Origin of the sequence: Sphingomonas sp. ABOLE (assembly GCF_003950455.1) — a bacterium.
Classification (GTDB): domain Bacteria; phylum Pseudomonadota; class Alphaproteobacteria; order Sphingomonadales; family Sphingomonadaceae; genus Sphingomonas; species Sphingomonas trueperi.
Genome location: NZ_QQWY01000028.1, coordinates 1 through 55,939, shown reverse-complemented (window position 1 = coordinate 55,939; position 55,939 = coordinate 1). Strand labels below are relative to the sequence as shown.

Genomic DNA, 55,939 nt, shown 5'->3' with positions numbered 1-55,939 from the left:
TACAACTTCAAGTTCCTCTGGGCGTGGATCGTCGACAGCGTGCCGATCCCGGTCCTCGGGCGACTGGGCCAGCGCGTCTCGTGGCTCATCGTGGCCGGCCTGCTGGTGGTCGCGGCGACCATCAACCTCGCGCTGGTCGTGCCCGATCCGGCGAACATCTGGCCGACGGTCACCGCGGCGGTGCTGATGGGCGCGGCGGGCGCCACCTATGACATCGTCATCGACGGCTACCGCATCGAAGTGCTCCAGCCGCACGAGCTCGGCTATGGCTCGGGCATGTCGCAATATGGCTGGCGGATCGGCTCGGTTGCGGCGGGTGCGATCGCGCTGGTCGTGGCGGGGCAGGCGGGCTGGACCGCAGGTTATGCCGCCTGCGCCGTGTTCGCGCTGCCCGCGATCCTCACCGGCCTGATCGTCGGCGAGCCCGCGCGGCACCGCGCGCCTGCCGAGCGGCGCAGCATCGCGACGGTGGCGCGAGGCATCTGGGGACCGTTCGTCCAGTTCTTCGCTCGCGAGGGCGCGCTGATCGTGCTGCTGTTCATTCTGGTCCACAAGATCGGCGACACGCTGGCCAACCTCACCTTCCGGCTGCTGTTCAACGATCTCGGCTTTTCCAATGACGAGATCGCCTTCTACGACGTGTCGCTGGGCTTCCTCGCGTACATGCTCGGCATCTTCCTCGGCGGCGTGCTGTATGCGCGGATGGGGATGAAGCGATCGGTGATGCTGAGCCTGATCCTGATGGCCGTCTCCAACCTCAGCTTCGCGGCGCTCGCGGCGGCGGGGCATTCCAACCTCGGACTGGCGGGCGCGATCGGCTTCGAGAACATCGCCAGCGGCGTCGGCGGGGTGGTGGTGATCGCCTATTTCTCGGCGCTGACCGACCTGCGCTTCACCGCGTCGCAATATGCGCTGATCTCGGCGGGCGCGAGCATCGTCGGCCGGTTCATCACCGGCACGACGGCGGGCAGCCTGATCGAGGCGATGGGCTATGCGAATTTCTACCTGTTCACCACCGTCATCGCGCTGCCGGGCGTCGCGCTCTACTGGTGGATGATGCGCAGCGGGCTGGTCGACCGCTCGATCGGCAGCGCGGGCCAGGCGCGCTAGGCGCTCACGGCTCCAGCGGCAGCGCCAGGTCGGCGAAGCTCTGCGCCAGCGCGTGCGCGGTCGGCAGCAGGCCGGTGGCGTCGCGCACGCCGATCAGGTCGGCGAGCAGCAGCGCGGCGGCGTGCGGGTTGGTGCGGACCTTGCCCAGCGCGCCGATCAGCGCCGCCTCGGACGCGGTCATGCGCGGGCAGCACCAAGGGGCAATCTGCACCGGGCCCGTGGCCATGGCCGACATCTCGTGCATCAGCGCGCGGAGCAGCATCAGCGGCCGACGAAAACCCTTGCCGAACGCGACCAGGAAGGCGTGCGCGGTGCTGGCGTCGTGCAGTCCGTTGCCGCCGGTCTGGCGGACGCCGAACAGCAGCAGCCGCACGCCCGGATCCTCGGGCTGGAGCTGGGGCAGGGCGGTGACGAGGGTCTGGACGGACGGCTGCATGTGATTCTCCGATGGGCGTCGGAGCAATCATCGCATTCTGTTATTAATAGTCAATCGCAATAAGGCAGGTTGCGGCGTCAGTCGGGCAATTCGCCGTTCGCCTCCAGCACCACGCCCGCCAGATAGAGCGAGCCGAGGATGAGGACGGCGCTCGGCGTGGCTCCCGCGATGCGTGCTGCAATGAGGTGGAGCGCGGCGGGAACGTTCTCGGCGGTACCGGTAACGGGCACCCCAAGCCGCGCGACCAGCGCCGCAAGCTCGGCAGGTGCATGATGGGCATGGCCGGGGACGGGCACCGTGGTCACGCTCGCCAGCCGGCCGGCGAGGGGGGCGATCAGGCCCTCCGGGTCCTTGTTGGCGAGCATGCCCAGCACGAGGTGGCAGGGGCGGTCGGCAGCAACCGCGGCCACCGTTCCCGCGATCGCAGCGCCCGCGGCGGCGTTGTGGCCGCCGTCGAGCCAGACCGGCGTGCCGGCCGGGAGCAGCGCGGTCAGCGGGCCCTCGCCAAGCCGCTGCATCCGCGCCGGCCAGAGGGCGCCGGTCGCCGCAGCGGCGAGCGCGGTATCGGGGATGGCGACCGCGTTCTGGTGGCGCAGCATCGCGATCGCGAGCGCGAGATTGCCGGGCTGGTGCGGGCCGGACAGCGTCGGCAGCGGCGTTGTCACCGCGCCGTTTGCGTCGCGGTAGGTGAGCTGGTCGCCCTCCACCGCATAGTCCCATGCCGCGCCCTGGGCGAGCACCGGCACGCCCGCAGCGGCCACCACTTCGGCGATCTCGGGAGCATAGCGCATCGTCACCAGCGGCACGCCCGGCTTGGCGATGCCGGCCTTCTCGCGCGCGATCTGCGGCAGCGTGTCGCCGAGGAACGCCTGATGGTCGATGCCGAGCTGCGCGATGCCGGTGGCGATCGGCGCGGGAACCACGTTGGTGGCGTCCAGCCGCCCGCCCAGTCCGACTTCGATCACGCAGGCATCGGCCGGCGTACGCGCGAAGGCAAGGAAGGCGGCGGCGGTCGTGACTTCGAAGAAGCTCGCGCCGATGTGGCCGCCGGCGTCGAGCACCTCGGCGAGCAGCGGGGCGAGAGCGTCGTCGTCGATCAGCGTGCCGGCGAGGCGGATCCGCTCGTTGAAGCGGACGAGGTGCGGGCTGGAATAGACATGGACGCGCAGGCCGGCGGCTTCGAGCGCGGCGCGGAGGAAGGCGCAGGTGGAGCCTTTGCCGTTGGTCCCGGCGACATGCAGCACCGGCGGCAGGCGGAGATGCGGGTTGCCGACGCGCTCCAGCAGCCGGGTGATCCGCTCGAGACCAAGGATGTCGGCGCCGGGGGAGAGCAGGGTCAGCCGGTCGAGCTGGCGCTGGACCGCAGGGTTTTTGGAAATAGCGAAGTCTGCCATGGCACACTTTTAAGCCCCTCCTCGTTTGAGGAGGGGTTGGGGTGGAGGGATTCCAGTACGAACATTGGTCTCGGTGAGACACGGCCCCACCCCAACCCCGCATCAGGTGAACAGCGCCCCGCGCTGTTCAGGTGCTGCCCGGGGCGCAGCACCGACCTGATGCGCCTGAAGGGGAGGGGCTAGAGTGAAGCATTACGCCGCCGCGCGCGCCTCGCAGAGCAGGCCGATCAGCTGGCCGAGCGTGTCGCGCAGGTCGCGGCGGTGCGTCACCATGTCGACCAGGCCGTGGTCGCGATAATATTCGCTGGTCTGGAAGTCGTCGGGCAGCTTCTCGCGGATCGTGTTCTCGATCACGCGGCGGCCGGTGAAGGCGAGGGTGGCGCCCGGCTCGGCGATCTGGACGTCGCCCAGCATCGCATAGGCCGCCATCACCCCGCCCGAGGTCGGATCGGTCAGCACGACGATGTAGGGCAGGCCGGCATCGTGGAGCATCTCGATCGCCACGGTGGTGCGGGGCATCTGCATCAGGCTGAGAATGCCTTCCTGCATGCGGGCGCCGCCCGAGGCGGTGAACACGATATAGGGCGCCCGCGCCGCGATCGCGGTCTCCACACCGGCGATGAACGCCTCGCCGACGGCCTGGCCCATCGATCCGCCCATGAAGGCGAAGTCCTGCACGCCGATCACCGCCTTGTGGCCGTGGATCGTGCCGCTGGCGTTCTGGAACGCGTCCTGCTCACCGGTGCTCGCCCGCGCTGCCTTGATCCGTGCCGTATAGGGCTTGGAGTCGCGGAACTTCAGCGGGTCCTCGGCGACCTTGGGGCTGGGCAGCAGGGTGAACTTGCCCTCGTCGAACAGCTGCTCGAACCGCTTGGTCGCGCCGATGCGATCGTGGAAATCGCAATGCGGGCAGACATTCTGGTTCTCCTCGAATTCCTTCATGAAGACCATCTGTCCGCATCCCTTGCACTTGTGCCAGAGATTGTCGGGGCTCTCCTCGCCACGGGTGGTGACATAGGCGAGCGCGTTGCGGACGCGCGTAATCCAGCTCATGCGACTTCCTTGCGTGCGGCGACCAGCGCCGTCTTCAGCGTAGCGATATAGGCACGGACGGGCTCCGCCGCATCCGCGCCGTGGCGGCCGACCAGCTCGACGATCGCGCTGCCCACGACGACCCCATCGGCAACGCGGCCGATGGCGGCGGCCTGTTCGGGAGTGCGGACGCCGAAGCCCACCGCGATCGGCAGGTCGGTCGCGGCCTTGAGGCGGGCGACCGCCGCTTCGATCGAGGCCGTGGCGGCCTGCTGCAGCCCGGTGATCCCGGCGACCGAGACATAATAGAGGAACCCCGAGGCGCCCTCCAGCACCGCCGGCAGCCGTACCGCATCGGTGGTGGGCGTGGCGAGGCGGACATTGCCGAGCCCGGCGGCGCGGAGCGCTTCGCCCAGGCTGTCGTCTTCCTCGGCGGGAATGTCGACGCAGATCACGCCGTCGACGCCGGCGTCGCGGGCGGCATTGGCGAACCATTCGGGCCCGCGGCGCGTCATCGGGTTGGCATAGCCCATCAGCACCAGCGGCACGTCCGGATGGCGCGCGCGGAACGCGGCGGCGACGGCGAGCACGTCCGCCGTGGTGGTGCCGGCGGCGAGGCTGCGCAGGTTCGCCGCCTGGATCGCCGGGCCGTCCGCCATCGGATCGGTGAACGGCATGCCGAGCTCGATCACGTCGGCGCCGCCCGCGACGAGCGCGTCGAGGATCGCCGCGGTCGCGCCCGGCGTCGGATCGCCGGCGGTGACGAAGGTCACCAGCGCGGCGCGACCCTGATCGGCGGCGCGGGCAAAGGCGTTGGCGAGCCGGGTCACATCTTCACTCCCAGGGCATCGGCCACCGTGAAGATGTCCTTGTCGCCGCGACCGCAGAGGTTGGCGAGGATCACCTTGTCGCGCGGCATCGTGCGGGCGACCCTGGCGACCGCGGCGATCGCATGGCTCGGCTCGAGCGCGGGGATGATACCCTCGGTGCGGCAGAGCAGCTGGAAGGCGTCGAGCGCCTCGGTGTCGGTCACCGCCGTATAGTCGACGCGGCCGATGTCGCGCAGCCAGGCGTGCTCGGGGCCGATGCCCGGATAGTCGAGCCCCGCCGAGATCGAATGCGCCTCGGTGATCTGGCCGTCCTCGTCCTGCAGCAGATAGGTGCGGTTGCCGTGGAGGATGCCCGGCGCGCCGCCGGCGAGGCTGGCGGCGTGGCGCTTGTCGAGCCCTTCGCCCGCAGCCTCGACGCCGAGCATCTTCACGTCCGCATCGTCGAGAAACGGATGAAACAACCCGATCGCGTTCGACCCGCCGCCGATCGCGGCGACCAGCAGGTCGGGCAGCTTGCCGGTGCGTGCCAGCATCTGCGCGCGCGCCTCGCGGCCGATCACCGACTGGAAGTCGCGGACCAGCTCCGGATAGGGGTGCGGGCCGGCGGCGGTGCCGATGATGTAGAAGGTGTCCTCGACGTTCGCGACCCAGTCGCGCAGGCCCTCGTTCATCGCGTCCTTGAGAGTCGCCGCGCCCGAGGTGACCGGCACCACTTCGGCGCCGAGCAGCTTCATCCGGAACACGTTGGGCTGCTGCCGCGCCACGTCGGTCGCACCCATGTAGATGACGCAGGGAAGGCCGAAGCGCGCGCAGACGGTGGCGGTGGCCACGCCGTGCTGGCCGGCGCCGGTCTCGGCGATGATCCGCGTCTTGCCCATGCGACGGGCGAGGAGGATCTGGCCGATGCAATTGTTGATCTTGTGCGCGCCGGTGTGGTTCAGCTCGTCGCGCTTGAACCAGACCTCCGCGCCCATGCCGTCGGGCGCGCTCTCGCGCAGCGCCTCGGTCAGCCGCTCGGCATAATAAAGCGGGCTGGGGCGACCGACATAATGTTCGAGCAAATCGTCGAACTCGGCCTGGAAGGCGGGATCGGCCTTGGCGGCGGTATATTCGCGCTCCAGGTCGAGGATCAGCGGCATCAGCGTCTCGGCGACGAAGCGTCCGCCGAACTGGCCGAAATGCCCGCGGTCGTCGGGCTGGGCGCGGAAGGAGTTGGGTGCGTTCATGATCGGGCCACGGCTTTAAGGAAAGCGGCGATCTTGTCCACATCCTTGATGCCCGGCGCGGCCTCGATGCCCGAAGAGACATCCACCAGGCGGGCACCGGTGACGCGGATCGCCTCGCTGACATTGCCGGCGTCGAGCCCGCCGGAGAGGATCCAGGGCAGCGGGTGGGCGAAGCCGTCGAGCAGGGTCCAGTCGAAGCGCAGCCCGGTGCCGCCGGGGACCTTGGCGCCTTCGGGGGCCTTGGCGTCGTAGAGCAGCCAGTCGGCGGCGCCGCGAAAGGCAGCGGCGGGGACGAGATCGGCGCGGGTCTTCACCGCGAGCGCGGCCCAGGTCTCGCGGCCGGTGCGCGCCTTCACGGCGGCGGCGCGCTCGGGGCTGACCTTGTGGAGCTGGATCACGTCCAGCCGCCCGGCGGCAATCGCCGCGTCGAGCAGCGCATCGTCGGGATCGACGAACACGCCGACGCGGGCGACATGCCCCGGCACGCGCGCGGCAAGGCCCTGCGCCTTGTCGAGGCTCAGGTGGCGCGGGCTGGGCGGGAAGAAGACGAAGCCGATATGACTGGCCCCATCGGCTACGGCGGCGTCGAGCGTCTCGAGCGTGGACAGGCCACAGATTTTCGCGGTTGCGGGCATCGCTGCCCTGTAGGCGCTAGACCAGCTTCTTGGCCAGCACCGTCATGAACAGCGGCGGATCCAGCGGGATCGGGAAGTCGCAGCGCGCGCCGGTTTCGGCATAGCCGCGGCGCACATAGTAATCGATCAGCTTGCGGCGTTGCTCGATCACCGTCATCTCCATCCGCGTGCAGTCAAGGACGGTGCGGGCATGCGCCTCGGCGGCGGCGATCAGCTGGCGGCCGAGCCCCGCGTCCTGGCGCAGCGGATCGATGCAGAGCAGGCCCAGATAGGCCGTCCCGCCGCCCCGGTTCGCGACGTTGACGCAGCCGATCGCAGTCTCACCTTCCCAGGCGCCGAGCAGCACCTGCGCCGGATCTTCGACGATGGCGTTGAGGGTCGGCAGATCGGTGCGCGGGCCCTCGATCAGGTCGGCCTCGTGCGTCCAGCCCTGGCGGGCGGTTTCGCCGCGATAGGCGCGCTCGATCACGGGGTGGATCGCCGGCAGGTCGGCAGTGGTGGCGGGGCGGATGGTAGGAGCCATGGTCCCCTTGGGGGAGGGAGGGGACCCGCTGCCGGAGGCAGTGGGGAGGGTGAGGGGGGCCTTGCGGCGAGTTACAAGGTCGACGCGATCGCTCGCGCGGCCGCGTCCGGATCCTCGGCCTGGGTGATCGGCCGCCCGATCACCAGGATCGACGCCCCGGCATCGACCGCGCTGCGCGGCGTGACCACGCGCTTCTGGTCGCCGACATGCGCATCGGCAGGCCGTACACCGGGAACGACGAAGAAGCCGTCCTTCCACGCCGCATGCGCCGCCTTCACCTCTTCGCCCGAGCAGACGATGCCGTCGACACCCGCTGAACGGGCGAGCTCGGCGAGCCGCATCACCTGCTCGTGCGGATCGGGCTTGAGGCCGATCGACGTCATGTCGTTGCCGTCGAGGCTGGTCAGCATCGTCACCGCGACGACCTTGGTGCCCTCGGGCGCGGCCGCCTTGGCGTCCTCCAGCATCGCCCGGCCGCCGGCGGCATGCACCGTCAGGATCGCCGGATTGAGCGGCCGCAGCGCCTGGATCGCCTTGGCGACGGTGTTGGGAATGTCGTGAAACTTGAGGTCGAGGAAGATCGGCACGCCGATCTCGGCCATCTCGTGCACGCCGTGGCGGCCGTTCGCCATGAAGAATTCAAGGCCCAGCTTGATCCCGCCGACATGGTGGCGGACCTTCTGGGCGAGCGCCTTGGCCTTTTCCAGCTCGGGCGTGTCGAGCGCGACATAGATGCGGCTGCTCATGCGCGCGGCTCCTCGATGGCGACGGGCTCGGCAACCGGCTCGAAGCGCGGGGCGGGGGTGGCGGGGATGGCGCGCAGGTCGGCGAGCGCCCGCTCCAGCCCGGCGAAGCGCTGCCGCATCCGCCAGCGCAGCGTCTGATAGGCGACCAGCATCGGCAGGAAGCCGGCGAGGAACACGACGATCAGCAAGAGCGGCAGGCTGATATCGGCGACGAGACCGCCCCAGAGCTGGATGCTCACGCGCTGCTCACCATTGTAGATCACGAACCCGGCGATCACGCCGCCGAGCAGGAGCCACAACAGCACCTTCAGAAACCGCATTCCGCTCCCTTCCTGGCAAATTCTGCGCGCCTTCTAGGCCCGAGCGGGCCCGCTTGCCAAGGCTCAGCCGATTTCGGCGCGCAGTTCGGCGATCAGCCCGGGGATTGCGGTGAGGGCGGGGGCCTCCTCGTCGAGGATCGCGTGGAAGGCGCGGCGCTTGAGGGTGGCGATCTGCTCGGCATCGGGGCGCGCTTCCCGGTCGAGCGTGGACAGCACGATGTCGATCAGCCGGTCGGCGCCGTTGAGGCGACCCCAGAGATAGTCGTTTTCGCGGTACGCGCGGCTGAAGAACGCGCCGAAATTGTTGAACTGGTTGCCCTTGAGCATCGCCGCGACGCCGCCGGTGCGGATCGCCTTGGCGTCCTCGGGTGAGATCCGGTCGACGCGGATCGGGTCGAACTCGTCCATGCCTTCGCCCTGGAGCAGCGGCAGCGTCGCGATGTCGAAGAAGGGGAAGCCGAGATAGGCGAGCAGCATCGGCCGCCGCAGCTCCTTCGACAGCGCGCTGAACCCGGCGGAGAGCACCTCATCAGTCTGCCGGTCGAGCGCGCGGAGCTGCATGCGCTCGGCAAGCGTGTCGAGCACCATGGCGGGATCGCCCGCCAGCTTGTCCTGGAGATCGGCGAAGGTGTCCGAGCGCTTGAGCTCGAGATAGGCGGCGAGCGCGCCGTAGATCGCGTCCCGCATCGGCCGCATCGCGCCCCGCGGGGCGGACTGCTCGAGTTCGGCGAGTCGCCGGGCGAGCAGTCGCAGGCGGCGGATGCGGAAGCCGAGGTCGTGGCCGCGCAGGAAGTCGAGTGCTTCGGGCGAGGCGCCGCCGGGCAGCGACGCGCCGAAGCGGTCGGCCCCGCGCGTCCGCACCGTTTCGCGCAGCCGGCGTCCGAGCGAGCGGAGCCGCGATCCGTCCTGCTGTCCGGCAAGCGCCTGGAGCAGGCGCGCGGTCCGGTCGATCGCGCCGTCGACCTTGAGCAGCGCATAGGCGGTATGGCCGTAGCCCGCCTTCGCCGCGGCAGCGACCTGCGCGCGCTTGCGCCACGCAGCGAGCCGCTTGGGCGTCGGGTAATCGAGCCACAGCGTATAGCCGAACAGCGACTCGACCTGCGCCTCCACCTCGGCGCGGATCTCGGAGACGATCGCGAGCATCCGCTCGATCCGGTCCGAGCGGGCGGCGATCGCGTCGAGATTGTCGCGGATCGGCTGCTTGCGCGGCAGTTCGGACAGCGCGCCGATCAGGGTGGAGAAGAAGCCGGGGCGCTCGCGGCGCGGGCCGTAGAAGTCGAACCGCATGTCCGGCGTGGGATCGAGGAAGACGAAGCGACGGTCGACCTGGCGGCGGGCAGGGCGCTCGCGCAGCGCCTCCATCGCCGGGCCGAACGGCGCGTTGGCCAGCACCGATCCGTCGATCAGCACGGCTTTCTCGGCGCGGCTCTCCGCCCATTGCTCGGGCAGCGCGCGCTGCAGGAAAGCGTCGCGTCCCGCCCAGGCCTCGCCGCGATCGGCGAGCACCTTGTCGAGCTCCTCCACCATCAGCGGCGGGAAGGCACCGGGGAAGCTGGAGGTCGCGCGGGCGGCAAAGCCCAGCGCGGCGGGATGGGCGATGCCGGTACCGCGGCCGTGATCGGTGAAGCTGAAGACGAGGCGATGCTCGGTCTCCACCACTTCCGGGGGCGTGTTGAGCCGCAGCGTCTCGGCATGGCCGCGGAAATCGGTGGCGGTGACGAACAGGTCAAGCGGCTGGCCTTCGGGCAGCAGCCGGCGCTCGGCCGGGCCCTGGGCCATCTTGTCGAACGCGGCGAGCAGCGTCTTGAGCAATTGCTCGCCGCCGAAGGGCGGCTCGAACCAGCGCGAGCGGACGAAGCGTTCGAGCTTTTCGCGCACCTCAGCGCGTGCCCCGGCCTCCACCGTTTCCTCGACGCCATGCTCGCGGTTGGAGAGCATCCAGGCGATCGGCTTGGCCCAGATCTTGGCGAAGCGGTGCGACGGCCCCTGGCTCGGCGCGAGCAGCGCGTCGACATCGGCATGGTCGAGCCACATCGCCGTCAGCGGGTCGAGCGACTGGCCGGTGGCGATCGCCTGGGCGAGGAACACCGCGTTGATCCCGCCGGCACTGGCACCCGACAGGATGTCGACCAGCACGCGCAGGTTGAGCCCGCTGCGCTCACGAATGTCCTCGATGAGCGCGCGATAGACGCTGTGGAGCGGGGTGCCCTCGCGCTCGGCGCAGCTCGCGCGGGCGAGGTGCCACACCTCCTTGGTGATGCCGTGCATGTACACCGCCAGGCTGATCCCGCCATAGCAGACCAGCGCCAGCCGCAGTTCCTTTTCCTGCGTCTCCTGCATCAGCGGTGCCGCACCTCCGCCCAGACGGGGAGGTGGTCGGAGGCGGTGCGCGCCGCCAGGCTGTGGTGCACCCCGGCATCGCCGAACGCCAGTTCGGGCGAGGCCATGATCCGGTCGAGTCGCGCCATCGGGCGGCGCGCGTGGAAGCTCTTGCCGGTGGCGGCGAAGGCGAAATGCTGGGCGAAATCGCGCAGGCAGCCGCGCTCGGCGCTCCATTCGTTGAGATCGCCCATCATCACCGTCGGCATCGGCGGGAGGTCCGCCAGCTGGGTGAGGATCGCATGCGCCTGGCGCCGGCGCCACAGGCCGGACAGATCGAGGTGCATGCCGAGGACGCGCAGCTTCTGTCCCTGGATGCGGAGGTCGGCCATCACCGCGCCGCGCGGCTCCAGCGTCGGCAGATGGAGTGCCGCGCAGCCGAGGATCTCGGCTTCCTTGCGGACCAGCAGCGCGTTGCCGTGCCAGCCCATCGATCGCGCGCGCATGCCGAATTGCACCGGCTTCCAAGGGCTGTGCTCGGCGAGCAGGCTTTGGGTGAGCACCGCCTCGCGCGCGCCGAAGCGGCGATCGGCCTCCTGCAAGGCGATCACGTCGGCGTCGACCTCGAGCAGAACCTCGAGCGTCCTCTCCGGTCGGCGTCGTCGGTCGGTGCCGATCGACTTCCGCATGTTATAGCTGGCGACCTTGATCATCCGCGCCCCTTATCGGCGCGGGCACTATGGCAGCACAAGTCTCAATAACCCGTTTCGCCCCGTTCGCGCTGGCCTGCCGCCGCTTCGGCCGCGGCGAGCAGGCTGCGGCCGGTGGCCTCGGCGGCCTCGGGGGTCATCGCGACGGCGACGCCGTTGGGGCCGTCGAGCAGCACGAGCCCGAGTTCGGCGGTGGCGATCCCGCCTTCTTCCTCCGGCGTGAGCGCCGAGTCCTTGGCCATGTCGGTCATTTCCCCTTGTTCGGTATGAACGAGGATGAACGCGGGATGACGGCCAAATATCCGCGGCGTGTCAGTCGCGGAGCCAGTCGGCGAGCGTTTTGGCGTAGAGTTTGTGCTCCTCCGCCAGAACGCGCGCGGCAAGGCTGTCCGCGGTGTCGCCCGGGAGGATTGGGACCCGCGCCTGGCCGAGCACCTCGCCACCGTCGAGTTCCTCGGTGACGATATGGACCGAAGCGCCCGCCTCGGCGTCGCCGGCCGCGATCGCGCGGGCGTGGGTATCGAGGCCCTTGTACTTGGGCAGCAGCGAGGGGTGAATGTTGACGATCCGCCCGCGCCAGCGCGCGACGAAATCGTCGGACAGCAGCCGCATATAGCCGGCAAGCGCGATCGCCTCGACGCCTGCCGCGCGCAGTGCGGCGTCGATCTTCGCCTCGTACTCGGCCTTGGGCATGCCCTTGGGGCTCTGCGCGAAGGTCGGCACGCCGCGCTCGGCGGCCCAGGCGAGCCCGGCCGCTTCCGGCTTGTCGCTGGCGACCAGCGCGACGGTGTAGGGGCAGTCCGGCGCCGCGGCGGCCTCGACCAGCGAGGCCATGTTCGATCCGCGGCCCGAGATCAGGATGCCGAGTCGCTTCTTCGGACTTGAGGCGCCGGCAGACGCCTCACCCATGGTGCGTGGCGCTCCATGGCGCACGCGCGCTCCAGGTCTCGTCGCCGCCGACCACGGTGCAGCCGCGCTCGCCGGCTTCGATCGTCCCGATGGTGAACACCGTCTCGCCCGCCGCGGTCAGCGCCGCCGACACCGCCTCGGCCTGGTCGGCGGCGACCACCGCGACCATGCCGATGCCGCAGTTGAAGGTACGCGCCATCTCTTCGGGCTCGATATTCCCCTGCGCCTGCAGGAACGCCATCAGCCGCGGCAGCGGCCAGGCATCGGCGTCGATCCGGGCATGGGTGCCCTTGGGCAGCACGCGGGGGACATTCTCGAGCAGGCCGCCGCCGGTGATGTGGGCGAGGCCGTGGATCGTGCCCTTGCGGAGTTCCGGCAGCAGGCTGGCGACATAGATGCGAGTCGGCGCCATCAGCGCGTCGATCAGCAGCCGCTCCTGGTCAAACAGCGCCGGGCGATCGAGCTTCCAGCCCTTGTCCGCCGCGAGTCGCCGCACCAGCGAGAAGCCGTTCGAATGCACGCCGTTCGAGGCGAGGCCGAGCAGCACGTCGCCGGGCGCGATCTTCTTGCCGTCGAGCAGCCGGTCGCGCTCGACCGCGCCGACGCAGAAGCCCGCCAGGTCATAGTCGCCGTCGGCGTACATGCCCGGCATCTCGGCGGTCTCGCCGCCGATCAGCGCGCAGCCGGCCTGGCGGCAGCCCTCGGCGATTGAGGCAATGACCCGCTCGGCGACCGCGTTGTCGAGCTTCCCGCTCGCATAATAATCGAGGAAAAACAGCGGCTCGGCGCCCTGCACGATCAGATCGTTGGCGCACATCGCGACGAGGTCGATGCCGACGCCGTCATGATGGTTGTGCTCGATCGCCAGCTTCAGCTTGGTGCCGACGCCGTCGTTCGCGGCGACCAGCAGCGGATCGGTGAAGCCCGCCGCCTTCAGGTCGAAGATGCCGCCGAAGCCGCCCAGATCGGCGTCCGCGCCGGCGCGCCGGGTGGAACGGGCAAGCGGGCCGATCGCGCGCACCAGCGCATTGCCCGCCGCAATCGAAACGCCCGCCTGGGCATAGGTGTAAGGGCCATGGGCCGCCTTGGTCTCGCTCATGGGAGAGCGCCCTAGCCACAACGCGCTTGGATTTCCACGCCCGGTTCGCCAAAAGGGCGCCCGCATGCAGTTTCGCCGTCCCAAAACCGTCCTTGGCGCCCTTTCGGTGCTCGCGCTCGCCGGTGCGGGCATCATGGCGGCACGCGGGCAGGGCGGGGCGCCCGCCGGGCCGGTGGGGGCCGCCGGCAGCTTCGAAGTGAGCGGCGTGAAGGTCGACGTCTCGGGCAAGAGTGCCGAGATCGCGCGCCAGGGCGGCTGGCGGATCGCGCAGCGCAAGGGCTGGTCGATGCTGTCGCAGCAGCTCACCGGCAAGCCAGGGTCGCTGTCCGATTCGGCGCTGGACGCGATCGTCACCGGCATCGTCGTCGAGCGCGAGCAGATCGGGCCCAACCGCTATATCGCGAGCCTCGGCGTGCAGTTCGATCGCGCCAAGGCGGGCTCGATCCTGGGCGTGTCGATCGCGGTCACCCATTCGCCGCCGATGCTGCTGGTGCCGCTGCAATATTCGGGCGGCGTCGGGCAGGTGTTCGAGCGCGACACCGCCTGGGCGCGCGCCTGGAACCGGCTGCGCGCCGCGGGCAGCACGATCGACTATGTCCGCCTGCGCGGCACCGGCGCGGACAAGCTGCTGGTCGATACCGGGCAGACGCTCCGCCATGGCCGCAACTGGTGGCGGACGATCCTCGACCAATATGGCGCGGTCGACATGCTCGTCGCCGAGGTGCAGCTGCGCCGCGACTATCCGGGCGGGCCGATCGTCGGCATCTTCTCGGCGACGCACGGCCCGGACAAGGATCCGATTACCAGTTTCGCGCTGCGGATCGACAATGGCGACGCGATCGACGCGCTGTTCGACACCGCCGTCGCGCGCATCGACAAGGCCTATCAGGCGGCGCTGGCCGACGGCCGGCTCCATACCGACGCGGTGCTCGCCGCGCGGCCGCCGGTGGCGCAGCCGGCCGCGCCGGCACCCGAGGAAGTGCCGCTGCCGACGCCGCTGCCGAGCGTCGAGACCACGCCGGGCGCCACCGCCGCGACCACGTCGCTGTCGGTCCAGGTCGAGACGCCCAATGCCGCCGCGGTCAACGCGTCCGAAAGCGCGGTGCGCGGCGTGCCGGGTGTGCGCAGTGCCACCACCACCAGCCTCGCGCTGGGCGGGATCTCGGTGATGCGCGTCGCGTTCGACGGATCGCAGGCTGCGCTGCGCGCCGCGCTCGAGTCGCGCGGCTGGAGCGTGCAGGAAGGGCCGGGCGTGCTCCGCATCCGTCGCGGGGCCGCGCCGCAGGCATCGCCGACCCCCAAGGCGCAATGAGCCAGCTTCGCCTGCCGCTGGGGCTGCCCGAGGCGAGCGAGACGGACTTCCTGGTCAGCGACTCGAACGCCCGCGCCGTCCAACAGCTCGAACATTGGGCGACCTGGCCCGTCATGGCCGCGCTGCTGGTGGGCCCGCGAAAGTCCGGCCGCAGCCTGCTCGCGCGGATCTTTGCCGCCAAGAACGGCGCGACGATCATCGACGATGCCGAGCGCGCCGACGAGGCCGACATCTTCCATGCCTGGAACGACGCCCAGGGCGCGCGTCGCCCGCTGCTGATCGTCGCCGACGCCGCGCCGCCGCTCTGGGAGGTGACGCTGCCCGATTTGCGCTCGCGCCTCGCCGCCTCGCCGTTGCTCGAGATCGGCCCGCCCGACGACGCGCTGATCCCGCTGCTGCTCGAACGCGCCTTCACCCGGCACCTGCTCCACGCGACCCCGGCCGTGATCGCCTGGATCGCCAGGCGGATCGAGCGCAGCCATGTCGCCATCCTGCGCGTTGCCGACGTGCTGGAGATGGAGACCGACGGCCGTTTGTCGATCCCGGTGGTGAAGACTACACTCCAGGCTGCAAGCCTTTTGACGCATTCCGACGATAGCGAGAGCGAATGACCGAATCCGCCGCACCCGCGACCATCGCCCCCGCCGATCCCACCGAAGCACGCTATTTCAACCGCGAGCTCTCCTGGCTGGCCTTCAACCGCCGCGTGATGGAAGAGGCGTGCAACCCCGCGCATCCGCTGCTGGAGCGGCTGCGCTTCCTCTCCATCTCGGGGAGCAATTTCGACGAATTCTTCATGGTCCGCGTGGCGGGCCTGATGGGCCAGCAGCTGCAGAATATCGACACCCGCTCGGCCGACGGGCTCACCCCGGCGCAGCAGCTGGAGGCGATCTCGGCCGAAGCCGCGACGCTTGCCGACGAGCAGCAGGCAGTGTGGGTGGACATTCGCGCACAGCTTGCGGTGGCGAACATCTTCGTGCTCGAAGCCGATGCGATCGAGGGCGAGACCGAACAATGGCTCGCCAATCACTTCCGCGAGCAGATCTTCCCGATCCTGACCCCGCAGGCGCTCGATCCCGCCCACCCGTTCCCGTTCATCCCCAATCAGGGATCGAGCGTGATCTTCAACCTGCTGCGCAAGTCCGATCGCGAGCCGATCCAGGAACTGGTGATGTTGCCGACGACGCTCAAGCGCTTCGTCCGCCTGCCAGGCAGCCCGGCGCGCTACGTCGCGATCGAGACGCTGATCAAGCATTTCTGGGGGCTGCTCTTCCCCGGCTACGAGATGCTCGCCGCCGCCACCTTCCGCGTACTGCGCGACAGCGACATCGAAATCGAGGAGGAGGCCGAGGATCTGGTCCTTACCTTCCGCTCGGCGATCAAGCGGCGTCGCCGTGGCCGCGTGATCCGTCTGGAGATGGAGGAGGGCATTGCCCCCGATCTCGAAGCGGTGCTCAAGGAAGAGCTGGGCGGCAGCGATGCGCTGCTCACCGAGACGGGCGGCTTTCTCGGCGTCGGCGACCTTTCGATGCTGGTCGACGAGGACCGGCCGGACCTGAAATTCACCCCCTTCTCCGCGCGCTTCCCCGAACGGATCCGCGAATATGGCGGCGATTGCTTCGCGGCGATCCGCGCCAAGGATATCATCGTCCACCACCCGTACGAGACGTTCGACGTCGTGCTCAGCTTCCTCCAGCAGGCGGCGGCGGACCCGGACGTGGTGGCGATCAAGCAGACGCTCTATCGCGCCGGCAAGCAGCCCGCGGTCATCAACGCGCTGATCGCCGCCGCCGAAGCCGGCAAGTCGGTCACCGCGGTGGTCGAGCTCAAGGCCAGGTTCGACGAGGAGCAGAACCTCTATTGGGCGACGGCGCTGGAGCGGGCGGGCGTGCAGGTCGTCTATGGCTTCATCGACTGGAAGACCCACGCCAAGGTCTCCATGGTCGTGCGCCGCGAGGGCGATCGCTATCGCACCTACTGCCATTTCGGCACGGGCAACTACCACCCGATCACCGCGCGCATCTACACCGACCTCAGCTTCTTCACCGCCGATCCGCGGATGGGACGCGATGCGGCGCAGATCTTCAACTACGTCACCGGCTATGTCGAACCGCAGCATCTGGAGCTGCTCGGCATCTCGCCGCGCGACCTCCGCAAGCGCCTCACCGCGCTGATCGAGGAGGAGATCGAGCATGTCCGCGCCGGGCGCCCGGGCACGATCTGGGCGAAGATGAACTCGCTGGTCGATCCGGCGATCATCGAGAAGCTCTATCAGGCCAGCGCTGCCGGCGTGCAGATCGAGCTGGTCGTGCGCGGCATCTGCTGCCTCCGCCCGGGCGTCGCGGGCATGAGCGAGAACATCCGGGTGAAGTCGATCGTCGGCCGCTTCCTTGAGCACAGCCGCATCTGGGCGTTCGGCAACGGCAAGGCGCTGCCCAATGACGGTGCCAAGCTGTATATCTCCTCCGCGGACTGGATGCAGCGCAACTTCGATCGCCGCGTAGAGTTCATGTTGCCGCTGCTCAACAAAACCGTGCACGATCAGGTGCTCGACCAGGTGATGGTCGCCAACCTGCTGGACAACGAACAGAGCTGGCTGCTCGCGCCCGACGGCCATTACGACCGGATCGTTCCGGGCGAAGACGGGGAATTCAACCTGCATCGCTATTTCATGACCAACCCCTCGCTTTCGGGCCGCGGCGCCGCCGTGGAGGCGCGCAAGCCCGTGCCCAAGCTGTCGCCGCGCAAGCGTCGCCTCGCGGCGAAGGGCGGCTGAGCGGGTGGCCACGGTCCTGTTCCGCAAGCCGCGCGCCCAGTCCGAAGGCGCCCGGCCGCGCACGGCGATCATCGATATCGGTTCCAATTCGATCCGCCTGGTCGTCTATGAAGGCCCGGCACGACTGCCCGCGATCCTGTTCAACGAGAAGGTGATGGCCGGACTCGGCAAGGGCCTGGCCGAGACCGGCGCGATCCATGCCGGCGGCCTTGCCAGCGCACGCGCCGCGCTCGGTCGGTTCGCCCTGCTCGCCCGCGAGATGCAGGTGAGCGAGCTGCGTACCGTCGCCACCGCCGCGGTGCGCGATGCCTCCAATGGCGGCGAGCTGATGGCGATGGCCAAGGCGCTCGACCTGGAGGTCGAGCTGCTCTCGGGCGTCGAGGAAGCGACCGCCGCCGGTCTGGGGGTGCTGTCGGGCATCCCCGAAGCCGACGGGGTCGTCGGTGATCTCGGCGGGGGCAGCTTGGAACTGGTTCGCGTCGTCGCCGGCACGGTGACCGACCGCGTCTCCTTCCCGCTCGGCGTGCTCCGCCTCGGCGCGATCCGCGCGCGGGGCAAGGGCGTGCTGGAGCGCGAGGTCACCCGTATGATCGAGGCGGCGGGCTGGAAGGGGCGGGGGAAGGGCCTGCCCTTCTACATGGTCGGCGGCTCGTGGCGCTCGCTCGCCAAGCTCGACATGCACCTCAGCAACTATCCGCTGCCGATCGTCCATCATTACTCGCTGGCAATCAACCGGGTCGAGGAACTCGGCCGCCGCGTCGAGGGCGCGACCAAGGCCGATCTCAAGACCGTTCCCGATCTGTCGAGCGCGCGCATTCCCTCGCTGGCCGATGCCGCCGCGCTGCTGGTGGCGGTGACCCGGCAGCTCGGCAGCACCGGGACGATCGTCTCTGCGTACGGCCTGCGCGAAGGCCTGCTGTTCCAGCGCCTCTCTGCCGAGGAGCGGCAGCAGGATCCGCTGATCGTCGCCGCGCGCGAGGAGGGCCAGCGCTCGGGGCGCTTCCCCGAGCATGGCGATCTGCTCGATGCCTGGCTGGCACCGCTGTTCCGCGACGGGCCGGAATGGTCGCGGCTGCGGCATGCCGCCTGCCTGCTCGCCGATGTGGGCTGGCGGGCCAACCCGGAATTCCGCGCCGAACGCGGCATGGAGATCGGGCTGCACGGCAATTGGGTGGGTATCGACGCCGCAGGTCGCGCGATGGTCGCGCAGGCGCTGTACACTTCGCTGGGGGGCGCGATCGACAGCCCCGCGCCCCTCGAACGGCTCGCTACGACCGAAGCCTTGGCCGAAGCCAAGCGCTGGGGGCTGGCGATGCGACTCGGCCAGCGGCTGAGCGGCGGCGTCGCGCGGCCGCTCAAGCGGTCGCGGCTGCGGCTGGAAGGGTCGTCGCTGGTGCTCAGCCTCGCCGATGGCGACGAGCCGCTCTATGGCGAGGCGGTGGAGAAGCGCCACCGTGCGCTGGCGCTGGCGATGGCGAAGGAGCCGGTGCTGGAGACGTGAACCTGGGCTCTACGCCGTCATCCCGGCGAAAGCCGGGATCCATTGGCCTAGCGCTCCCGGCTCCATCTGGAACGTAGAGGCTTCTGGATCCCGACTTTCGTCGGGATGACGGCTTAGAAGGTGCCCCCCTCAGGCCGCCAGCCAGTCCTTCAACGCCGCCCGCGCCCGATCGGTATACATCCGCTTGCGATCGGCCTTCTTGGTCCGCCCCTCGATCGGCGGGAACAACCCGAAATTGACGTTCATCGGCTGGTAGGTCTCGATCTCCGCCTCGCCGGTGATGTGCGACAGCAGCGCCCCCAGCGCCGTCTCGCGCGGCGGCGCGGGCAGGTCCACGCCGGCAATCTCCGCCGCGGCGAACCGTCCCGCCAGCATCCCGATCGCTGCGCTCTCGACATAGCCCTCGCAGCCGGTGATCTGCCCGGCAAAGCGGATATTGGGCGCACTCTTCAGCCGCAACGTGCCGTCGAGGAGTTCGGGCGAGCGCAGGAAGGTGTTGCGGTGCAGGCCACCCAACCGCGCGAACTCGGCATTCTCCAGCCCCGGGATGGTGCGGAACAGCCGTACCTGCTCGGCATATTTGAGCTTGGTCTGGAAGCCGACCATGTTCCACAAGGTGCCGCTGGCATTGTCCTGCCGCAGCTGCACCACCGCATAGGGCCAGCGCCCGGTGCGCGGATCGTCGAGGCCGACGCCCTTCATCGGGCCGTAGCGCAGCGTGTCGACGCCGCGCTCTGCCATCACCTCGATCGGCATGCAGCCTTCGAAGTAGGGGACGTTTTCCCACTCGCGGAACTCGGTCTTCTCGCCCGCCATCAGCGCGGCGTGGAATTCGAGATACTGCTCCTTGGACATCGGGCAGTTGATATAGTCCTTGCCCGAGCCCTTGTTCCACCGGCTCTGGAACCAGGCGGTCTCCATGTCGATCGACTCGCGGTGGACGATCGGGGCGATCGCATCGAAAAAGGCGAGGCTGTCCTTGCCGGTCGCGCGGCCGATGCTCTCCGCCAGCATCGGCGCGGTCAGCGGACCCGTCGCGATGATGGTGCGGCCCTCGGCGGGCAGCGAGTCGACCCGCTCGCGGACGATGGTGACGTTGGGGTGCGCCTCCAGCGCTGCGGTCACCCCGTCGGCGAAGCCGTCGCGGTCCACCGCCAGCGCCGAGCCGGCGGGCACCTTGTGGATGTCGCCCTGGGTGAGGATCAGCGAGCCGAGCGCGCGCATCTCCTGATGGAGCAGCCCGACCGCGTTGCTGTCGGCATCGTCCGAGCGGAAGCTGTTCGAGCAGACGAGCTCGGCCAGCCGGTCGCTCTGGTGCGCGGGGGTCATCTCGCCCGAACCGCGCATTTCGGAAAGGCGGACCTTATATCCCGCCTGGGCGAGCTGCCACGCGGCCTCCGAGCCGGCAAGCCCGCCGCCGATGATATGGATGTCGTGAGTCACGCAGCCGCCCATAGCGGCATGACGGCACGATGACAAAGGAGCGAGGATGCGAATCTACACGATCGGCTATGAAGCCACGACGATGGCCGAGTTCCTCGCTGCGCTGACCAGGGCGGGGGTGCAGCGGGTGATCGACGTCCGCGCGCTGCCGCTGTCGCGCCGCCCGGGCTTCTCCAAGTCGAGCCTTGCCGCGAGCCTGCGCGAGGCGGGGATCGACTATGTCCATCTCAAGCAGCTCGGCACCCCCAAGCGCGGACGCGACGCCGCGAAGAAGGGCGACGTGGCGACGCTGCGCGAAGTCTATGACGTCCAGCTCGGGCTGCCCGAGGCACAGGCGCAGGTCGCGCAGATGCGGGCGCTGGCGGCGGAGAAGCCGAGCGCCTTGCTCTGCTACGAACGCGATCCGTGCCATTGCCACCGGACGCTGCTGCTGGAAGCCGAAGGCGAGGGGGCGGAGGTGATCGACCTCTACGCCTGATCTCCCAAAAAGGCCGGGGCAGCCCCGTGGGACTGCCCCGTTTAGTTCGGGGAGAGTCGACGCGAGGGGGAACGAAACGCGTCGACAGGCAGTGATCTGCACGGCCCGTGTTGCAGCCGCGTGTCGCTTCGTTGCGATGCGGCCGAAAAATTGTCGCGGGCGCCGACAAAGCCTTCGTTAACCATGATCTCTTAAGATAATTTCCGCGGCGTTTACCGCCTCGCAACGCCTGCGCGTGCAAAGCGGAGCCCAACGCACGCCAGTGGAGCGCTTATGGGTATCGCGGCACGACTGTATCAGGACGGACGCTGGGCCGAGCGGCACAGTGTCGAGCTCGAAGCGACGCTCCGCGACTCGGATTGGGCGCCGGTCGACGTGACGATCGAGGATCTGTCGAACGGCGGTTTCCGCGTCGTCGCGGGTGCCGAGCTCAAGGTGGGCGACGCGATCGCGCTCGGCATTGCCGGGATCGGCACGCGCGAGGCGACGGTCGTGTGGGGCACCGCCGGCATCTATGGCTGCGAGTTCGTCACCCCGCTGAGCGATGCGGACCTGCGCACCGCCGTGTCAGGCCCCGCCGCGACGCCGATCGCCTTCCCCAAGACACCGCTGCCGACGCCCCAGCCCACCCCGCCGCTGGTCGAGGGGTGGAACGCATCTGCCAAGGAGGCGAAATTCTCGGTCCGCACCCGGCTGGCGATCATCGTCGGCAGCGCGGTGCTCGCCTGGATGCTGGTCTTCGCGCTCGGCTATGGGCTGTGGGCGCTGGCGGGCGCGCTGCTCCGCTGAGCAACGCGCCCTCCGGGCGTCAGGCCGCGGCCTTGCGGCGCTCGGCCATTTCGTCGTTGAGCATCTCGGCGAGCAGGAACGCCAGTTCCAGGCTCTGACCCGCGTTGAGGCGCGGGTCGCAATGCGTGTGGTAGCGATCGGCCAGGCCCTGTTCGGTGATCGCGATCGCGCCGCCGGTGCATTCCGTTACATTCTGCCCGGTCATCTCGGCATGAATGCCGCCGGCGAAGGTGCCCTCGGCGCGGTGGACGGCGAAGAAGCCGCGCACCTCGGCGAGGATCCGGTCGAACGGCCGCGTCTTGTAGCCGTTCGCCGCCTTGACCACGTTGCCGTGCATCGGGTCGCAGCTCCACACCACCGGATGGCCCTCGCGCTTCACCGCGCGGACCAGCTTGGGCAGCCCCGCCTCGATCTTGTCATGGCCGTAGCGGGTGATCAGCGTCATCCGCCCCGGCACCCGGCCGGGGTTGAGCGTGTCGAGCAGCCGCAGCAGCGCGTCCGGCTCCAGGCTCGGCCCGCACTTCATCCCGATCGGGTTGCCGATGCCGCGCAGGAACTCGACATGCGCCGAGCCCTCGAAGCGGGTGCGGTCGCCGATCCACAGGAAGTGTGCCGAGGTATCGTACCAGTCGCCGGTGAGGCTGTCCTGCCGGGTCAGCGCCTGCTCATAGGGGAGCAGCAGCGCCTCGTGGCTGGTGTAGAAATCGGTGCCCTTGAGCTGCGGCACGGTATCGGGGTTGATCCCGCACGCTTCCATGAAGTCGAGCGCCTCGCCGATCCGGTCGGCGACATCGGCGAACTTGGCCGACCAGGGGCTCTTGCCCATGAAGTCGAGCGTCCACTTATGGACCTGGTGCAGATTTGCGTAGCCGCCATTTGCAAAGGCACGCAGCAGGTTGAGCGTTGCCGCCGACTGGCTGTAGCCCTGCACCATCCGCTGCGGATCGGGAATCCGCGCCTCGGGCGTGAAGGCGATGTCGTTGACATTGTCGCCGCGGTAGCTGGGCAGCTCGACGCCGTCGATCACCTCGGTATCGGCCGAGCGCGGCTTGGCGAACTGGCCCGCCATGCGGCCGAGCTTCACCGTCGGCAGCTTAGAGGCGAAGGTGAGCACCACCGCCATCTGCAGGATCACCCGGAAGGTGTCGCGGATGTTGTTCGGGTGGAACTCGGCGAAGCTCTCGGCGCAGTCGCCGCCCTGGAGCAGGAACGCCTCGCCGCGCGCGACCTTGCCCAGCTCGGCGGTAAGTTCGCGCGCCTCGCCGGCGAAGACCAAAGGCGGATAGCTGCTCAGCTGCCGGGTGGCGGCGTCGAGCGCGCCCTTGTCCGGATATTGCGGCATCTGGCGCGCTTCGGCGCGCGTCCAGCTATCGGGGGTCCAGCTTGCCATTGCACTCTCCACGTCGCGGACGGCGACGTGCCAGTCCGCATGCTCGGCGATTCCCATCGCCGCGATCTGGTTCATCACCTTGGTGTTGGCGCGTTTGCCGTCGGTCTCCCACCCTTGCACGGTGGAGCCCGGCGTATCGAACCAGGCACCGAAGGCGGCGCGGGTGAGGGTGCGTTCCTCGCGAAACTGGCGGATCTTGGAACCGGCTAACGTCGTCATGTCGGCCTCTTACCCGGCTGGGGTAAATGGAGGCAAGCGTTTTCTTACCCCAGCGGGGTAAAGATGGGCGGATCGATTGCACGCGAGCGCCGCCGGGTGTAGCCGCGCCGCAATGCACGCATTTGAAGCACAGGCGCGCGACCTTGCCGATCTCGCTGCGCGCGGGCGCGGGCGCAGGCTGATCGACCGCGAGGGCGCGGACTTCGCGTCCAACGATTATCTCGGCCTTTCCGATTCGCCGGCGCTGCGCGACGCAGTGGCGGCGGCGCTGGCACGAGGCGTGCCGGTCGGCTCGGGCGGCTCGCGGCTGCTGCGCGGCAACCATGCCGAGCATGAAGCGCTGGAGGCCGAGGCGGCGGCGTTCTTCGGGCGCGAGTCGGCGCTGTATTTCTCCAGCGGCTATGCGGCCAACGCGGCGCTGCTCGCCACCTTGCCCCAGCGCGGCGACCTCGTGTTGTTCGACACACTTATCCACGCCAGCGCGCATGAGGGCATGCGACTTGGGCGCGCAGAGACCCGACAGGCGGCGCATAACGACGTCGCTGCCTTCGCCGAGGCGATCGCCGGCTGGCGGCGCGAGGGCGGGGCAGGGCGCGTTTGGATCGCGGTCGAGAGCTTGTACAGCATGGACGGCGATGTCGCGCCGATCGCCGCGCTGTCCGCGCTGGCCGAGGCAGAGGGTGCCATTCTGCTCGTCGACGAGGCGCACGCGACTGGCGTCTACGGCCCGCAGGGGCAGGGGCTGGCTTATGGCCTGCCGACCGCCAACCTGATCACGCTGCACACTTGCGGCAAGGCGCTGGGCTGCGAGGGGGCGCTGGTCACCGGCCCGGCGATCGTCCGCGACTTCCTCGTCAACCGTGGTCGGGCCTTCATCTTCTCGACCGCGCCGTCGCCGCTGATGGCAGCCGCCGTGCGCGCGGCAGTGAAGATCGTCGCGGAAGGGCACGATCTCCGATCCGAGCTGGCCGAGCGGATCGCTACCGCCCGCACTGCGCTCGCGCCGCTCGGCGTGCCAGTGGGCGACACCCAGATCCTGCCGCTGATCCTCGGCGACGACGTGCGGACCATGGCGGTCGCCGGTACGCTCCAGGAAAGCGGCTTTGACGTCCGCGGCATCCGCCCGCCGACCGTTCCCGCGGGCACCGCGCGCCTGCGCATCTCGATCACCAACAATGTGTCGCCCGGCCAGATCGCCGCGCTCGCGGAGCGGCTGGCGACGCTTCTCCCCGCAGCCGAGCCTATCGCAGCATGACTCAGACCTTCATCGTCACCGGTACCGATACCGGCATCGGCAAGACCGTGTTCGCCGCCGCGCTCGCCGGTGCACTGGGCGCGCGCTACTGGAAACCCGTTCAGGCCGGGCTCGACGACGGCAGCGACAGCGAACGTACGGCAGCGCTCTCGGGCCTGCCGATCGGGCACATCCTCCCGGAAGCCTACCGCCTGGTCACGCCCTGCTCGCCGCATCTGGCCGCCGAGATCGACGGCGTGACGATCGACCTCGATCGCCTCGCGCTGCCGAGTGTCGACGGGCCGCTGGTGGTGGAAGGCGCGGGCGGCGCGCTGGTGCCGGTGACGCGCGAGATCCTCTATGCCGATGTCTTCGCGCGCTGGGGCAAGCCGGTGGTGCTGGTCGCGCGCACCGCGCTCGGCACGATCAACCACAGCCTGCTCTCGATCGAGGCACTCCGCGCGCGGGGCGTGCCGATCCACGGCATCGCGCTCGTCGGCGACGCGGTCGAGGACAGCGAGGCGACGATCGCCGCGATCGGCAAGGTCAAGCGGCTCGGCCGCCTGCCGATGCTGCCCGAGCTCACGTCGGCCGCACTCGCCCAGGCCTTTGCCGACGCGTTCGACCTGGCGGACTTCGCCTGATGTCGTCGGTCTGGCACCCCTTCACCCAGCACGGGCTGGGCGAACCGATCCCGATGGTCCGCCATGCCCGCGACGCGGTGATCCACACCGCCGACGGTCGCAGCTTCATCGACGCGATCTCGTCCTGGTGGGTGACGACGCACGGCCATTGCAACCCGCGCATCATGGCGGCGATCGCCGAACAGGCGGGCAAGCTCGACCAGATCATCTTCGCCGGCTGGACCCACGAGCCCGCCGAGACGCTCGCCGCCGGGCTGCGGGGCATCCTGCCGCGCGCGCTCGAACATGTGTTCTTCAGCGACAGCGGCTCCACCGCGGTCGAAGTCGCGCTCAAGATGGCGCTCGGCTATTGGCACAATCGCGGCGAGGACCGCAGCCGCATCCTGGTGCTCGAGCACAGCTATCACGGCGACACGATCGGCGGCATGTCGGTCGGCGCGCGCGGCGTGTTCAACCGGCCCTATCAGCCGCTGCTGTTCGACGTCGGCACCATTCCCTTTCCGAGCGCGGGTGCCGAGCAGGGAACGCTCGATGCGCTGGAGGCCGAATGCCGCGCGGGCGCCGCCGCCTTCATCGTCGAGCCGCTGGTGCTGGGGGCAGGGGGGATGCTCTTCTACACCCCCGCGCTGCTCGCCGAGATGCGCGCCATCTGCACGCGTCACGACGTCCTCTTCATCGCCGACGAAGTGATGACCGGCTGGGGCCGTACCGGCACCCTCACCGCCTGCGAACAGGCGGGCGTGGTGCCCGACATCCTGTGCCTATCGAAGGGTATCACCGGCGGCGCGATCCCGCTGGCGGTGACGCTGGCGACGGCACCGATCTTCCAGGCGCATTGGTCCGAGGATCGCGCGCGGATGTTCTTCCACTCCTCCAGCTATACCGCCAACCCGATCGCCTGCGCCGCCGCCGTGGCGAACCTCGCGATCTGGCGAGACGAGCCGGTTCTGGAACGCATCACGCAGCTGTGCGAATGGCAGCAGGCGGCGCTCGACCGGCTTGCCGGCGTGCCCGGCCTGATCGGCCACCGTCGCATGGGCACGATCGCGGCGCTGGAGATCGCGCAGCCGGAAAATACCTATCTCTCGGCGATCGCGCCGCGCCTGATGGCGTTCGCCCGCGACCGCGGCGTGCTGCTCCGGCCGCTCGGCAACACCGTGTACGTGATGCCGCCCTACAGCATCACGCACGAACAGCTGGAGCAGGTCTGGGGGCTGGTACCCGAATTCCTCGCCGCCTGATCAGCGGCGCGGATAGCGCTGGGCGAACTCGGCATCGCTCATCAGCAGGTAGCGGATCGCGTCGACGAACGCCCAGACGCCGGTGACCAGCAGCCCGACGACGGTGCAGGTGAGCAGCAGCATCACCACGCCTGAACCGGTGCGGCCGAGATAGAAACGGTGGATGCCGAGCGTGCCGAAGAACAGCGCGAGCACCGCGGCGACGATCTTGCTGCGCGGCTCGCCCGCGGGCGCCGGCAGGTCGCCGCCTTCCAGCAGTCGGAAGATGCGGCGGGCGCGCTTGCCGTCGACGTCGAAATCGACCTTGGCGCCGACCGCGGGGTGGCGGCTGTCGCTCCAGTCTTCCTGGGTGAAGACATAGCGGCTGCCGTCCTCCCCCGAAATCTGGCCTTCGCCGCTCGACCGATCCACCCCCAACACTTGCCCGCGCATTGCTTCCCCCGAAAATTCGTCGCGTTTTGTGGGGGAGGTACCGGCGGGATGGCAAGCAAATTCCTCCCCGGCACGGGGAGGAATTATTTGTTACAGCGCCGGCTTCCAGTCCCAGCCGAGCGGATCGCCGTCCATCACCTCGATCCCCGCCGCGACCAGATCGTCGCGGATCCGGTCGGAGCGCTGGAAGTCCTTCACCACCCGCGCTTCCTTGCGCTCGACCAGCAGGTCGCTGATCGCTTCGGGCGTGATCGTCGCGCCCTTGGGCTGCACGCGCAGTTCCTCGCGGGTCAGCTCGGCGAGCCGCAGGCCCAGCACCTTGTCGAACTCGGCGAGCGCGGCCAGCCGGTCCGCCGGCGACGTCCGCTTGTCGGCCAGCATCTCGTCGAGCACCGGCAGCGCCTTGGGGGTGTTGAGATCGTCCGACACCGCGGCGTCGAGCTTCTCCAGCCACGCCGCCGGCGCAGTGCCTTCGCCCTCGGCGCGGGCGCGGAGCGCGGTCACCGTCATCACCAGCCGCTTCAGCCGGGTGAGCGCCGCCGCGAGGTTCTCGGCCGAGAATTCCAGCTCGCTGCGATACTGCGCCTGCAGGCAGAGCAGGCGATAGGCGAGGGGGTGCACGCCCGCGTCGATCAGCGACTGGAGCGTGGTGAACCCGCCCTTGGACTTGGACATCTTGCCCTGGCGGTCGACCAGGAAGTTGTTGTGCATCCAGAAATGCGCGCCGGTATCGCCGCAGCCGCAATAGGCCTGGTTCTGCGCGATCTCGTTGGGGTGGTGGATCTCGCGATGGTCGATGCCGCCGGTGTGGATGTCGAACGGGGCGCCCAGATACTGGATGCTCATCACCGAGCATTCGAGATGCCAGCCCGGCGCGCCCTTGCCCCAGGGCGAATCCCATTCCATCTGGCGCTGCTCGCCCGGCGGCGACTTGCGCCAGATCGCGAAGTCCTGCGGGTGGCGCTTGCCGTCGACGGGATCGATCCGGCTCTCGGCTGCGTCATCGGCAGCGCCGGCCAGGCGGCCATAGTCGGGCACGGTCGTCACGTCGAAATACAGGCCCGAGTCGAGCTCGTAGCAATGCTCGGGCGCGATCTTCTCGGCGAAGGCGATCATCTGCTGGATGTGATCGGTCGCCACCGACCATTTGCTGGGTTCGGTGATGTTGAGGTCGGCGATGTTCTGCTTGAACGCGGCGGTATAGTGCGCCGCGATGTCCCAGATGCTCATCGCCTGGGCGCGCGCGGCCGCTTCCATCTTGTCGTCGCCGGCATCGGCGTCCGAGGTCAGGTGGCCGACATCGGTGATGTTGATGATGTGGGTGAGCGGATAGCCCTTCCAGCGCAGCACCCGGCTCAGCGTGTCGGTGAACACATAGGCGCGCAAGTTTCCGAGATGGGCGTAGTTGTAGACCGTCGGGCCGCACGAATAGACGCGCACGCCCTTGGCGGGGTCGAGCGGCTGGAACGGCTCGAGCGAACGGGACAGCGAGTTGTAGAGCGTCAGCGGAGCGTCATGCATGGCGTGCGCATAGCGAACAAAGTCGCCGCGACAAACCCGGCTTAGTCGGCGAGCGCGACAGACTCGGCGATGGCCGCGTTGACCATCGCGCTCCAGATGCGCGCGGGATCGTCGCCGGCGGCGCGGCCGGCCGCGATCATCGTAGCGGTCGGCTCGCGCAACGTGCGGAGCACCGCCAGCGCGCGATCGGTCTCGCGCGGCCAGATCGTGTCGACGATCTCGCTCACCGGCCGGCCGAGCTCGCCCGCGCCCTCGGCATTGGGGCTCAGCATCTCGGCGGCGATGACGCGGGCGATTCGCTCGATCGGCGAGGTGTTGGAAACGCTGGTCATGGCTCAGGCCGCCAGCGGCGGATGGGCGGGGCGGGCGTGGAGCGCGCTGCCGCCGACCGCGCCGTGGTGGAGCGGCAGGGCGGTGCCGCAAAAGGCGCACTCGGCCGTCATCCGACCGACCATCCAGTGCGACTGGCCGCAGCTGGGGCAGGGATTGGTCTCGTGCGGGCGGTAGGCCATGCGATAGCCGGTCAGCGCGCGGCGGATGCCGAAATCGTACATGCGGAAGGTTCCCTCCAATAGGCCGAAAGAACGTTTCCCAGGTGTCATGGTTCCGCGCGCCTGTGGAGCGTGGGCCGTCCCGATCCGGGCCAATGGATTAGCTGAACATGACCTAACCAGCGCATTCAGGATGCGAACAGCGTGTTTGTGCGAATCAGGCTTCAGACGGCGGCACAGGCTGCCGCCGCGAGGAGATACGAGATGAAGAAGTTTCTGGTCGGCGCCACCATGGCTGCCACGCTGATGACCGGTTCGATCGCCGCGACCCCGGCGGCCGCTCAGGACTGGGGCTATCGCGACGGCTACAACCATTATGACCGCGACTATCGCGACGGCTACCGCGATGCACGGGACTATCGTGACTACCGCGACTATCGCGACGATCGTCCCCGCTACGCCTATCGCGGCCGCAACTATCGCCGCTGCAGCGACGGCACCGCCGGCACCATCCTCGGCGCGATCGCCGGTGGCCTGCTGGGCGGCGAGATCGGCCGCGGCAGCTCCTATCGCCGCAGCGGCACCGGCATGATCATCGGTGCGGGCGCCGGCGCGCTGGCCGGCCGCGCGGTCGACGGTGGCGACTGCCGCAACGGCCGCTGATCCCGGCCGACAAGAACGAAAGGGCGTCCGCTGCACGGGGCAGCGGGCGCCCTTTGCGTATGTGGAAGATGGAGAAGGGCGCGCCTGGCGCCGGTGGAGGCCCGAGCCGGAATCGAACCGGCATATACGGATTTGCAGTCCGCTGCGTCACCATTCCGCCATCGGGCCATCCGGAGGTGAGGCGCGGCAAATGCCCTCGGGGCGGGGGTGATGTCAACAGAGTTTCAAAATAACGTCGCACTCGCTTGGCGAGCCCGGCACTCCGCGATAGAAGCCTCGGGACAGCAACAAGTGTATTGCACAACTAATACGGTTGTGCGACAAGCGGAGTGATGATGGCCCTTATGGTCGACCCTGCGCCCCTCGAAGCGCCCCGTTTCGAAGCGATGCGCCACGCCATGGTGGCGAGCCAGCTGCGTACCAACGCAGTGAACGATCCTCGCGTGGTGACGGCGATGTCGCAAGTCCCGCGCGAAGTGTTCCTGCCGCCGGAGCAGCGCGCGCTCGCCTATCGCGACACGCTGCTGCCGCTCGGCAATGGCCGCCGCCACGATTCGCCGCTGGCGACGGGCCGGCTGCTGACCGAGGCGGAGCTGCAGTCCAGCGATCATGTCCTGCTGGTCGGCGCCGCCGGTGGCTATGCCGCGGCGCTGCTTTCGCCGCTGGTCGCGTCGGTCGTCGCGCTCGAGGAAGAGCCGGCGCTGGTCGCGATCGCACGCGGCGGGCTGGCCGGTGCGGCCAATGTCGAGCTGGTCCAGGGCCCGCTCAACGCCGGCTGGGCCGCTCGCGGGCCGTACGACCTGATCGTGATCGACGGTGCCGTCGAGGAACTGCCGCAGGCGATCGTCGACCAGGTCAAGGTCGGCGGCCGCATCGTGACGGGCGTGATCGACCGCGGCGTGACGCGGCTGGCGCTCGGTCGCCGTACCGAGGGGGGCTTCGGTCTGGCGGATTTCCTGGACATCGAAGTGGCGACGCTGCCGGGCTTTGAAAAACCGAGAAAATTTACCTTTTAACCTTAAAAGCGGGGCTCATGCGACTGAACATTTTGCTCATTGGTGTGAGCCTCGTTTCCCTCGGGGCGCCGGCGTTCGCCCAGACCGCGCCCAGCGGCCGCAAGGACGTGCCCGCGCCCGGCGCCAAGACCGCGGCGCCGACGACGACGCTGCAGGACGCGCTGGCCCAGGCCTATGCGACCAACCCGGACATTCAGACCCAGCGCGCCAACCAGCGCGCCAATGACGAGAATGTGCCGATCGCGCGCTCGCAGGGGCTGCCCGGCCTCAACGCCACCGGCAGTGCCAATGACAGCCTGTACAACACCAATGCCACCGCGCTGACGCCGTCGCGCCAGGCGCAGCTGGGCATCAACCTGTCGCAGCCCATCTATAGCGGCGGCAGCATCCGCAATTCGGTGCGCGCTGCCGAGGTGCGGGTGAATGCCGGCCGCGCCAACCTGCGCGGGGCCGAGGCGGACATCTTCACCCAGACGGTGACCGCCTATCTCAACGTCATCCGCGACGAATCGATCGTCCGCCTCAACCAGGAAAACGTCCACGTCCTGGAGGTGAACCTCCAGGCGACCCGCGACCGCTTCCAGGTCGGCGATCTTACCCGCACCGACGTCGCCCAGTCCGAAGCACGTCTGGCGCTCGCCCAAGCCCAGCTGCGCAGCGCCGAGGCACAGCTGATCGGCAGCCGCGAGACCTATATCCAGGTCGTCGGCACGCCGCCGGGCGTGCTCGCGCCGCCGCCGCCGCTGCCCAATCTGCCGGAGGACGTGCAGACCGCCGAGCAGGTGGCGCTCGCCAACAACCCGTTCCTCGAAGCCGCGCAGCTCGCCCGCGATGCGTCGCGCTACGATACCCGCGTGGCAAAGGCGGGGCGGCTGCCGCAGGTGAGCATCGGCGCCGGCGGCACCTATCTCAACTATCTCGGCTCGGTCGGCGATATCGGCCGGCGCGCGGGGCTGACCCCCACCGCCACCACCGCGACCGTCGGCCTGCAGGTCTCCCTTCCGCTGTTCCAGGGCGGCCGTCCGGCGGCACAGGTCCGCCAGGCGCAGGCGCGCGAGGGCGCCGCGATCGAGACGGTGACGCTCACCGAACGCGGCGTGATCGCGCAGGCGCGCTCGGCCTATGCCAGCTATCAGGCGGCGCTCCGCGTGATCGAATCGTCGCGCACCGCGGTGCAGGCAAACCAGCTCAGCCTCGAGGGCGTGCGCGCGGAAAACAGCGTCGGCACGCGTACTATCCTTGACATCCTCAACGCCGAGCAGGAACTACTCAACTCGCAGGTGCAATATGTCACCGCCGAGCGCGACGCCTATGTCGCCGGGTTCAGCCTGCTCGCCGCGATGGGGCGCGCCCAGGCCAAGGACCTGAATTTCGACAGCCGGCTGCTCTACGATCCGGCGGTGAACTACACCCGCGTCCGCAACCGCATCAACGACTGGCGCGACGACAAGGCGCCGCAGCCGGTGGCGACCAGCACGCGCGCCACGCCCGCGCAGGGGGCGGAGGTGATCGGCGTGCCGCTCGACCCCACGCTCCAGCGTTCGGTTGACAGCGACCGGCCAAATCCCTGATTGAGGGGGTTCGTACTCGAACGCCAGGATGGACGCGATGGGGACTGCCAGCAGCGAGCCGTCGATGGAGGAGATCCTCGCATCGATCAAACGGATCATCGCCGATGACGAACCCGGCGCGTTCGCTCGCGGCCGCCCGCTGCGCGCGGTGCCCGAAGCCGCGGTCGAGGACGCGCCCGAGGAAGCCTTGGCCGAGCCCCCGCACGAGGACGTGCTGGAGCTGCACGAGCCGATCGCGGAAGCGCCTGCGCTTGAGCCTCAGCCTGCGGTAGCCCCGGTCGACCCGATCCTCTCCGACCGCGTCGCCGAGGCCAGCCGCGAGAAGCTCGAGGCGCTGTCGCGGCTGATCGTCAAGCCGCAGGTGCCGGGGTCGGACACGCTGGAGGGCTTGGTCCGCGAGATGCTCAAGCCGATGCTCCGCGACTGGCTGGACCAGAACCTGCCCCAGCTCGTCGAGCAGATCGTCGCGCGCGAGATCGCCCGGATCACCGGCACCCGCTGAACCGCAAATCCTGCGATTGTATCGGGCGTTACCTTCCGGCTATCGTCGCCGGCATGAAGCAGTTCCTCGTCGCGAGCGTCGCGCTCGCTGCCATCGCTGCGCCGGCTTCGGCGCGAGACCTCACCATCCAGGACGTTGTCGGCCTCTCCCGTGTGGGGGCGCCTGCGGTGTCGCCCGACGGCCATTGGCTCGTCTGGCAGCAGCGCGAGACCGATCTGGCCGCCAACAAGGGCCGCTATGATCTGTGGCGGCTCGACCTGACCGCCAAGGGTGCCAAGCCCGAGAAGCTGGTCGCCGAGCCGCTGGTCAACGAGACCGCGCCCCAGATTTCCGCCGACAGCAAGACCGTGTGGTTCCAGTCCGACAAGGGCGGCGAGGATGCGGTCTGGTCGGTTGCGATCACGGGCGGCACGCCCACCCAGCTGACCCATATCCAGGGCGGCTTCAGCGGCTTCAAGGTCTCGCCGGACGGCGCGAAGCTGCTCGTCTGGGCCGATCGCAAGCCGGGCGCGCCGACCGTCACCCCGGCGATGGAGAAGAAGGATCCCAATGCCGGCTCGGGACGCGTCTACCAGCAGTTGTTCGTGCGCCACTGGGACAGCTGGGCCGACGGCACCCGCTCGCAGCTGTTCGTGCTGCCCTTCGGCCCCCAGGGGGCGACCGGTGACGGCGTCGCGATCGAGGGCGGGCTGGTCGGCGACGCCCCCTCCAAGCCCTATGGCGGCGGCGAGGAAGTCGCTTGGAGCGCCGATGGGAAGACCATCTTTTTCGCGCTGCGCGAGGCGGGGCGGATCGAGTCGCTCTCGACCAATCTCGACATCTTCGCCGCGCCTGCGGATGGGTCGTCGGCGCCGGTGAACCTCACCAAGGGCAATGGCGGCATGGACAATCTGCCGACGCCGTCGCCCGACGGGAAGTGGCTCGCCTGGTTCGCCATGGCGCGCCCGGGCTATGAGGCCGATCGCCAGGTGCTGATGCTCCGCAACCTCGCCACCGGCGACGTGCGTGCGTTGACCGCCCATTGGGACCGCTCGGTCGCCTCGATCGCCTGGGGATCGGACTCCAAGACGATCTACGTCACCGCGCAGGACGTGCAGGAAGAGCCGGTCTTCGCCGTGTCGCTGGCGGGCAAGGTCGAGCGGCTGACCGAGAAGGGCAGCGTCTCCGCCGTGGTGCCGACCAAAGGCGGGCTCGTCTATGCGATGAACAGCCTCACCGCACCCGACGATTTCTACTGGCTCAAGGGCAAGAAGAGCACGCGGCTCACCGCGGTGAACGCCGAGAAGCTTGCCGGCATCGCGATGCCCGAGGTGACCCGCTACAGCTTCAACGGCGCCAATGGCGACACCGTCTGGGGCTATGTCGCCAAACCGGCGGGGCTGGCGACGGGCGCCAAGGCGCCGATCGCCTTCATCGTCCATGGCGGGCCGCAGGGCAGCATGGGCAATAGCTGGTCCTATCGTTGGAACCCGGCGGTGTTCGCCGGTGCCGGCTATGCGGTGGTCGCGGTCGATTTCCACGGCTCGACCGGCTACGGCCAGGCCTTCACCGATGCGATCCGCAACAATTGGGGCGGCGCGCCGCTCGAGGACCTCAAGAAGGGCCTGCGCGCCGCGACCGATCGCTTCAGTTTCCTCGACGGGGACAAGGCCTGCGCGCTCGGCGCCTCCTATGGCGGCTATATGATGAACTGGATCGAGGGCCAGTGGCCCGACCGCTTCAAGTGCATCGTCCAGCATGACGGCGTGTTCGACGCCCGCGCCATGGCGTACGAGACCGAGGAGCTGTGGTTCGACGAGTGGGAACATGGCGGCAAGGCCTATTTCGAGGACCCTGCGGCGTTCGAGCGCTGGAACCCGGTCAACCATGTCAGCGCGTGGAAGACCCCGCAGTTGGTGATCACCAGCGAGAAGGACTTCCGCATCCCCTATACCCAGGGGCTGGCCGCCTTCACCGCGCTCCAGCGCCGCGAGATCCCGTCCAAGCTGCTCGTCTTCCCGGACGAGAACCACTGGGTGCTCAAGCCCAAGAACTCGCTGCAATGGTATGGCGAGGTGCTCGGCTGGATGGACCAGTGGACCGGCAAGGCGGCGAAGTAACGGATGGGGGAGGGGGGCGCCGGCCGCCTCTCCCCGTTCGTCATTCCGGCGAAAGCCGGAATCCATTGGCGCCTCCGTTGCGGCCCTTGCCGAACTCGAGTGGCGTCTGGATCCCGGCTTCCGCCGGGATGACGGCCTGAAATTCTATCCAACTACCCGCACCGGGTCGCCGACGCGGATCAGTCCGGGTCGTGCCGGTGCCGAATACAGCCCGTAACAGGCTGAAAAGCGCTGGGCGACGGTGCGCAGGATCGTCGGGTCCTTGGCGCCGGTATCCGGGTCGATGGTGATCAGCACGCAGCGCTGGATCGGATCGGCGCATTGCACGATTGCGCCGTCCTCGCTCGGGTCCCCGAAGGCGAGGCGAAGGCCCTGCCATTGCTCGGGCAGCAGCTCGCTTTCGATCGTCACGTTGATGCGGAAGCGGCGCGGGTCGATCCGGCCGCCATGTGCGGCCTCCAGCGCGCGGTGGCCGGCGCTGGTCTGGAGCGAGACCGGCATGGAGTCGTAGACGCCGCGCGCCACCTGGATCAGCGACACCGGCTCGCGCGCCGCTTCCGCCAGGTGCGCATGCAGGCCAGCGTCATGGAGGGAGCGGCTGCCGCCGTCGGGCGTGTCGATTGCAATTGCGCTGGTCTTGGGAGCCGACGGATCGGCGAAGCGTGCCCGGTGGAGTACCATGCCCGGCACTTCGCGCGCGGTAAGCCACGGAAATCGCGTGCCATTTTGCGCGCGGACGAAGGCGTACTGACGGTCGCCCTCGATGCCCTGCCAGTCCAGCTCGGCGATCGGCAGCGCCTCGCCCGCCATGGACTTCACCGGAAAGCGGGCAAGGGCGGAAACATGGCCGACGATCAAGGTCACGGCACCGGAGCTAGCGCGCGTACCGCATGTGCGCAACCTTCGTGAAGTTCCCCTCTTGTTCTCACGGAACAAATGCGATACAAGCACTGCAACACGGTTGAACGCAGTGCGTAAACCCTCTAGCGACGGGGCTTCCCAATGGCAGCATCTCTCAAGGTGATCGACGGCAATATGGCCAATCCCACGGACAAGCAGAAGGCGCTCGACGCCGCCCTCGCGCAGATCGACCGCGCCTTCGGCAAGGGCTCGGCCATGCGGCTGGGCTCGAAGGAGACGATGCAGGTCGAGGCGATCTCCACGGGTTCGCTGGGGCTTGACATCGCGCTCGGCGTCGGCGGTCTGCCGCGCGGCCGCGTGATCGAAGTCTATGGTCCGGAAAGCTCGGGCAAGACGACGCTGGCGCTGCACGTGATCGCCGAGGCGCAGAAGAATGGCGGTGTGGCGGCGTTCGTCGACGCCGAGCACGCGCTCGACCCGGTTTATGCCAAGAAGCTGGGCGTCAATATCGACGAGCTGATCGTCTCGCAGCCCGATACCGGCGAGCAGGCGCTGGAAATCACCGACACTTTGGTCCGTTCGAACGCGATCGACGTGCTGGTGGTCGACTCGGTCGCCGCGCTGGTGCCGCGCGCCGAAATCGAGGGCGAGATGGGCGACAGCCATGTCGGCCTCCAGGCACGCCTCATGTCGCAGAGCCTGCGCAAGCTGACCGGCTCGATCAGCCGCTCGCGCTGCATGGTGATCTTCATCAACCAGCTGCGCATGAAGATCGGCGTGATGTACGGCAACCCGGAGACGACGACGGGCGGCAACGCGCTCAAGTTCTACGCCTCGGTCCGTCTCGACATCCGCCGCACCGGCCAGATCAAGGATCGCGACGAAATCATCGGCAACGCCACGCGCGTCAAGGTGGTGAAGAACAAGGTCGCGCCGCCGTTCAAGCAGGTCGAATTTGACATCATGTACGGCGAAGGCATCTCGAAGATCGGCGAGATCCTCGATCTCGGCGTCAAGGCGGGGCTGGTCGAGAAATCGGGCGCCTGGTTCAGCTATGACAGCATCCGCATCGGCCAGGGGCGCGAGAATTCGAAGAACTTCCTGCGCGAGAACCCCGAAGTCTGCAACCGGCTCGAAGCCGCGATCCGCGGCCGCACCGAGCAGGTCGCCGAGGGTCTGATGGCGGGTCCGGAGCCCGACGACGATATCTGATCGGGAGCCCTCGGCCGCGGTGGCGAGACCTGCGGGGACGTGCGATGCCGCGTCTTCTTCGGATCTCGCCGTCCGCCTTGCTGCTGCCCGGGCCTTGCTGCAATCGGCATGGCCCGCGGCGGTGGAGCGGGAAGCGGCGCGCGGGGCGGGGCGGACGTTCCTCTACGCCCCGCCAAATGGCGGCGCGGCGGTGCTGCGGCTGGTCGTCGATCCGCCCAACCTGCTGCTCCATTTCGCCGAAGGCGCGCGGTTGCCCGATCCGGCGGGGTTGCTGCAGGGCGGAGGACGGCGCGGGCGCTATGTCTGCCTGGGTGCAGTTGCCTCGGGCGACGAAGCGGCGCTGCGGGCGCTGATCGCCGTTGCGGCGGCTAGCGCCTCTGCCGCGTTCGAAATCGACATTGATCACAAACTTGGCGCAACTGCCTGACCCACGGCTCGTTGGAGCTTCGCACGCTTTGCGAGGACTTCCCCATGACCGATCATAATGTACGCAACGCTCCCGCCGGGGGCGAAACCCACCAGGTGACCGATGCCGATCACCCGGTGCTCACCACCAATCACGGCACGCCGATCAGCGACAACCAGAACCAGCTGAAGGCGGGCGCGCGCGGCCCCGTGCTGATCGAGGACGAAATCTTCCGCGAGAAGATGAACCACTTCGATCACGAGCGCATTCCCGAGCGCATCGTCCATGCCCGCGGTTCGGCGGCGCACGGCTATTTCGAAGTCACCGACAGCCTCGCCGACATAACCGTCGCCGACCTGTTCCAGAAGAAAGGCCAGCGCACCGAGGTGTTCGTCCGCTTCTCCACCGTCGCGGGTGGCGCGGGGTCGATCGATACCCCGCGCGACGTTCGCGGCTTCGCGGTCAAGTTCTACACCCGCGAAGGCAATTGGGATCTGGTCGGTAACAATATCCCGGTCTTCTTCATCCAGGACGCGATCAAGTTCCCGGACCTGATCCACGCCGCCAAGATGGAGGCAGATCGCGGCTATCCCCAGGCGGCGACCGCGCACGATACCTTCTGGGACTTTATCAGCCTGATGCCCGAATCGACGCACATGATCATGTGGGCGATGTCGGACCGCACGCTGCCGCGCAGCTTCGCGACGATGGAGGGTTTCGGGGTTCATACGTTCCGGTTCATCAATGCCGAGGGCAAGAGCACCTTCGTCAAGTTCCACTGGAAGCCGAAGGCCGGGCTCGCCTCGACGATCTGGGACGAGACGGTGAAGATCGCCGGCGCCGATCCCGATTTCCAGCGCCGCGACCTGTTCGAGCGGATCGACCGCGGCGATTATCCGGAATGGGAACTCGGCGTACAGCTGTTCGACGAGGACTTCGCCAACGCGCAGCCCTATGACGTGCTCGATGCGACCAAGCTGATCCCCGAGGAAGTGCTGCCGGTGCGGATCGTCGGCCGGATGGTGCTGGATCGCTATCCCGACAATTTCTTCGCCGAAACCGAGCAGGCGGCTTTCGTGCCCAGCCATGTCGTCCCCGGCATCGGCTTCAGCAACGATCCGCTTCTGCAGGGTCGGTTGTTCAGCTATACCGATACGCAGCTGTCGCGTCTGGGCTCGGTCAATTTCCACCAGCTGCCGATCAACGCCGCCAAGGGCCGCGCCGAGGCCGCAGGCTGCCCCTTCCTGAACCAGCAGCGCGACGGCCACATGCAGATGGCGGTGCCGAAGGGCCGCGCCAATTACGAGCCCAACAGCCTCGCCAAGGCCGGCGAGGAAGGTGGCGCGCGCGAGGATCCGGAGAAGGGCTACAAGACCTTCCCCTCGGAGGAACAGGGCCAGAAGCTCCGCATCCGCCCCGAAAGCTTCGCCGACCACTATAGCCAGGCGCGGCTGTTCTTCCGCTCGATGGATCCGGCCGAGCAGGCGCATATCGCCTCGGCGCTGGTGTTCGAGCTGTCCAAGGTCAGCCTCGAGCATATCCGCGTGCAGGTGATGGCCAATCTGCGCAACGTCGACGAGACGCTGGCCCAGCGCGTCGCGGACGGGCTGGCGATGGATCTGCCCGAGGCGGCACCGACCGCCGCGCCGGTGCTCGACATGGACCCGTCGCCTGCGCTCCGCATCATCCGGGGGCCCCGCGAACTCCACACGCTGGAAGGCAAGACCGTCGGCATCCTGATCGCCGACGGCACCGATGCGGGCGAGCTCGCGACGCTCAAGGATGCGATCAAGGCAGCCGGCGGCAACGCGATGACGATCGCCCCTAAGGTCGGCGCGGTGCCACTCTCCGACGGGTCGAAGATCGCAGCCGACGCCCAGCTGTTCGGCCAGCCGTCGGTGACGGTCGATGCGTGCGCGGTGATCCTGTCGGATCAAGCAGCCGCCAAGCTCGTCAAGGAAGGCGCGGCGGTCCAGTGGGTGATGGACGCGTTCGGTCACCTCAAGGCGATCGGCGCCAATGCCGCCGCGCAGCCGTTGCTCGATAAGGCCGGCGTGGAAGCAGACGAAGGCGTCACCGATCTCGCCGGCTTCGTCGAAGCGGCCAAGCAGCGCTATTGGGATCGCGAACCCAAGGTGCGCACGCTCGCCTGACCGGCGCCACTGCGGCTTGCGCGGCGCTTCGGCGTCGCGCAAGCTGCAGGCCTGTGCAGACAGCGGCGGCGAACGCCGCGCCAACCGGAGGGGCCGACTTGACGATCATCGTCCACCATCTCGAAAATTCCCGCTCGCAGCGCGTGCTGTGGCTGCTGGAGGAGCTCGCGCTTCCCTATCAGGTGAAGCGCTACGAGCGGAACAAGGCGACAATGCTCGCCCCGCCCGAGCTCAAGCAGGTGCACCCGCTCGGCAAGTCGCCGGTGATCGAGGATGGCGGCACGGTGGTCGCCGAAACCGGCGCGATCCTGCAATATCTGGTCGACAAGGCCGACGGAAAGCTAGGCGCCCCCGCGAACCGCGAGGATGCGCTCCGCTACCGCCATTTTCTCCACTATGCCGAGGGCTCGCTGATGCCGCCGCTGCTGGTGATGCTGGTGCTCGCCCGGGTGCCCTTCTTCGGCAAGATGGGCCTCAAGAAGTTCCGCCCGATGGCCGAGGTGCACTTTGACTACGTCGAAGACGAACTCGCGAAGCGCCCGTGGTTCGCCGGTGACACCTTCACCGTAGCGGACGTGATGATGAGCTTTCCCATCGAGGCGGCGGTCAATCGCGCCGGCATCCTCCACGGCCGCCCGCATATCGCGGCGTTTCTGGAGAAGATCCATGCCCGCCCGGCCTATCAGCGTGCGCTGAAGGCGGGCGGGCCCTATGCCTATGCGTGATGTGGCCGGGAGCGCTCAGCTCCCGGCATAATCCTCGAACTTGTCGACATCGTGCGGGCCACCGGCGGGAAGCGGCCGCACCGCCGGCTCTGCCTCGTCCGGCTCGTCGAGCTTGCCCTCCCAGCGCGCCACAACGGCCGCGGCCACGGCATTGCCGACGACGTTGGTGGCCGTGCGGCCCATGTCGAGGAAGTGATCCACCGCCAGGATCAGCAGCACCCCCGCTTCGGGAATGTTGAAATGCGCCAGCGTCCCGGTGATCACCACCAAGCTGGCGCGCGGCACCCCGGCGATGCCCTTGCTGGTGACCATCAGGATCAGCAGCATCTGGATCATCGTCGCCCAGTCGAGATGAATGCCGTAGGCCTGGGCGATGAAGATCGACGCGAAGGTCATGTACATCATCGAGCCGTCGAGGTTGAACGAATAGCCGAGCGGCAGCACGAAGCTGGCGATGCGCGGCGGCACGCCGAACCGGTCCAGCGCATCGAGCGTGCGCGGATAGGCCGCTTCCGACGACGCAGTCGAGAAGCCGAGCAGGATCGGATCGCGCAGATAGCGGAACAGCAGGCCGGTGCGCGGCCCGATCACCAGGAAGCAGGCGCCGAGCAGCACTGCCCACAGCGCGGCGAGACCGACATAGAAGCTGCCCATGAAGAAGGCGAGGTCGCCGACCACGCCCAGCCCCTTGGTGGCGAGCGTCCGCGCCACGGCGCAGAACACCGCGACCGGCGCGAACAGCATCACATAGCCGGTGACGGTCAGCATCACCGAGACCAGCGCCTCCAGCCCGCGCAGCAGCGGCTTGGCCTTGTCGCCCACCGCCGCCATGCCGACGCCGAAGAACAGCGAGAAGATCACCAGCTGGAGGATGTCGTTGCTCGCCATCGCCTCGATCGCGCTGGTCGGCACAATATGGGTGAAGAACTTGGCCGCATCGAAGGACGAGCGGTCGACCCCGCTAGAGGCGTTTGCCGGCGGGAGCGGCAGATGCAGGCCGGTGCCCGGCTGGAGCAGGTTGACCAGCAGCAGCCCGAGGGTGAGCGAGACGAGGCTCGCGCAGACGAACCAGAAGAACGCCTTCAGCCCCACGCGCCCGATCGCGCCGCCGCCGCCCATATGCGCGATGCCGACGACCAGCGTGGAGACGACCAGCGGCGCGATGATCATCTTGATGAGATGGAGGAACATCTGGGTGGGGATGTCGAGGCCATAGGCGATCGAGTCGAGCGTCGCCTTGCCCGCCGCGGTACCCCCATAGCCAAGGTTCAGCCCCCAGCCGATCAGCCCGCCCAGCAGCAGCGCCGCCAGGATGAACCAGGTTAGTCGTTTACCCACACATGCTCCCCGTAGAATCGTCGCGGGAGGGAAGGGGATTGTTGCGCCCGGGTCAAGCCCAGGGGCGCAGGACCGGTCTCACCGAGGCACTGTCCGGCGGGGCCGGGGAGGCGCATCGGGCGAGGATTCGGTCGCAAATCGCGGGTCGCACCAGGCGGGGCCGGGCACCACCGGCGGCCGCGGCGCTGCCGGCGGGAGCCCCAGCAGCAGCAAGAGCGGCACGATGGCAGCGATGCGTCTGATACCCATATCCTCGATCCCGGCGCGAAATCCTTGCCGTCCCGACCCGCTTCGTCCTACGCGAGCGACGATACAAGAGCGAGGGCGTGAGATGACGGCTTGGGCAACGACGCGACGGAACCTGATCGGGGGCATGGTAGCGCTGCCGTTGCTCGGGCTGCCGGCAATCGTCCGCGCGGCCGAGCCCGATCTTGCCCAGCTGCAGGACATGACCGGCAATGCCCGCCCGATCGGCCCCGAAGAGCGGCGCGCGCGGCTTGCCAAGGCACAAGCGCTGATGAAGGCGAACGGCATTGGGGCGGTGCTGATCGAGCCCGGTGCAAGCCTGGTCTATTTCACCGGAATCCGCTGGGGCCGCAGCGAGCGGCTCACCGCCGCCATCCTGCCGGCCGAGGGCGAGCCCTGCATCGTCACGCCGTTCTTCGAGGAACCGCGCACCCGCGAGACGCTTGCGATTTCGGCCGAGGTGCGCGTCTGGCAGGAGGACGAGGATCCGCTCAAGATCGTCGCCGGCTTTCTCAAGGATCGCAAGCTGGCGGGACTGCCGGTCGGGATCGAGGAGACGGTGCGCTTCTTCGCGATCGATGGGCTGCAGAAGAACGGACTGCGGGTCACCTCGGCCAACCCGGTCGTGCGTGGCTGCCGGATGATCAAGAGCCCGGCCGAGCTCGCGCTGATGCAGCTCGCAACCGATATCACCATTGCTGCCTATCGCTTTGTTTACGCACGCGTCGACAAGGGCATGCGCCAGCGCGATGTCTCCGCGCTGATGGATGCGGCGACGCGCAAGCTGGGCGGCGACCCCGAGTTCAGCATGGTGCTGGTCGGCGAGGGTGCCGCCTATCCGCACGGCACCAAGACGCCCTCGCCGGTAAGCGACGGCGCGATCGTGCTGATGGACTGCGGCTGCAACGTGATGGGCTACCAGTCCGACGTCTCGCGCACCTTCGTCCATGGCAGCGCGAGTGTCGGGCAGCGCAAGGTGTGGGACGCGGTGGCGAAGGGCCAGCAAATGGCGTTCGCCGCGGCGAAGCTCGGTGCGCCGGCCGGCAGTGTCGACGACGCGGTGCGGGGCTATTATGCCTCGCTCGGCTATGGGCCGGACTATAAGCTGCCGGGCCTGTCGCACCGCACCGGGCACGGCATCGGGCTCGACGGGCACGAGCCGGTCAACCTCGTCCGCGGCGAAAAGACGCCGCTGGCGCCGGGCATGTGCTTCTCGAACGAGCCCGGCATCTACATCCCCGGCAGCTTCGGGGTGCGGCTGGAGGATTGCTTTCACATGACCGAAGCGGGCCCGAAGTGGTTCTCGACCCCGCCGGTCTCGATCGACCAGCCGATGGGCTGATCCGCACCGGGCGCAGGCCTGGCCGATGCGAATGCGGAACGATCATGCTGATCGACGTGTTTCGCTTGAGCGAAAGCCGCTCCGCCCCTAAGTCGGCCTCATGACGTCGACCAATGATATCCGCCGCTCGTTTCTCGACTATTTCGAGGGCCAGGGCCATGCCCGCGTCCCCAGCGCGCCGCTGGTGCCGCACAACGATCCCACGCTGATGTTCGTGAATGCGGGCATGGTGCCGTTCAAGAACGTGTTCACCGGCCTCGAAACGCGCCCCTACAGCACCGCGACCAGCAGCCAGAAGTGCGTGCGCGCGGGCGGCAAGCATAACGATCTCGACAATGTCGGCTATACCGCCCGGCACCACACCTTCTTCGAGATGCTCGGCAATTTCTCGTTCGGCGACTATTTCAAGGAGCAGGCGATCACCCATGCCTGGACGCTCCTCACCAGGGAATGGGGCCTGCCCGCAGAGAAGCTGACCGTGACGGTGTACCACACCGACGACCAGGCGTTCGACCTGTGGAAGAAGATCGCCGGGCTGCCCGACCACAAGATCATCCGCATCCCGACCAAGGACAATTTCTGGGCGATGGGCTCGGATGGACCGTGCGGCCCCTGCTCGGAGATCTTCTACGACCACGGCGAGCATATCTATGGCGGCCCCCCGGGCTCGCCCGAGGAAGATGGCGACCGCTTCGTCGAGATCTGGAACCTCGTCTTCATGCAGTTCGTGCAGGAAAATGACGCGATCGTCGGCGACCTGCCGCGGCCGAGCATCGATACCGGCATGGGGCTGGAGCGCATCGCCGCCGTGCTCCAGGGCGTCCACAACAATTACGACATCGACACGTTCAAGGCGCTGATCGACCAGTCGGCGGCGCTGACCGGAACCTCGGCGAGCGGCGAGCAGGTCGCCAGCCACCGCGTCATCGCCGATCACCTGCGCTCCTCGGGCTTCCTCGTCGCCGACGGCGTGCTGCCGGCGAACGAGGGCCGCGGCTATGTGCTCCGCCGCATCATGCGCCGCGCGATGCGCCATGCGCACCTGCTCGGCGCCAAGGATCCGCTGATGCACCGGTTGGTGCCGTCGCTGGTCGCCGAGATGGGCGCCGCCTATCCCGAGCTGGTCCGAGCGCAGCCGCTGATCGAGGCAACGCTGCTCCAGGAGGAAACCCGCTTCCGCCAGACGCTCGCCAACGGCCTGCGCCTGCTCGACGAGGCGACGCAGGGGCTGAAGGCCGGCGATACGCTGCCGGGTGCGACCGCGTTCAAGCTCTACGACACGTTCGGCTTCCCCTATGACTTGACCGAGGACGCGCTGCGCGTGCAGGAGATCGGCGTCGACCGCGCCGGCTTCGACGCGGCAATGGCCGAGCAGAAGCGTGCCGCCCGCGCCGCCTGGAAGGGCTCGGGCGAGAAGGCGTCGGAAGAGCTGTGGTACGACCTCGCCGACGAGCTCGGCGGCACCGAATTCACCGGCTATGTCAGCACCGAGGGCGAAGGCCAGGTGGTGGCGCTGGTCAAGGACGGCGCGCGGGTCGAGAAGGCGGCTGCTGGCGATACGGTGACCATCCTCACCAACCAGACGCCCTTCTATGGTGAGAGCGGTGGCCAGATGGGCGATGTCGGCATGATCGGCAACGACAAGCTGCGCGCGCTCGTCGACGACACGTCGAAGCCGCTCGGCCGTCTGCATGCCCACCATGCCAAGATCGAGAGCGGCGAAGTTGCCGTCGGCGACGCGGTGCATCTCTCCGTTGACGTCGAGCATCGCGACCAGGTCCGCGCCAACCACTCGGCGACCCACCTGCTGCACGCGGCGCTGCGCAAGCGGCTCGGCACCCATGTCAGCCAGAAGGGCAGCCTGGTGGCGCCCGAGCGACTGCGCTTCGACTTCTCGCACCCCTCCGCGCTGACCCCCGAGCAGATCGCCCAGGTCGAGGCCGATGTGAATGCGCAGATCCGCCACAACGGCACGGTCGAGACGCGGCTGATGACCCCGGACGATGCGATCGCCGCGGGCGCGATGGCGCTGTTCGGCGAGAAATATGGCGACGAGGTCCGCGTGCTGTCGATGGGTCTGGGCGAGGATGCGTCCTACTCGGTCGAACTGTGCGGCGGTACGCACGTCAATGCGACGGGCGACATCGCGATCTTCAAGATCGTCTCGGAAAGCGCCGTCTCCTCGGGCGTGCGTCGTATCGAGGCGCTGACCGGCGAAGGCGCGCGACTTTGGCTGAACGCCCGCGACGAGCGGCTGCGCGAGGCAGCGGCGGCCCTCAAGACCGCGCCCGACGACGTGCCGGCGCGCGTCGCCGCGCTGGTCGAGGAACGCCGCAAGCTCGAGCGCGAGCTCGCCGAGGCCAAGAAGGCGCTGGCGCTCGGCGGCGGTGCCGGCGCGGCGCCGGCGGGTCCGGAGCAGGTGAACGGCATCAATTTCGTCGGCCAGGTGCTCGACGGGCTCGAGGCCAAGGCCCTGCGCGGTGCGGTCGACGAGGCCAAGGCGCGGATCGGCAATGGCGTGGTCGCGCTGGTCGCGGTGAACGAGGGCCGTGCATCGGTCGCGGTCGGCGTCACCGACGGCATCGGCGTCAGCGCGGTGGACCTGGTGAAGGTCGCCGTCGCGGTGCTCGGCGGTCAGGGTGGCGGCGGCCGCCCGGACATGGCGCAGGGCGGCGGTCCGGACGGGACCAAGGGCGCCGAGGCGCTTGCGGCCGTGAAGGCGGCGCTGGCAGAGGCTGTCGTCGCCGCCTGATCAAAAGGGTCAGCGCCCGGGGGCGTAGCCGTCCTCGGGCAGCACCCAGATCGCCGTTTGGCTCATCTCCGGACGCAGCAGGCCGTCGATGGTGACATTGACGGTCAGTTCGCCGGCGCCGGCATCACGATAGCAGCGCTCATGCCCGGCGAGCGGTTGGAGCGCTTCCATCAGCTTGAGGCGGGTGTTGGCCTCCAGCGCAGGGCTCAGCGCGGTGCCGTTGCTGGTGAGCTTGCCGCTGTTGAAGTCCGCGGGGCGGATGCGGCTGCACACCATGCCGTCGCGCACCTGGCCGAACGTGGCATATTCGAGCACGATCAGCGGGTCGCGGTTGACCACGCCGGTAACCAGCGCGTCGAACGCGCCGTCGCCGCGCAGCGTGTAGTGGACGATAGTGCCGCAGGTACGCGCGCTGCGGTCGGGATCGATGCAGCGGATACGCCCGGCCTTGGCCGGGGCTAGCGGATCGGGAACGGCTTCGGCCTGCACGGGGGCGAGCAGGGCGAGGGCGAAGAAAAGCAGCATTGTGATCAGACCTTGTCGGGTTCGGCGGTGGCGTTCAGCCGCGAGCGCGTCAGCCGCGGGTCGCGTTGTAGACCGGCGGCTTCCTTGATCGAGCGGCGCATCTCGTCGCGCTTTTCGTGGATCGATGCAATCACCGGCCCGACGCCGAGGCCGAGATCGACCAGCAGCGCCTCCGAAAGTTGCAGCGAACTCTCCAGCGTCTCCGGCACCGCATCGGTGGCGCCGGCGCGATAAAGCTCGGCAGCATGGCCGGCATCGCGGGCGCGGGCGATGATCGGCAGCGTCGGCACCCAGCCGCGCACCCGCTTGGTGAGCCGCACGGTGAGCACCGGATCGTCCATGGTCAGCACCAGCGCACGCGCGCGGCCGAGCTGGAGCTGGTCGACCAGCTCGCTGCGGGTGACGTCGCCGAACAGCACATGGAAGCCGGCACGGCGCGCGCGGACCACCGTGTCGATATCGGCATCGACCGCGACATAGGGCTTGTCGTGGCGGCGCAGCATCTCGGCGACGGTGCGGCCGACGCGGCCGAAGCCGATCACCACCGTGCCGCTCTCGATATGGGCGAGGTCCTCGTCGGCGATCTGCGCGCCATTCTTGCCCTCGATCTTGCGCGCGATGCTGCGCCCCGCCTTGGCGAGCAGCGGCGTGGCGGTGAGGCCGATCGCGGTCACCGCGCTCCAGAACGCGGCGGTGCCCGGCGCGATCAGTCCGGCGGCACCGGCGACGCCGAGCACGATCAGCGTGGTCTCCGATGGGCTCGCCATCAGCACGCCGGTCTCGGCGGCCGTACCCATGCGCGCACCGGACCAGCGCAGCAGCACGGTCGTCACCGCGACTTTGACCACCATCACCAGCACGCTCGCCCCGAACAGCGCGACCCAGTTGGCGGCGACGAAGCCGAGATCGAGCTGCATGCCGACGGTGAGCAGGAACACGCCGAGCGCGAGGCCCTTGAACGGCGCAGTGATCGCTTCGACTTCGCCGTGATATTCGGTCTCGGCGATCAGCAGGCCCGCGATCAGCGCGCCGACGATCGGCGAGAGGCCCGCGGCCGTGGTAGCGAGGCTGGCAACGATCACCACCAGCAGGCTGGCGGCGAGGAACAGCTCGGGGCTCTTGGTCCGCGCGGCCTGGGCGAACATGCGGGGCAGCACGATGCGCCCGCCGACGAACAGCGCGACGACGGTCGCCGCGCCGATGCCCAGTGTCATCAGCAATTTGGTGACGCCGGCACCATCGGGGTTGGGTGCCATTGCGCCGAGACCGAAAATGATCGGCACCAGCGCCAGATCCTCGAACAGCAGCATCGCAAAGGCGGCGCGGCCGACCGGGCTGGTCGTGCCCGCAATAGGGATCACCAGCGCGGTGGAGGAGAGGGCGAGTGCGAGGCCGAGCCCGATCGCGCCACCGGTACTCAGGCCGGTCAGGTACAGCAGTGCCGCGAGGATCAGCCCCGACCCGAACAGCTCCGCCGCGCCAGTGCCGAATACCAGCGCGCGCATCGCCCAGAGCCGCTTGAACGAGAGTTCCAGCCCGATCGAGAACAGCAGCAGGATGATGCCGAACTCGGCGAAGGGCTCGATCGAGTGCGCGTCGGAGATGGTCAGGTAATAGAGCCAGGGCGCCCGGCCGACCAGGCTGCCGAGCCCGAACGGCCCGACCAGCAGGCCAGCGAGGATGAACCCGATCACTGGGCTGATGCGAAAGCGCGCAAAGGCGGGAATGACGAGGCCCGCAGCGCCGAGGATTACCAGCGTATCGCTGAAGCCGTGGTTGGACAGGCTCAGCATGCGATGTCCCGGTGGCGAGGTGCAGGCGCGGGGCGGGGAAGGGAGGAACAGAAAGGCCGATGGCCGGTGGCGGATTTTGCTCGCTCGGTCATGCCCCTTAGAGACGATGCGAGGCCCGGCATTGCAAGTAGAAAAGCCCGCCAGTGGCGGGCTTTTCCGTAGCTTTACGTAGAGGGAGGCGGCTTACTGCCAACTGCCCATCGCAGTCTCGAGGTTGACGCGGATCGCCTCGAAGAACTGCTCGGTGGTCATCCAGGCCTGGTCCGGGCCGATCAGCAGCGCGAGGTCCTTGGTCATCTTGCCGCTCTCGACGGTCTCGATGCAGACCTTCTCCAGCGTCTCGGCGAAGCGGGTCACCTCCGGGGTGCCGTCGAACTTGCCGCGATACTTGAGGCCGCCGGTCCAGGCGAAGATCGATGCGATCGGGTTGGTCGAGGTCGACTTGCCCTGCTGGTGCTGGCGATAGTGGCGGGTGACGGTACCGTGCGCCGCTTCCGCCTCGATCGTCTTGCCATCTGGGGTCATCAGCACCGACGTCATCAGGCCCAGCGAGCCGAAGCCCTGCGCGACCTGGTCCGACTGGACGTCGCCGTCATAGTTCTTGCAGGCCCAGACGAATTCACCGTGCCACTTGAGCGCCGAGGCGACCATGTCGTCGATCAGGCGGTGCTCGTAGACGATACCGGCGCTCTGGAACTGGTCCTTGAACTCGGTCTCGAACACCTCGGCGAAGATGTCCTTGAAGCGGCCGTCATAGGCCTTGAGGATCGTGTTCTTGGTCGACAGGTACAGCGGCCAGTTGCGGCCGAGCGCATAGTTCATCGAGGCGCGCGCGAAATCGCGGATCGACTCGTCGAGATTGTACATGCCCATGGCGACGCCGGCCTGCGGGAAATCGAACACCTCGTGCTCGATCGTCTCGCCATTCTCGCCTTCCCACTTCATGGTCAGCTTGCCCTTGCCGGGCACCTTGAAGTCGGTCGCCTTGTACTGGTCGCCGAAGGCATGACGGCCGACGACGATCGGCTTGGTCCAGCCTGGGATCAGGCGCGGGACGTTCGAGATCACGATCGGCTCGCGGAAGATCACGCCGCCCAGGATGTTGCGGATCGTGCCGTTGGGCGACTTCCACATCTTCTTGAGGCTGAATTCCTCGACGCGCTGCTCGTCCGGGGTGATCGTCGCGCACTTCACGCCGACGCCGTACTGCTTGATCGCATTGGCCGAATCGATGGTGATCTGGTCGTTGGTCTCGTCGCGCTTCTGCACCGAGAGATCGTAATACTTCAGATCGATGTCGAGGTACGGAAGGATCAGGCGCTCGCGGATCCATTCCCAGATGATCCGCGTCATTTCGTCGCCGTCGATCTCCACGACGGGCGTTGCTACCTTGATCTTCGCCATAAGCTCGCTTTCCTGAGACAGGTTGGTTCCCGGCAGCGTCTAGGGGCAAGGGCAGGGGGGATCAAGCGCCTCGAACAGCGCCCGATCCCGCCCATGGCGTCAAAGCGGCGCCTCAGCCGCTGGTGGTGCCGATCACATTGTCGTCGGAGTTGCGATCGATCCGCACATTGTACGGATCCGCACCTGCAAACGCCGGCTTCGCCTTGGTATGCAGCGTGATGGTCTGCACGCCGGTGCGGATCGGCAGGCGCTGGAGCAACAGCACGTCCTTGGCGGCGAAGCTGCCGCGGCCGGGCATCGCCAGGAACGCGCCGAACTCGGCGTGCTCGGCCATCGGCGCCTCGGTCTCCTTGCCCCTGCCGTCGGCGTAGAGCTTGTGCGCCTCGATCGTCAGCGTGGTGCGCCAGCGGCCGTCGGGCATCTTCTTCACCACCGCCGAGCGGGTCTTGATGTCGTACAGCGTGATGCGCTCGAACAGATCGGTGATCAGCGCATTCTCGGCCGGCGTCGCGCCGACGCGGAATTCGGCGATCAGGTCGAGGCTGCGCGGATAGGGCGGGCCCTGGAAGCGCCACCTGGCGTCATAGCGCTTGAGCGCCGCGTTGACCCGCGCCTCGCCCAGCTCGTCCTTGAGCCGGTACATGGCGAGACTGCCCTTGCGATAATGGATATAGGGCTGGTTCTCGACGCGCGCGAGCGGCAGTTCCTCGATCACCTCGCCGCCGCGGCTGCGTAGATAGCGGTCGAGCTCGTACTTGAGGAAGCGGCGGATCTGGTCGCGGCCGTAGAGGTGCTCCATCACCATCAGCGACGAATATTGCGCCAGCGTCTCGACGCCCATGGTCGCGCCCTGGTTGTCCGAGGTGACGACCTGGTGCGCCCACCATTGGTGGCCGAGCTCGTGGGCCGCGACATAGGTGACGTAATCGATCTTCTCGGGGTCCGACAGGTCGGCGATGAAGCCGATGCCTTCCGAATAGGGCATGGTGCCGGCGAACGCCTGGGCGAACTGGGCATAGTCCGGGAACTCGATGATCCGCGCCTGGCGGAACTGATAGGGCCCGAATGCCGGCTGGTAATAGTCCAGCCCGTGGCGGAAGGCGGCGAGCATCCGGTCGACATTGGCGCCGTGCTGGGCGTCGTAATAGACCGCCAGATCGATGCCGTTGTGCTGGAGATGCTTTTCCCGGTAGCGGGCCGACTGCACCGAATAGAAGTTGAGGATCGGCACCGTGGTGACGAACCGCGCGGTGCGGCGGCCACCCTGGGTGCGATCGGCCACCTTGTCGCCCGGCGCGATCGGCGTCTGGTCGGCATCGGTCGAAACGGTGATGTCGGTCTTGATCCAGTCGGTGTGGAAGGCGCTGAACCGGGTGCCGGCCAGGTCCTCGAGCTTGGGCGGGCGGAGTTCGGAGGAAAGGCTGTATTTGCGGCGCTTGGCGCGGTCCTGCAGCATGCCGGAGCGATCGATGCCCAGCACCGGCACGAATTCCGCATTGTTGACGAAGGTGCCGTTGGTGACGACGCGGGTGTCGTTGCCGCCATTGGCGAAGCCACGCTGGCGCCGCTCGGTGCGGAAGTCGAGCGTGGTCGTCCCGCCCGGCGCCAGCGGCGTAGCGAGACGGTAGATGCGGTACTGGAAGCGGGGAAAGTCCTTGGCGACGGTGCCGCCCGGGATCGTCACCGATATCAGCCTGGTCATCCGATCGCCCATGCGGACATGGATGGCATCGAGCGGCTTGCCGGTGCGATTGACCAACGTCAGCCGGCCGGCGGCGGTCAGGCCCGGTTGCTGCGGACGAATATCCACCGCGACGCGTACCGCCGCGATCGAAGGCTGGGGCACGCGCTCGAACGGCAGCAGCGTCTTTTCATATTCGGCGAGTTCGCGCTCGTCGCTGACCGGCGTCCGGTAGATGTTCCAGACATGAGTGTTGATATAGACCCACACGCCCGTCGCCACGAACACCGCCAGCGCCGCGCCGCCAAGCAGGCCTGCGCCACTCGCGAGCTTGCGCGGCAGGCGGCGGAGGCGCGGCAGCAGCCGCGTCTCGGTACCGCGCCGCCACAAACCGTGGGCGAGCACCAGCAGCAGCACCGCGAAGGCCGACCAGTAGAGCCGCAGCCACCAGGCGCCGATCCAGAAGGTCCCCTGGCCGTTCATGTCGGACAGCGGCACGCGTGGGCCCTGGGCGTAGTTGTACAGCACGTCGCCGAAGCCGAGATTGCCCAGCGTCATCCGGCCGATGATGTAGACCACCATCAGTCCCCAGCCGACGAACTTGTGCGGGCTGAGCGCCTGGAGGAACACCGCCAGCACCGCGAGCAGGGCATAGTCGACCGTCTCGGGCAGCACGTACCAGAGCAGATATTTGCCCAGCTCGAAATGGCTGTAGCTATGCACCAGTTGCATGATCATGCCGCCGAGCACGCTGACGACCAGCGTCGAGAACAGCACCAGCGTCACCGCCAGCGCCTTGGGTAGCACGAACGCCCAGTCGGGGATCGCGCTCGCGTCGACGATCTCGTGCATCTTCCGGTCGCGCTCGCGCCAGACGAGTTCGCCGGCATAATAGATGGCGATGATCAGCGGGATCAGCCCGAAGGCGCCCTTGAGCAGATCGATCACGACGCGCGTCGCCGGCACCACCGGCGTGCCCACGATCTCGCCGAGATCTGTCAGCGACGCCATCGCATTGAACAGCCCGAGCGCGAGCAGCACGAAATAGGCCGGGCTCTTGAACACCTGCGCCATTTCCAGCCGGGTCCGCACGGCGAGCTGGGCCCAGGCAGTGGCGCGGTCGTGGCGCGGCATCGGCAGCGGGCCTACGGGGCGGGGGGCGTCCATGGTCTCGGATACGGCTGCCGCGGCCTTGGCCGCCTTGCGCGCCTGCTTGGACGGGCGGGTCGAGAAGCCGAACCGGGCATAGGCGAGCGCCAGTGCGGCCGCAGCGACGCCGAGGACGATCAGCCGGTTCCACAGGACCAGCCCGGCGAGCGGGATGGTGAGCGTGTTGCGATCGGCTGCGGTCCAGTATTTGGTCAGGTAGCTGGTCGCGCCGACGCCGAACGGCTCGCCATAGGCGCCGGCCAGTTCATAGGCGGGGTTGCGATCGAGCACGAGGCTGGCGACAAAGAACAGGATCAGGAAGGCGACCACGCCGACATAGGTGGCCATCATCGATCGGGTGATCGTCGCCAGCGCGAAGAACATCGCCGAGGTCAGCAGGATGTTGGGCAGCGCCAGCACCACATAGGCGGAGAGATAATAGCCGAGCTGGTTCGGCCCGAGCGTTTCGGGGTCCACCCAGGGCATGTGGCTGCCGATCCACACCGCAAACGGCACCGCGAGGAAGCCGAGCGCCGCCGCCAGGAAAGCGCCGGCGAAGCGGCCGAACAGATAGGCGCTCTTGGTGACGCGGGTGGCGCGGACGATCGGACCGAAGCCGGTTTCGTCGTCGCGGACCACCACGTTCGCGACGAATGCGGTTGCCACGAACATGTAGAACAGCGTCAGGATCTGCATCATCTGCGCGATCGCGAACGGCGCGTTCTTGTGGACGTTGCCGCCCGAGCCGATCCGGATCTGGTCCACCGTGGTCGCGCCGAAGGCGAGCAGGAAGAAGATCACGATCGCGACCCAGAAGACCGGGTTGCGGCGCTGGTAGCGCCACTCGAAGCCGAGGATGCCGGCGAACATGGCCACCTCCCTCAGGCAGCGCGACGCGAGGCGTCGAGCGTCGAGAAATACACGTCTTCCAGCCCGCCCTGCACCGGCGTGAAGCCGTCGCCCGGCACGCCGTCGGCGACGACATGGATGATCGTGCGGCCGGCGAACAGCCGGGTGGAGATCACCCGGTAGCGCTCGCGGTGAGCCTCCAGTTCGTCGCGCGCGATCGTCTTCTGCCACACCCGGCCGCGCGTCTCGTCGATCAGCGCGAGCGGCGCGCCTTCGAGCAGCACCCGCCCGCCGGCGAGCACCGCCATGCGCGGGCAGAGGTCGGCCACGTCCTCGACGATATGGGTGGAGAGGATCACCACGACAGTGTCGCCGATCTCGGCGAGCAGGTTGAGGAAGCGGTTGCGCTCCTCGGGGTCGAGCCCCGCGGTCGGCTCGTCGACGATGATCAGCTGGGGGTTGCCGATCAGCGCCTGCGCGATGCCGAAGCGCTGGCGCATGCCGCCGGAGAAGCCGGCCAGCGCCTTCTTGCGCACCGCCCAGAGGTTGACCTGGTGGAGCAGCGCCTCGACCGTCTCCTTGCGCTCGCCGCGCCTCGCAATGCCTTTCAGCACCGCCATATGGTCGAGCATGTCATAGGCCGAAACGCGCGGGTAGACGCCGAAATCCTGGGGGAGATAGCCGAGCGTCCGGCGGAGCAGCTCGGGGGTGGCGATCACGTCGAGGTCGCCGAACCGGATGCTGCCCGAGGTCGGGGTCTGCAACGTGGCGATGGTCCGCATCAGCGTCGACTTGCCGGCGCCGTTGGGGCCGAGCAGCCCGAACATGCCCGGCGGAATCGCCAGCGTCACCCCGTCCAGCGCCCGGGTGCCGTTGCCGTAGACATGCGTGAGATTGTCGATCTGCAGCATAGGATACTCCCCCGTCGAAATCACGCAGAAAAGCTAGCAGCTGTATTGCCGATGTAAAGCAGTCCTGTGCGGCATGGTTCGCCGTGCTTGGCCCTGCGGAGCCTTCGCCGCATCGCCTCGTTGAGAGCGACGCACCGGCCGCGATTTCCGCTGTCGCCGGCGCTTACCGGGAGCGAAGGAGGAACGATGGCAGACATCGCCGGCTGGCTGGCCCTTGCCGCCACGTGCATCGCCGCCCTGATTACGGCTTCCAATCTCGGCGCGCGCGTCACCGGCTGGGGCTTCGTCGTGTTCACCGTGGGCGCCGGCGCGTGGATCGTCGTCGGCATCGCCACGCACCAGACGCAGTTGCTGTGGAGCAACATCTTCCTCGGATTGGTCGACCTGTTCGGCATCTGGCGTTGGCTGGGCCGCCGCGCCCGCTTCGGCGACGCCGCCGAGGTCGAGCAGGAACGCAGCCGGGAGCGCCCCGGTGAAAACCTCTTCGCCGCCTCCGGCCTCGACGGCATGCCGGTGAAGGGCCGCGACGGCGAGGTACTTGCCTATGCGGTGGATGCCATGCTGGCGTGCGCCGGCGGCGGCCTGTCCCACCTCGTCATCCGCGAGGGGGGCGTGGGCGGCGTCGGCGAAACCCTGCGGCGACTGCCCTGGGCCGAGGTGCGCGTAAAGGACAATGCGCTGGTGAGTACGCTCGACGCCGCCGCGCTGGCGCGGCTGCCCGTGGTCGAATCGCCGTAGAGGAGTGTCCGGTGGCGAAGGGGGTGGCCGTCGACTGCATCGTCTATTATCCTGTTATACCGTTTATGTTCTGAGAGCCTTTCAGTCCGTGCCCCCGCGAATGCCCCCATTTCGCGCGCCCGATTTGAGAGCCGGCTAGGTGCCTGCCTTAGGCGTGCACGCCCGCTTCCAGGCTTCGATGTCGCTCTCCCACTATCCGACGCGCCCAAGGCCGATTCGCACCTGTTTGGGAAGGTGCCGGCCTGCATCTGGCGGTAGATGGTGGCCGGGTGCAGCGAGGTTTCGCGACGGACCTCGGTCATCTTCAGCAGGCGGCCGCTATGGGTCGTGGGTGCGGTGAAGGGCATCAGTTCCGACATGGTTCAGCTCTTTCGGATTGGGGGCGAGCAGCGGTCGCCCATGGTTGGAAATGGCGTGCAACGTGGGTGCGGCTGGCGCCCGCGCGCCTCGCGCCGATCAGCGCCGCGCCGCCTGGGCGCGGGTGAGCAGCAGGACCAGGTGGAGCGGCACGCTGCACAGCGCGGCGCAGACGAGCAGCGTGACGAGCAGCACGCGGGCGGCCCTGGCGATCAGGCGCATGTCCGGCCTCCCCGGCTGCAGGCGGAGCAGCGATCCTGCTCGACCCAGCGGCAGGCGCCGCCTTCGCCGTCCCCGCAGCGATCATGCGCCGAGCAGCCGCAGCCCCGGCAGATGCGCGGGTGGCGGTGAGGCGGCTCCTCGGCGAGCTGCCAATAGACGTCGGGATCGAACGGGAAGGCCCGCAGCAGATGCGCGATCGTGGAGCGATAGAGCGCAGTGCGGCCCGGCGTCTCCAGCCGGCGGAGAAACGCCACGGCGCGCCGGTGATCGGCGCGGCTGTCGACCAGCCGATCGGCGGCTTCCGCGATCGAGAGGCGCGCGGCAACCCGCCGGAGGCGCAGATAGTCCGAAGGGGTGAGGCGCGGTGCCTCCACCAGTTCCGGCCACAGGCTGGGTTGCAGCACCAAGGCGGCGGACACGCGGCGGCGCAACGGCGCGGGGCCGGGCAGGGGCGCGATCATTGCAGCGCCTCCCACAGCAGAACCGCCGCCCAGCCCGCGCCGATGCCGGCGAGCAGGCGCAGGCAGGCGCGATCGAGCGGGCGGAGGATCCAGCGCGTCCGCCGGCACGCCGGGCAGGCGCAGGCGCCCATCCGCAGCGGGCGGGGCGAGGGGGGAGCATAGGCTTGCATCGCGATGGCTTCCTTTCAGGCAAGCGGGGGCGT

At 68.4% G+C, this 55,939-nt stretch carries 52 protein-coding genes and 1 tRNA gene (1 of these 53 cut by a window edge); 22 read left to right on the top strand and 31 right to left on the bottom strand.

Annotation, left to right across the window (positions count from 1 at the left end; all coding sequences use genetic code 11):
• Positions 1-1,110, top strand: partial view of an MFS transporter gene (locus CA234_RS16590; RefSeq protein ID WP_241213549.1) — the 3' portion only. It extends 171 nt beyond the left edge of the window; the window shows 1,110 of its 1,281 coding nt (coding positions 172-1,281); its start codon lies beyond the left edge, outside the window; it ends in the stop codon at positions 1,108-1,110.
• A 4-nt stretch (positions 1,111-1,114) separates the two neighbouring features.
• On the opposite strand, the gene CA234_RS16585 is transcribed toward CA234_RS16590, so the two are convergent.
• The 14 genes from CA234_RS16585 to purM all read right to left on the bottom strand — a co-directional run bounded on the left by CA234_RS16585 (position 1,115) and on the right by purM (position 13,289).
• Positions 1,115-1,546, bottom strand: a complete 432-nt coding sequence (locus tag CA234_RS16585; protein ID WP_125977066.1) for a DUF6628 family protein — start codon at positions 1,544-1,546, stop codon at positions 1,115-1,117.
• A 77-nt stretch (positions 1,547-1,623) separates the two neighbouring features.
• Entirely contained in the window at positions 1,624-2,940 is a 1,317-nt protein-coding gene (locus CA234_RS16580) for a folylpolyglutamate synthase/dihydrofolate synthase family protein (RefSeq protein WP_126002277.1), read from the bottom strand.
• Positions 2,941-3,132: 192 nt separating this feature from the next.
• The gene (accD, locus tag CA234_RS16575) at positions 3,133-3,993 is read right to left on the bottom strand and encodes an acetyl-CoA carboxylase, carboxyltransferase subunit beta (protein WP_125977064.1); all 861 of its coding nucleotides are present in this window, start codon (positions 3,991-3,993) and stop codon (positions 3,133-3,135) included.
• Entirely contained in the window at positions 3,990-4,802 is an 813-nt protein-coding gene (trpA, locus tag CA234_RS16570) for a tryptophan synthase subunit alpha (RefSeq protein ID WP_126002276.1), read from the bottom strand. The genes accD and trpA overlap by 4 nt, the downstream gene beginning before the upstream one ends.
• Entirely contained in the window at positions 4,799-6,028 is a 1,230-nt protein-coding gene (gene trpB / locus CA234_RS16565; protein ID WP_126002275.1) for a tryptophan synthase subunit beta, read from the bottom strand. Before trpB ends, trpA begins: the two co-directional genes overlap by 4 nt.
• On the bottom strand, positions 6,025-6,663 hold the full coding sequence (locus tag CA234_RS16560; RefSeq protein ID WP_126002274.1) for a phosphoribosylanthranilate isomerase: 639 nt from the start codon (positions 6,661-6,663) through the stop codon (positions 6,025-6,027). The genes trpB and CA234_RS16560 overlap by 4 nt, the downstream gene beginning before the upstream one ends.
• Positions 6,664-6,679: 16 nt before the next feature.
• The gene (locus CA234_RS16555; RefSeq protein WP_125977060.1) at positions 6,680-7,186 is read right to left on the bottom strand and encodes a GNAT family N-acetyltransferase; all 507 of its coding nucleotides are present in this window, start codon (positions 7,184-7,186) and stop codon (positions 6,680-6,682) included.
• A 71-nt stretch (positions 7,187-7,257) separates the two neighbouring features.
• Positions 7,258-7,932, bottom strand: a complete 675-nt coding sequence (pyrF, locus tag CA234_RS16550; protein ID WP_126002273.1) for an orotidine-5'-phosphate decarboxylase — start codon at positions 7,930-7,932, stop codon at positions 7,258-7,260.
• The gene (locus CA234_RS16545; protein WP_126002272.1) at positions 7,929-8,252 is read right to left on the bottom strand and encodes a LapA family protein; all 324 of its coding nucleotides are present in this window, start codon (positions 8,250-8,252) and stop codon (positions 7,929-7,931) included. Before CA234_RS16545 ends, pyrF begins: the two co-directional genes overlap by 4 nt.
• Before the next feature lie 63 nt (positions 8,253-8,315).
• Complete coding sequence (locus CA234_RS16540) at positions 8,316-10,592, bottom strand: patatin-like protein (RefSeq protein ID WP_126002271.1); 2,277 nt, start codon at positions 10,590-10,592, stop codon at positions 8,316-8,318.
• On the bottom strand, positions 10,592-11,284 hold the full coding sequence (locus CA234_RS16535; protein ID WP_125973574.1) for an endonuclease/exonuclease/phosphatase family protein: 693 nt from the start codon (positions 11,282-11,284) through the stop codon (positions 10,592-10,594). The genes CA234_RS16540 and CA234_RS16535 overlap by 1 nt, the downstream gene beginning before the upstream one ends.
• Before the next feature lie 41 nt (positions 11,285-11,325).
• Positions 11,326-11,523, bottom strand: coding sequence for a hypothetical protein (locus CA234_RS16530; RefSeq protein ID WP_125973576.1), 198 nt, complete (start codon positions 11,521-11,523; stop codon positions 11,326-11,328).
• Positions 11,524-11,593: 70 nt separating this feature from the next.
• Positions 11,594-12,190 carry a phosphoribosylglycinamide formyltransferase gene (purN, locus tag CA234_RS16525; protein ID WP_125973578.1) on the bottom strand — a complete coding sequence of 199 codons (597 nt, stop codon included), beginning with the start codon at positions 12,188-12,190 and terminating at the stop codon, positions 11,594-11,596.
• Positions 12,183-13,289 (bottom strand): phosphoribosylformylglycinamidine cyclo-ligase, encoded by a 1,107-nt coding sequence (gene purM / locus CA234_RS16520; protein ID WP_126002270.1) that lies wholly within the window; start codon positions 13,287-13,289, stop codon positions 12,183-12,185. The genes purN and purM overlap by 8 nt, the downstream gene beginning before the upstream one ends.
• Positions 13,290-13,353: 64 nt before the next feature.
• Here purM and CA234_RS16515 point away from each other — a divergent pair, with 64 nt between their 5' ends.
• The 4 genes from CA234_RS16515 to CA234_RS16500 are packed head-to-tail and all read left to right on the top strand — an operon-like array spanning position 13,354 to position 18,878.
• Positions 13,354-14,601, top strand: coding sequence for a heavy-metal-associated domain-containing protein (locus CA234_RS16515; RefSeq protein WP_126002269.1), 1,248 nt, complete (start codon positions 13,354-13,356; stop codon positions 14,599-14,601).
• Positions 14,598-15,212, top strand: coding sequence for a chromosomal replication initiator DnaA (locus CA234_RS16510; protein WP_125973583.1), 615 nt, complete (start codon positions 14,598-14,600; stop codon positions 15,210-15,212). Before CA234_RS16515 ends, CA234_RS16510 begins: the two co-directional genes overlap by 4 nt.
• On the top strand, positions 15,209-17,377 hold the full coding sequence (locus tag CA234_RS16505) for an RNA degradosome polyphosphate kinase (RefSeq protein WP_125973585.1): 2,169 nt from the start codon (positions 15,209-15,211) through the stop codon (positions 17,375-17,377). Before CA234_RS16510 ends, CA234_RS16505 begins: the two co-directional genes overlap by 4 nt.
• Positions 17,378-17,381: 4 nt before the next feature.
• Positions 17,382-18,878, top strand: coding sequence for a Ppx/GppA family phosphatase (locus tag CA234_RS16500; protein WP_126002268.1), 1,497 nt, complete (start codon positions 17,382-17,384; stop codon positions 18,876-18,878).
• 129 nt (positions 18,879-19,007) lie between these two features.
• Here the strand turns inward: CA234_RS16500 and trmFO are convergent, their stop codons facing one another.
• Entirely contained in the window at positions 19,008-20,321 is a 1,314-nt protein-coding gene (gene trmFO / locus CA234_RS16495) for a methylenetetrahydrofolate--tRNA-(uracil(54)-C(5))-methyltransferase (FADH(2)-oxidizing) TrmFO (protein WP_125973589.1), read from the bottom strand.
• Positions 20,322-20,367: 46 nt separating this feature from the next.
• Here trmFO and CA234_RS16490 point away from each other — a divergent pair, with 46 nt between their 5' ends.
• Both CA234_RS16490 and CA234_RS16485 read left to right on the top strand, forming a co-directional pair.
• Positions 20,368-20,799, top strand: a complete 432-nt coding sequence (locus tag CA234_RS16490; RefSeq protein ID WP_125973591.1) for a DUF488 domain-containing protein — start codon at positions 20,368-20,370, stop codon at positions 20,797-20,799.
• 273 nt (positions 20,800-21,072) lie between these two features.
• Positions 21,073-21,588, top strand: a complete 516-nt coding sequence (locus CA234_RS16485) for a PilZ domain-containing protein (RefSeq protein ID WP_126002267.1) — start codon at positions 21,073-21,075, stop codon at positions 21,586-21,588.
• A gap of 19 nt (positions 21,589-21,607) precedes the next feature.
• On the opposite strand, the gene CA234_RS16480 is transcribed toward CA234_RS16485, so the two are convergent.
• The gene (locus CA234_RS16480; protein ID WP_206431223.1) at positions 21,608-22,978 is read right to left on the bottom strand and encodes a 3-deoxy-7-phosphoheptulonate synthase class II; all 1,371 of its coding nucleotides are present in this window, start codon (positions 22,976-22,978) and stop codon (positions 21,608-21,610) included.
• A gap of 331 nt (positions 22,979-23,309) precedes the next feature.
• Here CA234_RS16480 and CA234_RS16475 point away from each other — a divergent pair, with 331 nt between their 5' ends.
• From CA234_RS16475 to CA234_RS16465, 3 genes are read left to right on the top strand one after another with little or no spacing between them, the layout of a single operon-like run.
• Complete coding sequence (locus tag CA234_RS16475; protein ID WP_125973597.1) at positions 23,310-24,452, top strand: 8-amino-7-oxononanoate synthase; 1,143 nt, start codon at positions 23,310-23,312, stop codon at positions 24,450-24,452.
• Positions 24,449-25,075, top strand: coding sequence for a dethiobiotin synthase (gene bioD, locus CA234_RS16470; protein ID WP_126002265.1), 627 nt, complete (start codon positions 24,449-24,451; stop codon positions 25,073-25,075). The genes CA234_RS16475 and bioD overlap by 4 nt, the downstream gene beginning before the upstream one ends.
• Positions 25,075-26,316, top strand: a complete 1,242-nt coding sequence (locus CA234_RS16465; RefSeq protein WP_126002264.1) for an adenosylmethionine--8-amino-7-oxononanoate transaminase — start codon at positions 25,075-25,077, stop codon at positions 26,314-26,316. The genes bioD and CA234_RS16465 overlap by 1 nt, the downstream gene beginning before the upstream one ends.
• Here the strand turns inward: CA234_RS16465 and CA234_RS16460 are convergent, their stop codons facing one another.
• From CA234_RS16460 to CA234_RS16445, 4 genes are all read right to left on the bottom strand, one after another.
• Complete coding sequence (locus tag CA234_RS16460) at positions 26,317-26,748, bottom strand: TM2 domain-containing protein (RefSeq protein ID WP_126002263.1); 432 nt, start codon at positions 26,746-26,748, stop codon at positions 26,317-26,319.
• Between the two features lie 90 nt (positions 26,749-26,838).
• On the bottom strand, positions 26,839-28,269 hold the full coding sequence (cysS, locus tag CA234_RS16455; protein ID WP_125973605.1) for a cysteine--tRNA ligase: 1,431 nt from the start codon (positions 28,267-28,269) through the stop codon (positions 26,839-26,841).
• Between the two features lie 41 nt (positions 28,270-28,310).
• Entirely contained in the window at positions 28,311-28,601 is a 291-nt protein-coding gene (locus CA234_RS16450; protein ID WP_126002262.1) for a hypothetical protein, read from the bottom strand.
• Positions 28,602-28,604: 3 nt separating this feature from the next.
• Positions 28,605-28,823 carry a hypothetical protein gene (locus CA234_RS16445; RefSeq protein ID WP_126002261.1) on the bottom strand — a complete coding sequence of 73 codons (219 nt, stop codon included), beginning with the start codon at positions 28,821-28,823 and terminating at the stop codon, positions 28,605-28,607.
• A 201-nt stretch (positions 28,824-29,024) separates the two neighbouring features.
• Between CA234_RS16445 and CA234_RS16440 the strand changes: the two genes are divergently transcribed.
• Positions 29,025-29,423 carry a glycine zipper 2TM domain-containing protein gene (locus CA234_RS16440; RefSeq protein WP_125973611.1) on the top strand — a complete coding sequence of 133 codons (399 nt, stop codon included), beginning with the start codon at positions 29,025-29,027 and terminating at the stop codon, positions 29,421-29,423.
• 94 nt (positions 29,424-29,517) lie between these two features.
• Here the strand turns inward: CA234_RS16440 and CA234_RS16435 are convergent.
• Positions 29,518-29,591 (bottom strand) — tRNA-Cys (locus tag CA234_RS16435).
• Between the two features lie 164 nt (positions 29,592-29,755).
• On the opposite strand from CA234_RS16435, the gene CA234_RS16430 reads away from it, so the two are divergent.
• Genes CA234_RS16430 through CA234_RS16415 form a run of 4 tightly spaced genes read left to right on the top strand, consistent with a single transcriptional unit; the run spans position 29,756 to position 34,611 of the window.
• On the top strand, positions 29,756-30,439 hold the full coding sequence (locus CA234_RS16430) for a protein-L-isoaspartate O-methyltransferase (protein ID WP_241213546.1): 684 nt from the start codon (positions 29,756-29,758) through the stop codon (positions 30,437-30,439).
• A 17-nt stretch (positions 30,440-30,456) separates the two neighbouring features.
• Positions 30,457-32,010: a TolC family outer membrane protein gene (locus CA234_RS16425; protein WP_126002260.1), complete on the top strand. Its 1,554-nt coding sequence runs from the start codon at positions 30,457-30,459 to the stop codon at positions 32,008-32,010.
• Between the two features lie 37 nt (positions 32,011-32,047).
• Positions 32,048-32,512: a DUF2497 domain-containing protein gene (locus CA234_RS16420; protein ID WP_206431222.1), complete on the top strand. Its 465-nt coding sequence runs from the start codon at positions 32,048-32,050 to the stop codon at positions 32,510-32,512.
• A 53-nt stretch (positions 32,513-32,565) separates the two neighbouring features.
• Entirely contained in the window at positions 32,566-34,611 is a 2,046-nt protein-coding gene (locus CA234_RS16415; protein WP_126002259.1) for a S9 family peptidase, read from the top strand.
• 144 nt (positions 34,612-34,755) lie between these two features.
• Here CA234_RS16415 and CA234_RS16410 read toward each other — a convergent pair whose 3' ends face one another.
• Positions 34,756-35,475 carry an MOSC N-terminal beta barrel domain-containing protein gene (locus CA234_RS16410; protein ID WP_126002258.1) on the bottom strand — a complete coding sequence of 240 codons (720 nt, stop codon included), beginning with the start codon at positions 35,473-35,475 and terminating at the stop codon, positions 34,756-34,758.
• A gap of 138 nt (positions 35,476-35,613) precedes the next feature.
• On the opposite strand from CA234_RS16410, the gene recA reads away from it, so the two are divergent.
• The 4 genes from recA to CA234_RS16390 all read left to right on the top strand — a co-directional run bounded on the left by recA (position 35,614) and on the right by CA234_RS16390 (position 39,968).
• Complete coding sequence (recA, locus tag CA234_RS16405) at positions 35,614-36,684, top strand: recombinase RecA (RefSeq protein WP_064312673.1); 1,071 nt, start codon at positions 35,614-35,616, stop codon at positions 36,682-36,684.
• Positions 36,685-36,778: 94 nt separating this feature from the next.
• Positions 36,779-37,111, top strand: coding sequence for a hypothetical protein (locus tag CA234_RS16400; protein WP_241213545.1), 333 nt, complete (start codon positions 36,779-36,781; stop codon positions 37,109-37,111).
• 44 nt (positions 37,112-37,155) lie between these two features.
• A complete protein-coding gene (locus CA234_RS16395; RefSeq protein WP_126002256.1) occupies positions 37,156-39,243 on the top strand; it encodes a catalase in 2,088 nt (695 codons plus the stop codon).
• A gap of 98 nt (positions 39,244-39,341) precedes the next feature.
• On the top strand, positions 39,342-39,968 hold the full coding sequence (locus tag CA234_RS16390; RefSeq protein ID WP_126002255.1) for a glutathione S-transferase: 627 nt from the start codon (positions 39,342-39,344) through the stop codon (positions 39,966-39,968).
• 15 nt (positions 39,969-39,983) lie between these two features.
• On the opposite strand, the gene CA234_RS16385 is transcribed toward CA234_RS16390, so the two are convergent.
• Entirely contained in the window at positions 39,984-41,306 is a 1,323-nt protein-coding gene (locus CA234_RS16385; protein WP_126002254.1) for a dicarboxylate/amino acid:cation symporter, read from the bottom strand.
• A 373-nt stretch (positions 41,307-41,679) separates the two neighbouring features.
• On the opposite strand from CA234_RS16385, the gene CA234_RS16380 reads away from it, so the two are divergent.
• Complete coding sequence (locus CA234_RS16380) at positions 41,680-42,894, top strand: Xaa-Pro peptidase family protein (RefSeq protein ID WP_126002281.1); 1,215 nt, start codon at positions 41,680-41,682, stop codon at positions 42,892-42,894.
• A 100-nt stretch (positions 42,895-42,994) separates the two neighbouring features.
• Positions 42,995-45,646: an alanine--tRNA ligase gene (alaS, locus tag CA234_RS16375; protein ID WP_126002253.1), complete on the top strand. Its 2,652-nt coding sequence runs from the start codon at positions 42,995-42,997 to the stop codon at positions 45,644-45,646.
• A 9-nt stretch (positions 45,647-45,655) separates the two neighbouring features.
• Here alaS and CA234_RS16370 read toward each other — a convergent pair whose 3' ends face one another.
• From CA234_RS16370 to CA234_RS16350, 5 genes are all read right to left on the bottom strand, one after another.
• The gene (locus tag CA234_RS16370) at positions 45,656-46,171 is read right to left on the bottom strand and encodes a hypothetical protein (protein ID WP_126002252.1); all 516 of its coding nucleotides are present in this window, start codon (positions 46,169-46,171) and stop codon (positions 45,656-45,658) included.
• Positions 46,172-46,176: 5 nt separating this feature from the next.
• On the bottom strand, positions 46,177-47,964 hold the full coding sequence (locus CA234_RS16365; RefSeq protein ID WP_126002251.1) for a cation:proton antiporter: 1,788 nt from the start codon (positions 47,962-47,964) through the stop codon (positions 46,177-46,179).
• 183 nt (positions 47,965-48,147) lie between these two features.
• Positions 48,148-49,368, bottom strand: a complete 1,221-nt coding sequence (locus CA234_RS16360; protein ID WP_125973634.1) for an NADP-dependent isocitrate dehydrogenase — start codon at positions 49,366-49,368, stop codon at positions 48,148-48,150.
• Between the two features lie 112 nt (positions 49,369-49,480).
• The gene (locus CA234_RS16355) at positions 49,481-53,068 is read right to left on the bottom strand and encodes a M1 family aminopeptidase (RefSeq protein ID WP_126002250.1); all 3,588 of its coding nucleotides are present in this window, start codon (positions 53,066-53,068) and stop codon (positions 49,481-49,483) included.
• A gap of 11 nt (positions 53,069-53,079) precedes the next feature.
• Complete coding sequence (locus tag CA234_RS16350) at positions 53,080-53,958, bottom strand: ABC transporter ATP-binding protein (RefSeq protein WP_125973638.1); 879 nt, start codon at positions 53,956-53,958, stop codon at positions 53,080-53,082.
• A gap of 186 nt (positions 53,959-54,144) precedes the next feature.
• Here CA234_RS16350 and CA234_RS16345 point away from each other — a divergent pair, with 186 nt between their 5' ends.
• Complete coding sequence (locus tag CA234_RS16345) at positions 54,145-54,696, top strand: PRC-barrel domain-containing protein (RefSeq protein ID WP_126002249.1); 552 nt, start codon at positions 54,145-54,147, stop codon at positions 54,694-54,696.
• A gap of 456 nt (positions 54,697-55,152) precedes the next feature.
• Here CA234_RS16345 and CA234_RS25260 read toward each other — a convergent pair whose 3' ends face one another.
• The 3 genes from CA234_RS25260 to CA234_RS24420 are packed head-to-tail and all read right to left on the bottom strand — an operon-like array spanning position 55,153 to position 55,906.
• Positions 55,153-55,275 carry a hypothetical protein gene (locus CA234_RS25260; protein ID WP_277600090.1) on the bottom strand — a complete coding sequence of 41 codons (123 nt, stop codon included), beginning with the start codon at positions 55,273-55,275 and terminating at the stop codon, positions 55,153-55,155.
• The gene (locus CA234_RS16335) at positions 55,266-55,736 is read right to left on the bottom strand and encodes a hypothetical protein (protein ID WP_125973642.1); all 471 of its coding nucleotides are present in this window, start codon (positions 55,734-55,736) and stop codon (positions 55,266-55,268) included. The genes CA234_RS25260 and CA234_RS16335 overlap by 10 nt, the downstream gene beginning before the upstream one ends.
• The gene (locus CA234_RS24420) at positions 55,733-55,906 is read right to left on the bottom strand and encodes a hypothetical protein (RefSeq protein WP_164521851.1); all 174 of its coding nucleotides are present in this window, start codon (positions 55,904-55,906) and stop codon (positions 55,733-55,735) included. The genes CA234_RS16335 and CA234_RS24420 overlap by 4 nt, the downstream gene beginning before the upstream one ends.
• Positions 55,907-55,939 lie beyond the last annotated feature (33 nt).

What these genes read in the sequence shown, in the direction of transcription:
- CA234_RS16585 (WP_125977066.1), bottom strand. Translation starts at nt 1,546, where the DNA reads ATGCAGCCGTCCGTCCAGACCCTCGTCACCGCCCTGCCCCAGCTCCAG.
- CA234_RS16580 (WP_126002277.1), bottom strand. Translation starts at nt 2,940, where the DNA reads ATGGCAGACTTCGCTATTTCCAAAAACCCTGCGGTCCAGCGCCAGCTC.
- accD (WP_125977064.1), bottom strand. Translation starts at nt 3,993, where the DNA reads ATGAGCTGGATTACGCGCGTCCGCAACGCGCTCGCCTATGTCACCACC.
- trpB (WP_126002275.1), bottom strand. Translation starts at nt 6,028, where the DNA reads ATGAACGCACCCAACTCCTTCCGCGCCCAGCCCGACGACCGCGGGCAT.
- CA234_RS16560 (WP_126002274.1), bottom strand. Translation starts at nt 6,663, where the DNA reads ATGCCCGCAACCGCGAAAATCTGTGGCCTGTCCACGCTCGAGACGCTC.
- CA234_RS16555 (WP_125977060.1), bottom strand. Translation starts at nt 7,186, where the DNA reads ATGGCTCCTACCATCCGCCCCGCCACCACTGCCGACCTGCCGGCGATC.
- pyrF (WP_126002273.1), bottom strand. Translation starts at nt 7,932, where the DNA reads ATGAGCAGCCGCATCTATGTCGCGCTCGACACGCCCGAGCTGGAAAAG.
- CA234_RS16545 (WP_126002272.1), bottom strand. Translation starts at nt 8,252, where the DNA reads ATGCGGTTTCTGAAGGTGCTGTTGTGGCTCCTGCTCGGCGGCGTGATC.
- CA234_RS16540 (WP_126002271.1), bottom strand. Translation starts at nt 10,592, where the DNA reads ATGCAGGAGACGCAGGAAAAGGAACTGCGGCTGGCGCTGGTCTGCTAT.
- CA234_RS16535 (WP_125973574.1), bottom strand. Translation starts at nt 11,284, where the DNA reads ATGATCAAGGTCGCCAGCTATAACATGCGGAAGTCGATCGGCACCGAC.
- CA234_RS16530 (WP_125973576.1), bottom strand. Translation starts at nt 11,523, where the DNA reads ATGGCCAAGGACTCGGCGCTCACGCCGGAGGAAGAAGGCGGGATCGCC.
- purN (WP_125973578.1), bottom strand. Translation starts at nt 12,190, where the DNA reads ATGGGTGAGGCGTCTGCCGGCGCCTCAAGTCCGAAGAAGCGACTCGGC.
- purM (WP_126002270.1), bottom strand. Translation starts at nt 13,289, where the DNA reads ATGAGCGAGACCAAGGCGGCCCATGGCCCTTACACCTATGCCCAGGCG.
- CA234_RS16515 (WP_126002269.1), top strand. Translation starts at nt 13,354, where the DNA reads ATGCAGTTTCGCCGTCCCAAAACCGTCCTTGGCGCCCTTTCGGTGCTC.
- CA234_RS16510 (WP_125973583.1), top strand. Translation starts at nt 14,598, where the DNA reads ATGAGCCAGCTTCGCCTGCCGCTGGGGCTGCCCGAGGCGAGCGAGACG.
- CA234_RS16505 (WP_125973585.1), top strand. Translation starts at nt 15,209, where the DNA reads ATGACCGAATCCGCCGCACCCGCGACCATCGCCCCCGCCGATCCCACC.
- CA234_RS16490 (WP_125973591.1), top strand. Translation starts at nt 20,368, where the DNA reads ATGCGAATCTACACGATCGGCTATGAAGCCACGACGATGGCCGAGTTC.
- CA234_RS16485 (WP_126002267.1), top strand. Translation starts at nt 21,073, where the DNA reads ATGGGTATCGCGGCACGACTGTATCAGGACGGACGCTGGGCCGAGCGG.
- CA234_RS16480 (WP_206431223.1), bottom strand. Translation starts at nt 22,978, where the DNA reads ATGGCAAGCTGGACCCCCGATAGCTGGACGCGCGCCGAAGCGCGCCAG.
- CA234_RS16475 (WP_125973597.1), top strand. Translation starts at nt 23,310, where the DNA reads ATGCACGCATTTGAAGCACAGGCGCGCGACCTTGCCGATCTCGCTGCG.
- bioD (WP_126002265.1), top strand. Translation starts at nt 24,449, where the DNA reads ATGACTCAGACCTTCATCGTCACCGGTACCGATACCGGCATCGGCAAG.
- CA234_RS16465 (WP_126002264.1), top strand. Translation starts at nt 25,075, where the DNA reads ATGTCGTCGGTCTGGCACCCCTTCACCCAGCACGGGCTGGGCGAACCG.
- CA234_RS16460 (WP_126002263.1), bottom strand. Translation starts at nt 26,748, where the DNA reads ATGCGCGGGCAAGTGTTGGGGGTGGATCGGTCGAGCGGCGAAGGCCAG.
- cysS (WP_125973605.1), bottom strand. Translation starts at nt 28,269, where the DNA reads ATGCATGACGCTCCGCTGACGCTCTACAACTCGCTGTCCCGTTCGCTC.
- CA234_RS16450 (WP_126002262.1), bottom strand. Translation starts at nt 28,601, where the DNA reads ATGACCAGCGTTTCCAACACCTCGCCGATCGAGCGAATCGCCCGCGTC.
- CA234_RS16445 (WP_126002261.1), bottom strand. Translation starts at nt 28,823, where the DNA reads ATGTACGATTTCGGCATCCGCCGCGCGCTGACCGGCTATCGCATGGCC.
- CA234_RS16440 (WP_125973611.1), top strand. Translation starts at nt 29,025, where the DNA reads ATGAAGAAGTTTCTGGTCGGCGCCACCATGGCTGCCACGCTGATGACC.
- CA234_RS16430 (WP_241213546.1), top strand. Translation starts at nt 29,756, where the DNA reads ATGATGGCCCTTATGGTCGACCCTGCGCCCCTCGAAGCGCCCCGTTTC.
- CA234_RS16425 (WP_126002260.1), top strand. Translation starts at nt 30,457, where the DNA reads ATGCGACTGAACATTTTGCTCATTGGTGTGAGCCTCGTTTCCCTCGGG.
- CA234_RS16420 (WP_206431222.1), top strand. Translation starts at nt 32,048, where the DNA reads ATGGGGACTGCCAGCAGCGAGCCGTCGATGGAGGAGATCCTCGCATCG.
- CA234_RS16415 (WP_126002259.1), top strand. Translation starts at nt 32,566, where the DNA reads ATGAAGCAGTTCCTCGTCGCGAGCGTCGCGCTCGCTGCCATCGCTGCG.
- recA (WP_064312673.1), top strand. Translation starts at nt 35,614, where the DNA reads ATGGCAGCATCTCTCAAGGTGATCGACGGCAATATGGCCAATCCCACG.
- CA234_RS16395 (WP_126002256.1), top strand. Translation starts at nt 37,156, where the DNA reads ATGACCGATCATAATGTACGCAACGCTCCCGCCGGGGGCGAAACCCAC.
- CA234_RS16380 (WP_126002281.1), top strand. Translation starts at nt 41,680, where the DNA reads ATGGTAGCGCTGCCGTTGCTCGGGCTGCCGGCAATCGTCCGCGCGGCC.
- alaS (WP_126002253.1), top strand. Translation starts at nt 42,995, where the DNA reads ATGACGTCGACCAATGATATCCGCCGCTCGTTTCTCGACTATTTCGAG.
- CA234_RS16370 (WP_126002252.1), bottom strand. Translation starts at nt 46,171, where the DNA reads ATGCTGCTTTTCTTCGCCCTCGCCCTGCTCGCCCCCGTGCAGGCCGAA.
- CA234_RS16365 (WP_126002251.1), bottom strand. Translation starts at nt 47,964, where the DNA reads ATGCTGAGCCTGTCCAACCACGGCTTCAGCGATACGCTGGTAATCCTC.
- CA234_RS16360 (WP_125973634.1), bottom strand. Translation starts at nt 49,368, where the DNA reads ATGGCGAAGATCAAGGTAGCAACGCCCGTCGTGGAGATCGACGGCGAC.
- CA234_RS16355 (WP_126002250.1), bottom strand. Translation starts at nt 53,068, where the DNA reads ATGTTCGCCGGCATCCTCGGCTTCGAGTGGCGCTACCAGCGCCGCAAC.
- CA234_RS16350 (WP_125973638.1), bottom strand. Translation starts at nt 53,958, where the DNA reads ATGCTGCAGATCGACAATCTCACGCATGTCTACGGCAACGGCACCCGG.
- CA234_RS16345 (WP_126002249.1), top strand. Translation starts at nt 54,145, where the DNA reads ATGGCAGACATCGCCGGCTGGCTGGCCCTTGCCGCCACGTGCATCGCC.
- CA234_RS25260 (WP_277600090.1), bottom strand. Translation starts at nt 55,275, where the DNA reads ATGCGCCTGATCGCCAGGGCCGCCCGCGTGCTGCTCGTCACGCTGCTC.
- CA234_RS16335 (WP_125973642.1), bottom strand. Translation starts at nt 55,736, where the DNA reads ATGATCGCGCCCCTGCCCGGCCCCGCGCCGTTGCGCCGCCGCGTGTCC.
- CA234_RS24420 (WP_164521851.1), bottom strand. Translation starts at nt 55,906, where the DNA reads ATGCAAGCCTATGCTCCCCCCTCGCCCCGCCCGCTGCGGATGGGCGCC.